Genomic DNA, 57,671 nt, shown 5'->3' with positions numbered 1-57,671 from the left:
GTTAATAAAGTCTGCTAAATAAATGTTTTCGCTTTCAATCCTATCAGAATCTATTTTGCTAGAATTTAAAAGTTTTAAATTAATCTTTAAAATTAACTTTGCGAGCATTTAAAAGTAAAAACTGCGTCTTTGTCGGACTAAAGCGATCACTTTGCGTCTTCACCTGCAATAAATATATTTCGCCAATCTTTAAATTTTCTCCTACTTTCTCCCATACCTGAGGGAAGATCGTAAAATCTTTATCGCCACTACTATCGCTAAAGACCGCGAAAGCCATATTATCACCTTTTTTAGTGGTGATTTGCTTTATCTTCATTAATTTGCCAACTGCAATCCCCTGTTCATTGTTTTCAAAAGCCTGCAATCTTTTTGCGTTATACTTTCTAGCATATTTTTGAACAGCAATGATTGGGTTAATTCCAGTACTAAAGCCCATTGCTTCTACTTCCATCGCTGATTTTTCAGCAGCAGTTGGCATTTTTTCTTCTTCGATTTTGGGCTCCAAAGTTTCAAATAAAGATAAATTTGAACCTGCCATCTTTACACTTTCAACTAGGTCTTTATTTATTTTTAAAAGTTCATTTCGATTTGGAGCTAGTCGATCAAAAGCACCTGCTTTAATTAAGTTTGCAATAGCATCAGCACTCAACAAATTATTATCAATCTTCCACAAGAAATCAGTCATTGACTTAATCGGACGCTTAATTTCTAATATTTGTTTCAGCAAATCACTTCTTAATCCGCGAACTGCCTTCAAGCCAACTAAAATTTTGCCGTTTTCAAGCGAAAAATCCGCCTTACTGTTCTCAATATCTGGTGGCAAAGTCTTAATTCCAGCTTCTTGTGCTTGCATCAAGTATTGAGCGATCTTATTACGATTACCAATATTACTGTTCAAAAGAGAAAGATAAAAAGCGCCAGGATAATGAACCTTAAAATAGGCAAGCCAAAAGGCGATTTTACTATATGCAACTGCATGCGAACGGTTAAATCCATAATTAGCAAACTGAGCAATATAATCATAAACCTGCTCTGCTATCTCTTTTCGTCTGCCAAGTTTTACAGCGCCTTGAATAAACTTCTCTCGTTCTTTTTGGATCACATCAGCGTTTTTCTTAGACATAGCTCGCCTTAAAAGATCGGCTTCACCTAAAGAAAAACCAGCTAAAACTTGAGCCGTCTGCATAACTTGCTCTTGATAAACTAAAACGCCATAAGTTGGTCCTAAGATTTTTTTTAAGCTAGGATCAGGATATTGAACTTTTTCCTTGCCATGTTTTCTATTAATGAAATGACCAATATTATTCATTGGACCTGGGCGATATAAAGCATTTACAGCGACAATGTCTTCAAAACTGTCAGGATGAAGCTGCTCTAAAACGCGCTTAATTCCATCGGATTCAAATTGGAAGACGGCATCTGTGTCACCACGCTGAAATAAAGCAAGCGTTTCTTGATCATTTAACGGAATCTGATTAGGATCAATTTCAACTCCTTCTGACTTTAATGCTGCAATAATATTGCCTAAAATAGTTAAGTTTCTTAAGCCTAAAAAGTCAATTTTCAATAATCCTAAGGACTCAACATTTAATTTGGTTTGCTGCGTTACAGGTATTCCTAAAGGTCCCGCCTGTAAGCCCACAATCTCTGCTAATGAATCATCAGTGATTACTAAACCGGCAGCATGAATTGAATAATGACGCGGCAAATTTTCTAAATGCTCAGCAGTCGCAAATAGAATTTTACTAAAAGCATTTGTATTAACTAAAAGCTGTAACTCTTTTGATTTTTGATATGCTTCTGCTAAAGTGATTTTTCCTTTTGCATGCGGGATTGCATCTAACCAGCGATAGGTTTCAACTTTATTTAGTCCAAAAACACGACAAACATCTTTTAGAACTTGCTTAGCAGCCAAAGTACCAAAGGTTAAAATTTGGGCGGCGTGATTCATTCCATATTTTTCAAACATATATTTTATTACTTCATCACGTCGATTATCTGGAATATCTAAGTCAATATCTGGCATTTGTTGACGAGCGGGATTTAAGAAACGTTCAAATAACAAATTATATTCAAGTGGATCGACTTCAGTAATTCTTAAAGCATATGAAACAAGTGAACCAGCAGCTGAGCCTCGTCCAGGTCCAGTTGTAATGTGAACACTATGGGCAAAGTTCATCACATCCCACACAATAAGAAAATAATCATCAAATCCCATCTCATTGATTACTTTTAGTTCATAATCTAATCTTGCTTGGTATTTTTCCGGAATCCTTCCCTTAAATCTTTTAGCAAGTCCATTTTGTGCTAATGAATGCAAATATTCTTTTGATGTTGGAAACTTATTTTGTTTGAACTTTGGCAATTGAGGATCTTGAAACGTAATCTGAGCACTGCAAATTTGACCTATTTTTTCAGCGTTTTCTAAAGCATCTTCAATCCCAAATTTTCGATAATTAACCTGCAATTCTTCGCTATTTTTTAAGTAATGCGAACCAGCTTGCTTAGCTAATTGCTCCACATTTTCTAAATGGGTGTTACTCTTAATAGCTTGCAGGGTTCTTCTTAAAAATTGTTCGTTACGATTAAGATATTGTCCGTCTTCAACCGCGGTTAACAATAGCTCAAATTGCGTTGCTAATGAACGAAGATAATTTATATATTCTTGCTGTCCTTGATCAGCATAAATGCCTAAATAAATTGATGAAGATGTAGGAACAGAATCTTTCAGTGTACGGATATAATTAGCTCCCATTTTAGGATTGTTAGCTTGCAGCATCTTTAGTTCGCTATGTATGTTACTAGGCGTAATTATAACTAAGTGACCGAGATATTTTTTTAATTCTTCAAGCTCTAAAACATTTTCTTTTTCACCATTTTCGGTTAAAAGATTGACCGCACTTGATAAACGCAAAATATTCTTATATCCTTGATCGTCTTTAGCAATGACAATTAAATCATACTTATTTGCCTGGTCAACCAAGCCGTTGATTCTTAACTGCATCCCTAATAAAGGCTTAATTCCAGTTTCTTTTGCAGCTTTATAAAAATTAACTAAGCCATAGGTAATATTTACATCCGTCAAGGCGAGTGCAGAATAACCTTTTTTCTTTGCGTTTTCAGCTAAATCTTTAACTTTAGTTGGACTCTCCAGTAATGTAAAACTACTAAGGTTTTGCAGACTCACTGCTCCCATATACTCACCCTTTCTAATAATTTAAGTATAGCAAATTCTCTCTTCTTGGCTTGCGTAAAACTCTTATTTTTGCTAAGATACCTAGCGAAAGAAGGAGAAATTATGCGCTATATTATTACTATGGTTTGGTCATGCATTTTTTGCGAAGTTATCGGTTTTATCGCTGCATCTTTAACTCAGATGCAATTTAATCCTATGCAATCTTTGATTATTGGCGCAGTCTTTGGCTTGCTATTCGCAATTATTATTCCCGCCATTACTGCCAAGAGTTACAAAGACAAGAGTAAGTACAACAAACTTTAATTGAACTAAATTTGAATATTTTAAAAAGCTGTTTCGTAATGAAACAGCTTTTTTAGTACCTTAATTAATAAAATTTGTAGTTTTTAGCAGTATCTACTTTAATATCACCATGAGTTAGGTATTCGCTAAACATTTGAACGTAGTCCTGATCAAAGATCTTTTCAATCTTATCCATGCTGTAAGCTGGATAAAATCCTCCACCTAAAGCACGATAATTATTGACAGCTAACTTGTATACCTTATCATCTTCAAGATCTTTCCCATTTAAGGTTACTTTAGTCAATCGATGACCAACTGGTCTTGAAAGATCAGCTTCATATTTTACTGGGTAGAAAAGATCAAAATGATAAAGCATTGGCTTAGGTGTAATCCAACGATCAATAAATTTGATTTTACCGTCTTTATCTTTTTCTAAGAATCCAGCTGAATATTCAATAATTTCTTTTAATTCTTTTCCAGTCAACTTAACAATGCAGAGTTGATTTGCATATGGATAGTTTAATAATACTTCGCGCATTGTTACATTCTTTGAAAAGCCATGGGCAGATTCAGACATAATTGCTGTTGCTGAAACATCTGCCCCAGTAAACCAAAGTTGCATTTGTTGAATAAGATTGATAAAAGGTGCTCCCTCAATTCTGCCTTTGATAGCATCATCAATTGGTGCAGGTTCAGATAAATGCGCAATAGGTTGATCTAGCCATTTTTGTGTTTCTTCATCAAGACTCTTAACGATCTTTTCAATTGCTGGATCTGGTGCATAATCTTTACTATCAATCAATTCGGTAGTCATATCATTGATTTTAACTTTACCATTCTTGTCTTTATCAAAATCAATGATCACTTTACCTACTGCTCCTCCGCGGTAGCCTGGCTGAACAATGGCCGTGTTACGAGTAACTAAGTTCAAGCGACGATGTTGGTGTCCAATTAAAAAGACATCAATTTCCGGGATTTCAGTTAAAATCTTATAGCCCTCATTTTCGCCTGTATGAGGCTCAGTTACTTTACCAGTCAATGGATCACTTTCAAAACCACCATGATATAGAGCACAAAGAATATCTACTTGTGGACGCAATTTTTTAGCTAATTTAGCAAGTACTTCATAACCAGAAACAAACTTTAAGCCTTTAATATGATCCTCTGACTCCCAGTGAGAGATATACTGAGTAGTAATTCCCATAATACCTATCTTTAGACCAGCTTTTTCAACAATTGTATATTCTTTTCCAAAGAAAGGTACATTAGTATCTGCATCTAAAACATTATCATTGATAAATGGAGCACGATTGTTATCGACATAGTACGATAAATAATCCAAACCATAATTAAAGTCATGGTTACCTAATGCACGTGCATCATATCCCACTTCATTATAAGCTTCAGTAAATTTACGCAATCCTTCGTCTTCAGGCAACTTTTGAGTATAGCTAGCTAAGGGGGAACCTTGTAGACAATCTCCGCTATCAGTAACTAGGACATTGTCTGCACCATATTTTTCTTTTTCACTTTTAACCACGCTACTTACGCGACTAAGAGAAATTGGAGCATCATAGTTGTCCTTATTTTGATAATTAGTTGGCATCAAAAAGCCATGCGTATCACTTGAGTGTAATATAACTAATTTCATTAATACCTATTCCTTTAATCAAAAATTACATAAAAAAAGACACCCCACGGTGTCTTTAATTAATCGTTATTTTGTTGCTTTTTTTCATTAGCAACTTGACGGCCTTTGTAAAAGCCCTTTGGTGAAACGCGGTGGCTTAAACGGTATTCACCAGTAGTAGCATCGTAATGCATTGCTGGTGTGGTTAATTTAATATGACCACGACGTGAACGTTTCTTTTGCTTAGAAGTTTTTCTTGCAGGAACTGCCATTAGTTAGATCTCCTTTTTTATAGAATTGAGACTTGCGAACCTTTAAATAAACAAATTCACTAAATACTCACGTATTTCAATAATACAATCTAAGAGCTGATAAATCAAGTCCAATCTTATTTTGTAGCTTCAGAATTGTTAACTTTCTTTAATTCAGCAATCTGTTTATCTTTAGATTCAATTTCACTCTGGTATTTATTATCTAATTCTTTCTTCTGTTTTGCTAGTGCTTTTTTTACATCAGGAGAAACTTTTTCTCCTTTTCCAATTAGAAGTGAAACTAAAGCACCTAGTAAAAGCATAATAACTAAAACAATTATCAACGGCATTTTAGGTTGGAAAAAGCCAAAATTAATTGCCACTGGTTCAGTATTTAAACAGGCGAAAATTACAAGCACTAAAACAATTATTAGCCCAATTACTAAATTTCTTTGCTTATTCATTATTATCTCCTACTTTCTACTAGCAAACTTTAAACTTGCCCAATCACCAATGCGTGGGAAAATCTGATAAAGTTTTGCTAAAGTAGCTAGACTTAATGGTAAATTCAATTCGCGACGATTAGAACCAAAGAAATGAACTACTTGCCAAGCTACATCATCAGGATCGAGCATAAAACGTTGTACATTATTTGCATAAGATCCACTTTCATCTGCGATATTAAAGAAATTAGTGTAAACTGGTCCAGGATTTACTGTCATAACCTTAACACCAAATGGCTTTAATTCTAAACGTAAAACATTTGAAAATTGAATAATAGCTGCCTTAGTTGCACTATATGCTGCAGTTTTAGTAGTAGGTACAATTCCAGCAATCGAACCGAAGTTGATAATTTGGCCAGCTTTTTGGTCAATCATTACTCGAGCAACAAGACGAGTAAAGTACATTAGGCCTAAGACATTAGTTTGGAACATTTCAGTTACTACTTGAGGTGAAGTCTCTAAAAATTCTTTAAAGACGCCAAAACCAGCTGCATTAACTAGATAATCAATATGGTCAACATGACTAATAATTTCATTAAAGGCACGATCAATTTGATCAGCTTTACTAATATCAGTTGGAAATACAAATACGTCGTTTCCTGAAAGTTGACGAGCTTCATTAGCAATTTCTTCTAATTTATCTTGATGACGGGCCATTAAAATGACAGTGGCGCCGCGACTTGCACTCTCTAACACAATCGAGCGTCCAATACCACTTGAAGCTCCAGTAACTACTACGACTTTATCCCTCAATGAATTACTCATATTATTATCCCCTCAATGTAATTTCAAAACTGTCTAAATCATTGGCTAAACGAGTATGTTTAAAAATTTTTCTCGCTTCATGCTCTAGTTGCTTACCTGCTTTTCCTGTATAGCGCGCAGAAATATGAGTCAAATAAAGCTTTCCTACATGATGATCTCTCGCTATACGAGCAGCATCTAAGCAGGTTGAATGGAAATAACGATGAGCCATTTTTTCTTCATCACCATTAAAAGTAGATTCATGAACTAGAACATCTGCATGATCAGCTAATTCGCCAATATTTTCCGTTGGACGCGTATCATAGATAATCGTAACAACTCGGCCTGGACGCTCTTTACCAAGGAAATCCCGTCCATCTAACTTTTGACCATCACTCAACGTAATCGTCTTTCCAGCTTTCAGTTGACCAAGAAGCGGACCGTTTGGCACATTATATTCTGCCACCTTATCCATTAGCAACTCACCAGGACGTGGCTTTTCAACCACACGAAAACCAAAACTTGGTACACGGTGATCTAGTCGAGCAGTGTAGACGGCAAAAAGATTGTTTTCAAAAATTAAACCGTCTTCTTTTAAAACAACGTATTTAATTGGATATGATACCCGAGTTTTTGAAACTCTCAAAGAAGTTTGCACAAATTGTTCAATTCCGGCAGGCCCATAAATTGTTAATGGACCACCATCGCCTTGAAAAGAACGAGATGAAAGAAAACCTGGCAAACCAAAAATATGATCACCATGAGTATGCGAAATAAAAATTCGCGTCACCTTTCTAGGTCTAATATTAGTCTTTAAAATTTGATGTTGTGTAGCTTCGCCTACATCAAATAACCATACTTCATTTAATTCATCTAATAATTTAAGTGCGGTACAAGAAACATTCCTACTCTTTGACGGCTGCCCAGCACTTGTTCCTAAAAATTGTATTTCCATGAAAACCCTATTTCTAATATTTTCCTTTCGTAACCAATGTTTTAGTTACATAGGCACTATAAAACTTTGATCCTTCTGTAGTTGGGTGCGTATGATCATCATAGAACCAATCTTGATGACTCCCGGCAAACTCATGCCATTTGATAATGGTTAAGTTAGGGTATTTTTTCGCTGCTGCATCCAATTCACCATTAACTTGATCTTGCCAATCACGTGTCGGAACATGCGTATTAATCCAAAAAACTTGTCGCTTTGGTCCAATAATTTGCATTAAACGATCAAGTTCTTTAGGCGCAAAAACACCATTTGTTCCTAAACCGATCAAGACATTATTATTTAAAGCACCTTTTTTCTTATACTCTTCAAAAAGTGGAATTGTGTCACCAAGTTGTCTAGAAACAGCTGCATCAACAATTAAATGTGGCATTAGTTTTTGCAAGTTTTGACTAGAGCCTGCCATTACAGAATCCCCAATTGCAGTTACTTGAATTTTTTGTGCTAATTGCAAGTCAACTTGAGAAATACCATATTTTTCAAAATCTTTATTCACGGGTTTAGTTGTTGCTGCTTTTTTAGCTTGCGCTAAAATTTCTGCTTTTGAAGTTGTTGACTTTTTCTTTTTAGACTGTGCTTCTTTAATTAACTTTTTATTCTTTTTCAGTTGCTTGTTTCGGTTTGATTTAATTTGAGTTGCTAGTTCTGAATGATTAGGATTTTCGGCTTTTACAGTTGGTGCCTTAAGAATTCCAAAACTACCTAAAATAAAGACAACTATTCCAGTCGAAAATAAAGCTTTTGATTGATAATGGTTAGCTTGTAAATTTAGGGCTTTTGATAAAAACTGACGCAATTTTTCCCAATCAATTCGTCCAAATGGTTTTTCAATAAAACGATAACTTAATTCTGCAATTACTAAAATTAATATAATTTCGATTAAATGGTACAAAATTACATGGTCTGCAATATCTTTAACCTTATCTTCAAAAAAGATCATCACTGGAAACTGATATAAATAAATTCCATATGACCGTGAACCAATCCAGCTAAATACAGGATTAGTCAACCACTTATTCCAGCTGCTACCAGGATGAGCAATTACCCCTACAAAAATCATTGTTACTAAAGAGAATAAAAACATCCCGCCACGGTAAGCAAAAGCTTTTTGTGGATTAAAAATCGGACTAGTAGACATCAATAAAATACCGACTAAGGCTATTGCTCCAATTACGTTTAAGAGTCGTCTATCGCCTTTTTCAAGGTTGGCATTTAACTTCCATGTTGGCCAAAAGACGGCTAACATTGCACCCAGGCCTAATGAAAAGAATCTCGTATCTGTTCCATAGTAAATTCTACTTGTATCAATACCTGGCTTAAATAAAAACGCCATCTCTAAAGCTGAAAATACAGTTAAGGCTGTAATAATCCAAAAAATTATTTTTTTCTTTTTAGCTAATTTAACTAATAGAAAAACTACTAGTGGCCAAATAATATAAAACTGCCCTTCAATTGACATTGTCCATAAATGAACGAAGGGAGATTCATTGGAAGCAAAACGCTCGAAATAACTCTGACCATTCTTGATTTGCCAAAAATTATAAACATTTAATAGGTTGGCAACTACTATTTGATTTAATTTAGCTAAAAGATTTTGCTGAAAAAGTAAGATATAGGCACTACATCCCCATAAAAGAGCAATCATTTGGGGGTATAATTTCTTAATTCTTCTTACATAAAAAGACTTAAAGTCATACTTTCCCCGCTCTTCATAGGCATGAAACATGTGGTCCGTAACTAAATATCCAGATAGTACTAAAAATATCGGCACACCCAAATATCCACCCATAAATCGATTTGGATTAAGGTGATATAGAATTACTCCAATAACAGCTAAAGCACGAAGTCCGGCATAGCCTGTAATAAAACGGTTCTTTCTTTTCAAAAGTCTTACTCCCAACTTTTTTAAATTTTATTAATCTACAAATTCAAAAGTGAAGTCAGCTATTGATACATCGTCACCATTTACTGCTCCCTTTTCTCTTAAAGCATCATCTACACCCATCCGCTTTAATTTACGAGCAAGAAGCATAATTCCATCAGTATGATCTAGATTAGTTCTTTGAACAAGACGCTCTAACTTATTGCCAGTAACGACAAAGCTATGCTCACCAGTTCGTTCAACCTTAAATCCATCATCTTCAGGCTTTTTATAAACATATTCTTTTTCGGCAACTTTAATTTCTGCTGGTTTTTCAGCTTCTTCTTTTGCAACTTCTTCAACTAGATCTGCTGTCTTACCCATTAGTTCGCTAACACCCTGATGGGTAACACTAGAAATAGGATATACCGTCTTATCTCCTAATTTCTTCTTAAATTCAGCAAGTTTTTCTTCGCTACCAGGGATATCCATTTGCGTAGCTACAATAAGTTCTTTCTTACTTGTTAAGTCCTTAGTGTAGCCTGCTAATTCCTTACGAATAGTTTCATAATCTTCATAAGCATCTCTACCATTATTTGGATCCATTGAAACTAAGTGCAAAATTACTTTTGTACGTTCAACATGCCGTAAGAATTGAATTCCAAGTCCAACACCCTTAGATGCACCTTCAATTAATCCTGGTAAATCTGCCATTGAAAAGTCTCGTCCGTCTGGCAAAACGACCATTCCTAAATTTGGTGTCAAAGTAGTAAATTCATAAGCTGCAATCTTCGGCTTTGCCTTAGTTACAACAGATAGAAGTGTTGACTTCCCAACTGATGGAAATCCTACTAGTCCTACATCTGCCAATACCTTTAATTCTAAGCGTAAGGTTCGAAATTCTCCTGGCTCACCATTTTCAGCAATTTCTGGAGCTGTTCTGGTTGGGGTAGCAAAGTGAATATTGCCTCTGCCTCCCTTTCCGCCATGAGCAACTACAAGCTCTTGACCATTTTTAACTAAGTCACCTAAAAGTTCGCCGGTATTAAAGTCGTAGACACTTGTTCCCATTGGAACTTTTAAGCGGACATCTTTAGCTCCGCGACCATATTGGGATTTAATGCGGCCATTTTCACCATTATCTGCCTTAAACTTACGTCTAAAGCGAAAATCCATTAAAGTTCTCAAACCGGAATCAGCGACTAAAATAATACTGCCGCCTCGTCCGCCGTCTCCACCAGCCGGACCGCCAAGTGGAACATATTTTTCATGACGAAAAGCAACTGCTCCATCGCCACCTTTTCCTGCTTGTACATCTATTTTTGTTTGGTCGACAAACATTAAGTATGCCTCCTTTTATATATCAAGTTATAATTAAAAAAAATTCTTAAAGTTTCTTAACTATGATACCATATCAAGCCCTATTAAATCAGGTCTTTTCTCGTTATTTTACAAACTCAATTTAACAGTTTGCGCTTGTGGAAGAGTTAAACCCGCATCTCGTAATTCTTCGATTGAAGCTTCTTTGATTTTCTTTAAAGATCCAAACTTTCGCAAAAGCTTATTTCTAGACTTAGGACCAATCCCTTTTATCTCATCTAACTTACTTGAAAGTGCATTTTTAGCATGAGTTCTTCTATGAAAAGTAATTGCAAAGCGGTGAACTTCATCCTGAATTCTTGTCATTAAGTAGAATCCTTCTGATTTCGGATTTAAAGGAATTAGCTTTAATTCTTCTCCTTGAGTAGGATCACCAAAAATCAAGTGATTAGTGCGGTGATGGTCGTCTTTAACCATCCCTGCTACAGGAATATTGACATTTAATTCATTTCTCAACACATCTAAGCAAGCATCAACCTGAATTTGACCACCATCCATTAAAATCAGGTCAGGCATTTTCTTGTGTTCTTTCAAAAGACGACTATAACGCCTTCTCACTACTTCACGTGTATTTCCTACTTCGTCAGCCGCATTTTGGTGTTCTACTTCGCCTTTCAATTTATACTTCCGATATTCATGTTTATCTGGTTCACCATCAGTAAACACAACCAAGGCAGAAACAGGATCAGCTCCTTGGATATGAGAGTGGTCGAAACTTTCAATTCGATGGCCATATGGTAAACCCAAAGCATCAAAAATCTCTTTTTGTGCTCCTTTAGTTTTTCTATTACCTAATTCTAACAAGCGGAATTTTTCATCTAACTTCAACTTAGCATTGTCATGTGCCATCTCTAGTAAGGCACGTTTTTGACCTCTTTGCGGAGTTCTTACAGTTACGCCTAAAACTTCAGCTAATGCTTCATTATCAATACCAGCTGGGACCAAAACTTCTTTGGGTAAAACACGATTTCTTTGGCCATAGAATTGCGCAATAAAAGATACAAATGCATCCTGTGGTTCATTAGTATCTGTTAATGGAAATAATCTAGTTTCCCGACGTAATAATTTAGCCTGTCTTAAGAAAAATACTTGAATCGAAATCCATGATTTATCAACATAAAAGTTAAAAATATCTCTCTGGGTATGATCATTAGAAATAATTTTTTGTTTTTCAACAGTTTGTTCAATATATTTTAACTGATCTCTAAATTCAGCCGCCCGCTCAAACTCCAAATCCATTGAAGCCTGAGTCATTTTTTCAGTTAAGTCTTGCTTAACTTGTGAAATATCGCCGTTTAAGAAACGCTTTATTTTTCTTATTTGCTTGTCATAAGCGCTCTTTGGGACCTCTTTAAAGCATGCACCGAGACATTGTCCCATATGATAGTAAAGACACGGGCGTCCCTGATGACCTGAACATCTTCTTAGCGGCCAAACCTTTTGGATAAACTTAAGCGTTGCTTGAGCCGCATAAACATTTGGATACGGTCCAAAATAGTAGCCATGATCTTTATGAACAATTGATGTTAAACGAGTTTGCGGGTCCCTTTCGTTAGTAATTTCAATATATGGGTAACCCGTACCTTGTTTTAGTTGGACGTTATAGTATGGTTGATATTTTTTAATTAAAGTAATTTCCAGTAAAAAAGATTCTTTATCAGATGAAACTGTAATAATGTCAAAATCACGAATTTCACGAACAAGTTCAGCCCGCCGGCCAACTTGCTTACTCTTAAAATAGGAACGAACGCGGTTCTTTAAATTCTTAGACTTTCCCACATAAATCACATTGCCATTTATATCTTTCATTAAATAGCAACCTGGTTTATCTGGTAAAAGCTTTAGTTTATTTTCAATGTGTTCCGTTGCCATCAATTATTTTTCCTTCCTATAAAATTCCCATAGTATTTTATCACGTTCCTTCTTAAAACCAAGTAAGATGTCTTTTTTATTTACCTTATACCATATCTTTTTATAAAATAGTTAAGTAAACAAAATGAAAGGTCGCAAATAAATGAAAAATATTTATTTTAATCATGATGGAAACATCGATGATTTGGTCTCACTTCTTTTACTATTGCAAACACCTGATATCAAACTAATTGGAATTAGCGCAATTGACGGTGACGGATATATTGATCCAGCAGTAGAAGCTTGTCGAAAAATGGTAGATAAATTTAACTTACGCGGCGACAAGCTAGAAGTAGCTCGCTCAAATTCACGTGCAATTCATCAATTTCCAAAAGAATGGCGAATGGCAACTTATTCCTTTAATTACTTCCCTATTCTAAATGAAAGTGGAGAAATTAAAACACCAGAAGCTGCTTTGCCTGCTCATTTAGACATGATTGATAAAATAAAAAAGGCAGATGGACCAGTTACCTTAGTCATGACAGGACCAATTGCTGACTTAGCAAGAGCTTTAGATGAAGATGATTCTATTCAGTCAAAGATTGATAAAGTTTACTGGATGGGTGGTTCATTAGATGGACATGGCAATGTAGTTAGTGTCGATGCAGACGGAACACAGGAATGGAATGCTTTCTGGGATCCAGAAGCTGTAAAACGCGTTTTAGATTCAGACCTTAAGATTCAAATGGTTGGTCTTGAAAGTACTGAAGAACTTCCATTAACTGATGAACTTCGGCAGCACTGGGCAAGTTTAAGAAAATATCCAGCTATCGACTTAGTTGGTTTAGGATACAGTCTAATTATCTCTGTACCTAATGCAGAGCTATACTTGTGGGACGTTTTAACAACTATGTCAGCACTCTATCCTGAGCTTGTTGAAACTCGTCAGGTAAAAGCTAATGTAATCACATCAGGCTTAGCAAGTGGACGAATGTTCATTGATCCTAATGGAAAAGAAATTACTGAAGTTACAAAAGCAGATAAAGATTCATTCTTTGAAAAAATAGACAAAATTTTAGAAAGACAATAAATATATAGATGACAACTTGGTTAACACAATTTATCGAAAGCTTTGGCTATATTGCCATTATTCTTTTAATTGCCGTTGAAAATATTTTCCCTCCAATTCCCTCTGAGGTAATTTTGACACTAGGAGGTTTCTTAGTTAGTGGAACAAAGTTAACTCTAATTGGAGTTATCCTTGCGTCTACTCTAGGTTCAGTTATTGGAGCCATTATTTTATTCTCAATTAGTAGAAATCTAACCTTACCGCGCTTAGAGAAACTACTTGAAACTAAACTATTTAAACTTCTAGGTTTCAAAAAAGACGATGCACAAAAAGCGATTAACTGGTTTGACAAACACGGAATTGGCGCAATTTTTTATGGTCGCTGTATTCCAGTTGTTAGAAGTTTAATCTCCATTCCTGCAGGTATTGCCCATGTTGGCTGGACTAAGTTTTTAATTTTAACTACTTTGGGAAGTTTAGTTTGGAACAGTGTTTTAGTTGGATTAGGACACTATATGGGAAAAAACTGGCAAGTTGTAGTCAGAATCTTCGATGACTACACGCTCGTAATTATTGCCCTTTTATTAATTTTATTTATTTACTTCGGGATTAAATGGTACAAAACTAGAATCAAGAAGTAGGATTTATATTGTAGATATAATACACAAAAAGAACGGTCATGACCGTTCTTTTTACGTTTCATTAATTTTAATTTTTAATACCAAGCAGGCTTGTCACCATCAGTACCTGCTTTATCTAATCCAACGTTTGCCTTAACATCCTTGGTTGGATTTTCAATTAAATCAGCAATATAATCCGCTACACTTAAACGTGATACTTCAGTTCCCCTAAATGGAGTTGTGGCACCAACAGTCTTCTCATAATTAATTTCATTTTTATTAGTTAGCCAAGCTGGTCTAATAATGGTGTAATCTAGATCACTTGCCGTAATCTGATCAGCAGCTGCCCGATAAGTTGTTAAATATGAGCCTAAGATATTTTTATTCCATTCTCCAAATTTACCAGGCACTTCATCATAGATTCCTAAGGAAGAGACCCAGATCAAACGTTTAATACCGTTTGCATTCATTGCTTTAACTACAGTTTTTGCCTGATCTTCAATATTTGAACCAGCTAAATTTGCATAAACGAGATCTACATCTGCCAAAGCTTCTTTTAACTCATTAAAATTGCTTGCGTCTCCCTTAATTACCTTTTCTCTAGCGTCATTAATTTGCTTTAACTTATTAGGATGACGTAGATATAAAACCATATTAATATCGTTCTTCTTTAATAGCATTGGCTCAACTAATTGAGCAATTTGACCAGCAGCACCTAAAATAGCAATTTTTGTCATTTTTATTTTCCTCACATTATAAAAATCATAATTTCAATTCTAATAAAAGCATCTCAAATTCTTATTTAGCTAAAGTGCAAACTTGAATAATTTCAGTCATAATTTTCTCCTTACCTAGCTATCCTTACTTACAATTTAATAGTAATACTTATTATTAATAAGTCAACCACTTGTTATTGATTTTATTAGCTTTTCTTTAAATTTCGTATAGATTTACTTTTTCAAAGCATTACAATAGATAAAGGAGAACGTTACTAGATAGAGAGGTAAAAACATGACTAATAATAATTCTGTACCTAAGAAACTCTCCTTTATATCAATATATTTCTTAGGTATTAATGCGGTCATTGGATCAGGAACTTTTCTGCTACCTTCTGTAATTTATCGTTACATGAACCTAACAGCAATTCTTGTTCTTCTATGTACTGCTGTCACTGTCAGCATGATTGCTTTGTGCTATGCTGACTTATCAAGCCGTTTTACACAATCAGGAGCAGCATGGCTTTATTCCTATAATGCCTTTGGTCGCTTTGCTGGTTATGAACTCGGCATTTTCACTTGGTTTTTAGGTTGTACAACTCTTTCAGCTGAAGTAGTAGCTTTACTTACTGTCCTCAAGAGTTTTCTGCCGATTTTCAAAAATAATGCTGTCTATATTGGTAGTATTATTTTCTTAATTTTATTATTTTCAGTTATTAATTTCTTTGGTAGATCTTGGGTAAAAATTGTTAATAATATTTCAGCAGCTGCAAAGATAATTACTTTAATTGTCTTTATTATCATCGGAGCTTTCTTCATTAAAAAATCAAACTTCACTCCCGTAATTCCGCATGCGGCTTTAACCGGTGTTACACCATTCTTCAAACATTTTGGCGATGCATTTACACCAATCTTTTATTTGTTTACTGGCTTTTCATTTATTCCGATTGCTGCAAAACAAATGAATAATCCAGAAAAGAATATTCCTCGAGTTTTGGTTGCCGTAATGACTAGTGTCACAATTCTTGATTGCTTAATGCTTTTAGTAGCAATTGGTTTAAGTGGTCAAAAATTAGGATCTTATTCTAATCCTCTAGCTAGTGCCTTAAAAACTGGCGTTGGTCAATGGGGTTTTGCTTTCATGATTATTGGAATGCTGATTTCAATTTTTGGTGTTGCTTTCAGCGCATCATTTAATACTCCATCATTAATTGCTTCTCTTGCTAATGAACATGGAATGTTACCAAAATGGATTGGAAAGAAAAATAAGCATGATGCACCTTGGGTAGGAATTATTTTCACAGCAATCCTATCTGCTGCCTTGGCTACTCAAAGCTACCTATTCCTTGTTTCATGTACTGTTTTAGCATCATTTGTTCAGTATGTGCCATCAATTTTAGCCGTTATTAAGTTTAAGCACAGTAATGAATATCCAACTCATGGTTTTTCTCTTCCTGGGAAATACACCATTCCAATTATTGCTTTAATTATTTCTTGCTATATGGTAACCAATTTTACGCCAAAGACATTACTTTTAGGCGCAGTAGTTGCTGTATTTGCTGCTGCATGTTATTTCTTTATTGATAAAGATGAAAAATTAGAAAAAGAGCATTAAAACTTCTTAGCTAAACTAAGACATATAAAATAAAAATTTGGATAAATTAAAGAGCTTACGATTTTAAATCGCAAGCTCTTTTTTTAATCTCTATACTATTCTTAAAGTCTATTTTTTATCTTTTTGCCGAAGATAGCAACTGCACCAATTGCTGCTACTAGTAACCCACCAATTACTACTAACGGGTTAACAGCCTTTCCTTCAGTTTCTGGTAATTGCGTAGCTACTGAAACAGGATTGGAAGATTTTTTACTATTTTTCTTATTATCTTTAGTATTGTTTACTACGCTGACATTCTTTTCAGTTACCGTAGTAGAACCAAGATCTTTCACTACTACATCTTTATTAGTTTTTTCGCTACTATTCTTACTTGTATTTTCTTTAGCTACATCTTTCTCTACACTAGTAGTTTGCTTAGAAGCATTATCTTGCTGATCAGTAGCTGAAGTGGCAGAACCACTATTTAAGTCTTTCTTGCTTGCCTTGCTATCTTGACTTACAGCAGTATCTTTAACAGTTACATAAACTGCAAGCCTTGACCTTGATCCGTCAGGAAAAGTCACATAAACAGTGCCGTAACTAGTACCTACCTTGTTAATTTCAGGAGTTTTATCCCAGTTGGCAACTGTACCAGCTGGAACTGTACTCCAATTAGAAATACCACTTGTTGCATCTGGTAAAACGCCTTTGGTAGTGGTTAAAGTTTTAACTGATAAAGGATTAGTATAAGCTTGTAAGTTTTTATGTTGCTCAAGCTGAGTTTGATAAGTCTTTGCTTGCTCAGCACCTGCATTTGCACTATCAGTACTTGCTGCAAAAGCAGTACCATTTAAACTTAAAGAAGCCAGCAACGCTGCTGCTCCTAAACCAGTCATTATGTTTCTTTTCTTAATTTGTCTCATCATAATTCACGCTCCTCAGCAAGGTAAGCTATACTTTAACTTGCTGTTCTATTTACTTTTATTATACAGTAGTTTTACAAAAATATTACAAATTAATAGATTTTTTACATTCTTTGTAATATTTTAAGAAATCGCTACTTTTAGCGCTTTCATTATCTTTATATCATATCTATTTTTAAAAGCCAAAGTTTATACTTGAGATCACGATGAGATATTTTTCTAACTAGCTAGATAAGTTAAAGCAACTTGCAACTGAGTTAGATCGCTCAAAGTCTGTGCCATATTCTCTAGATCAACAATTTGATAAATTTCTGAATTATCTTCATCAAATTCAAAACCAGCACCAATTACAATATCAGCTGCTTCTTCAAGTAAATCAAAATTTTCTTGAGCTGGATCTAATTTGAACAATGTTCCACCATCATCTGTAATTCGGTATGCTCCATCCTTTTCCTTCTCGATCCAGCAATACACTAAATCACCATAGGCGCCAATTAGCGGTGTTGCAACTTCAATGTCTTCTCCAGCTTGAATAAATTGAATATTTTGTTTTAACCAGTCGAATGAAGCATGTTTAATTAATTTTAATTCAGATTCTTCCATTTTTTATCACTCCCCTATTTTCAACAAATTATAACCTAAAATGGCAAAAAAAAAGAAGCCTGATTATAGTGACTTCTTTAATATCTATTAAGTTGAGCAAACTCAACTACTCGATTCAATAATTGAGTAAAGTTATTAACTTCACTCCTCAAATCGCGACTATTGATATAATCACGAGTTAATTCACCACGATCATCAAGCAAAACGCCAAATTCACTAGCTAAACGTGCAACATCAGCCGCAATACTTGAAAAACTTCCAATATTATCATCAATCATTCTAGCGGTGAAAACACGATCATTTAAAGCATAAGTTCCATTAGGATATACAATCAAATTAAAGTGGATCATATCATTTAACCCATCGACAACATTAGTAGAAACCCGGTACTCATTATCATCGACTGGCTCAATAGAAAATGCAGAACTGATTCCATTATCATCTCTAAAAGATTTCATCATAACGTCTTCAAGATCATACATAAGCTTGACCTCCAACTTCTTTATTTAACAAATTAATTAACTACACTTTCTATTATATCTTTTCTCTCGCCGAATTTGTTCTTTAAGCTTCTAAATTTGAAAAATATATATTATTTTCATATAAAGTTAAAATAGCCTAATTTTGCTATCTTATATCGAGAATTTTGGTTATAATAAAGGAAGTTTTAAGTGGAGGAATTTAATTTGAAAAAGTTAATTGTTGGTGCTTTAAGTTGTGGTCTTTTGTTACTTGCAGGTTGCCGTAATAACTTAGTGGAACCTAAACATAAGTCTTCCGCGGATGATTATGCAATCATTCAATCTTCTTCTCATAAGAAGTCACATAAGAAAGTGGAACAGCCTAAAAAGAAGAGCGAAGATAAAAAGAAAAAAGATAAAGATAAGTCTAAAGATGAAAATAAAAAGATGGATGATCAAATTGACACCCTTAATAAGAATGAAAATAACTCAAGCTCAGAAGTTCAAAGTTCCAGTTCAGCTCTTCCATCTTTAAATAATTCTAAGCACGAAAACAGTACTGAAACCAATAGAAGCTTAAAATCAAACTTTGGTACTTCTTTATATACTCTTCCTCGTCAAAATTATAGTTATTACACTCCAAAAAGCAATTACTATTACAGTAATAATTGGTCAACTAATAATAACACCGATTCAAGCCATCAAAATTCAGCTGTAAGTAATTCTAAATCAGAACCAAGTACATCAACTTCAAGTTCTTCATCCAATGATGCTTCACCTTCAACTGAAGAAAAGCAATCACCAACTACTCAGAATAATGATTCTAATTCAAGCGAATCAAGCGAAGATGTTCAAAATGACTAATATGAAAGGCACTCTGTTGAGTGCTTTTTTTAGTAGGTTTGATCTATTTTTCCATCTAGTAAATGTTCGCTTAAATTTTTATCAAAGAAAACTGGCAAATCGTGATCAAAATTATAGGCTAATTTTTTACTTGTCAATTCTTCCTTTGTCATCCAGGTCAATTTTCCTTCATCAGAAGCTTTTACTGTTCCAGTAAACTCAGTAGCTACATAAAAAAATACTAAATATCGTTCATCATTTTTGTCAAAGAATTGTTTTACTCCAACTAAGTGCGGATTCTTAATTAAGAGGCCTGTTTCTTCCTTTATTTCTCTAACTACAGAATCATGAAAAGACTCATGCGATTCAACGTGGCCACCGGGAAACGTTAAACCAGGCCAAACAGGATCATTTCGATCAAGAACTAAAATTTTATCTTTTTTCTTAATCATACACATATTAGTTAAAGTTACAGGCTCAGAACGTTTAATCATTTAAGGTTTCACTTTCTATAATAATTAAGTTTTATTTTACTACTATCGATTCATTTTTCTAAATACTTATTTATTAGTATAATTAATATACATAGATTAGAGTTTTAGAAGGAATTAAAAATGACTTTGCAAATTAATACCCGTGTTGATTCTATCACATGGCCACTAAACCAAAACTTAACTAACCAAGAGATAATTTCTCAATTAGAGTTGACTGTAACTGAAAATGGACAGCTTATTTCAAATGATAATTTAAGTATTAATAAAAAGGCTGTTAACCGTTCAGAAGCAGGCGTTTATCCGGTAATCATCACTGCAATTGGTTCTAATAACGAATATGCAACTAAGAAAATTCAAGCCTGGGTCACTGATAAGAATAATGTAAATAGTACTACTCGCCCTCCAGTGCAACCTACTCCTGCTCCACAATATAAGACCCCATCTCAAACACCTAGTTCAAAAAAGAAAAGCAAGAAAAAAGTTGTCTATATTGTACTTGGCGTTCTTGTATTACTAATTGCAATAATTTTTGGAATTTCAGCCTGCCAAGCACATAATGATACTGTTCAAAATGAACAAGCTCAAAGTAATGCGCTCAATAATACTAATAGCAAGTTAGATAATTTGTCAGAGCAAAACAAGCAACTAATGCAGCAAAACAAAGAATTGCAGAATGCAATCAATAATTATAAGCAAAATCAAAATAAGGAAGAATTGCAGAATCAATTAGATCAAATTAAGAACGAAAATCAACAATTGAAAAATAATGCAGCTAATAATCAAGCCTTGCAAAATCAAATTGATCAATTGGGCTCTACGATTGATCAGATCAAACAAAATCCTAATCAAGCTGATTCTTTGCTGAATCAAATGAAAAATAATCAAAATGAATTTATGCAAAATTTGAATGCAACTTTTCAAAAATTGGTTAGCGATTTTCAACAATTGATTGGTAAATAAGTGTACTTTAAAAAGGATGTTTCCGGTGTATAGAAACATCCTTTTTTGGTGGCTCCCCTGGCGTAGAGAAAACTAAAAGTTCCTTGATTTATCAGTCCATTACTTTGATTAATAAAACAAAAAGACCCAACATCAAAAAATGATGCTGGTCCTCTCTTCTACTCAATCTTATCGCTATTCTTCAACCGCTCTATTCTCTTATCTAGCGGAGGATGATCAGAAAATAGTCGATCAATCCAGTTACATGGATGCGGTAAGTTGAAATATAAATGCTCCAAAGCTAAATCTTGAGAATTAATTTCTGGTGTTGATTCACTTTCCTCCATTTTCTCCAGTTTAGACAAAGCTGAAATCAATCCGCTTGGTTCACGTGTTAAGTCAACTGAACCTATATCGGCCAAATATTCTCTCTGACGCGAAACTAGTAAAAACAATAACTTAGCTAGTGGAATACCAATAATCGAAATAATCCCACCAACTATAATTAAAAACATTGCAAAAAATTTAATAATCAGTCCTAGCCAGCCCTTGCTTTCACTAGTCAATACTCCCCAACCAAATAATACGATTCCAATCCCAGTTATGGTAATTAAACTGGTCAAAGCACTAGCTAAAACTGTAATGCGTGTATCATAATTTCTAATATGAGAAAGTTCATGTCCGATAACGCCTTGCACTTCTTTCTTGTTCATCATGCTCAACAGCCCTTGCGTAAGAGCCAAACTTGCATGTTCAGGATCGCGTCCCGTTGCAAAAGCATTCGGATCTGAATCAGGAGTAATGTAAATTTTAGGAACTGGTAAGCCTCCTGCTAGACAGAGTTCCTCAACAAGCTCGTATATTTCAGGATCACTTTCTTTAGTAATCTCAACCGCATTCGTAACTTTCATTAAATGCTGCGTGGCATCAAAATATACGTGTGCAATATAGATCAGACCAATGATAAAAAATCCAATCCCAACATATCTTGTAAAAATCATTCCAAGAAAAATACTTAATATAAGTAATAAAGCAGCATACAATCCCAAAATGATCCATGTATTCCGCTTATTTTGTTCTATTTGTTTATATAGCATTTCCCACTCCAACTATTTATGCTAAAAGTCTATGAGTTTAATTACCAAAAACCTTTAATAAAAATATTTATTTACCTTATTTAAAATATTCTAATTTGCCAAGTAAACTTTGATTACCAACTCCAAATTTTTACCATCCCAATGGAAGTTTTTTACTCGACCAAATAAAAGATTACCAGAGTCAATCAAACGACTAAAAATTAAATTATGTTCACGTGGAATATAACCTAATTTTAGCCCAGCTGGTGTAGCTACAGAAATAGCATTTTTATCGTACTTATTATCAGCCTCACGTATTAATAGAACGGGATCATTCTCTTTTAGCCGAGGAATTACCTTATCTTCAAGATGTAAATAATCAGAACCACGTACTTCACAACCATATAGAAATGTGGTGTGACTTTCTCCAGATTGTTTATAAAAGACTTTTTTCAAATCAGTAACTTGATTTTCTAACTTATCAATTCTATCCATTAAGTCTGTAATTAAAATATCGTCATTTCTATAAATACTCATTGTCCGGTCGACCTCCTTTTAAATTATATCTATTTAATAACTTCTAATCCTATGCTTACTATAAATTTTTTAAATCAATTATTCAATTTGAAAACTAATATTTTATATAAATATATTATTCATATTAATATAAAAATCTATCAGCATAGCGTTTAATTTTGCTAAACTGATAGATTTTTTAAATTATTAAATATTACAATAAATCGACTAATTTAATAATAAACTCACTGTAGCTATTACAATGAACTAATTGGCTCACATTATTAATATCTGTCACAATGTTTGATAATTCATCAAATACATCCCTAAACAACTTCTTATTATCAGGATCAATCGCGAGGGCAATAACTAAATATACTTCATTGTTATTACTCCACTTAATACCACGCGGATTAATAATAATAAAGCCACGACTCTTGTTAGCCGACATTGTTAACGAATGCGGAATTGCAACTCTACCAAATGCTGTACTCGACATATTTTCACGATTATACAACGCCTGCTTAAAATTCTTATCAACGACTCGTTCTTTAGAAAATCTAGAACCAACTAAATCGAAACAATCATCTATATTAGTAATTTCATCACTTTTTTCAAAATCTTCACTATTAAAAAACTTAAACAAATTTTCTTGAAAGATATCCTTTCTAAGCTGATGCTGCTTAGTAGCAATTGCAATCGTTAATTTCTGGATATCATTTTTTAAGAAAAATTGTGAAATATTAACCGTACTTATTTTTTCGTCAACATAATTTGTATCAACTGCGATAATGAGATCTATTTTTAGTTTCCTTGCATGCAATTGAATAGGATCATAAATTTCATCTTTAATATTGATATATTGAGCAAAATGTTTTTGAATCTTTCTTGTTAACACAGCTGCATTGTCATAATACTGGGGGATTAGTATAACCGCAGCTAATTTTTGTTTATCAGAAATTTGTTCTGCCATTGCATTTCCGATATGCATTGCAATATATCCGATTTCGTTATCATCAATAGTTATATTCAGCTTTTGAGATATTCTGTCTGCTATAATTACTGCACATTCATAAATAGTAGGCGACGAATTTTTGATATTAGTCGCAATGGGATTATGCTGAATCTTTTCCTGACGGGCTCTTGCAATTAAACGATCTAAATGAAGGGCAAATCGATCCTTGAAATTATCATTATCTAAATTAATATGATAATTGCTCCAAACATAGCTAATCAAATCTGTTACCATATTTGCTGTTTCTGGCTTAATTTTATTATGTAGATTGCTACTTTTGTCAATAACAGATGCCTCAACAATTAATTCTAATTCTTTAAAATCTGGTAATTCAAACTTTATTGAAAGTGCATTTTCAACTGATTGCACAATTTTGTATGCGAGTACATTTTTATTGTTAATGTTAGAATCTTTTTCAAAGTTAGTCTTTGATATTACATGTCCATGTTTTAATCTTTCAATTACAATCACAAAATGTAAAAGAATATTATTCAAATCAAAAGTATTAAGATAAATATTTCGTTGATTAAATGACTCTAAGATTATTTTTCGAAGCAAGCTAACATCAATATCCTCAAAATTCTTTTGAATAACTTCTTGATTCATAAAGGTTCCAGAAGTTTCTTCATATATTAATGCACTCAACAAACTTCTCTTTCTTCTCTCGTCCCCGATCAACTCAAAGTTATCACCATGTCTCTCTAGCTTCATTCCAAAAGAGGCTACCTTATTTTTTACCTTCGTTAAATCTTGCAATATTGTAGTTTCACTAACATACAATTTGCTTGCAAGATCATAAAAATTAATTACTGAATCTTTTGTAATGAAATAATTAATAATCCAGTTAATTCTCTCCTTAGAACTACTCTGAGTAGAAACTACAGTCTTTTCATTTTCAGAAACTTTTTTATATTTTAACTTATAACCTTTAATGCCAGATTCTATTGGATATTTTTCTGCTTTCCAAAAATTAATGTAGTTTTTAATTGTTCGACTAGAAACACCAATTTCGATGGCTAATTCTTGAGATGTATGCCAACTTGGATTTTTCTGTAAGTATTTTAATAAGTTATCTCTCTTACTCATTGACAACCATCCCACTTTCTAACTAGATCTCGGCGCCATTAGAAGAAATTACATTTTTATACCAATTATAACTATCCTTCAAATAACGTTTACCGCTACCTTTTCCTTCATCATCTAAGTCAACATAAATAAAGCCATACCTCTTAGACATTTGTTGTGAAGAACAAGAGACAATATCAATTGGTCCCCAAGCACAATAAGCAATTACACCAGCTCCATCGTGAATAGCGCGCCCTACTTGTTCAATATGCGCTCTTAAATAATCGGAACGATACTGATCATGAACTTCATGATTATCTTCTAATTTGTCATATGCCCCAAATCCATTTTCAGCAATGATAATTGGTTTTTGATAGCGATCATAATATTGAGAAAGTGAATTGTATAATCCTTGTGGATCTACTGCCCATCCCCAATCGCTTTGCTTTAGGTTAGGATTGTCACTAGTGTCTGCCGGTTGCATTTCATTCTTCGTAGAATCGACCATCTTAGAATAGTAATAAGAAATAGCTAAAAAATCCATCGGATTATCTTTGATTAGCTTTAACTCTTCTTCAGTAGTTTCAAGATGAATATCATTATCAGCAAAATAATTCAATGCAAACTTGGGATACTCTCCTCTAAATTGAACATCTGTAACAAAATATTGCATACGATTTTGCTGCATAGCCAAAACTATATCGTCTGGCTTGCTACTTGCTGGATATACAGTTCCATCAGCTACCATCGTTCCAATATGAAGATTAGGATTATGTAATGATTTTGCATATTTTTGAATAGCTGCAGCTGCTACAAATTGATTATGCATAGCTTGATACAATGCTTCTTGCATATTATCGTACTGATCGCTAGCTACTCCGACAGAAAGCCATGGTTCAATCTGGACCATATTGATTTGATTAACTACAATCCAGTACTTTACCCTATCGCCAAAACGATCGAGTAAAACTTTACCAAATTTTTCAAACATCGGAATAACTGCTTTATTTGGCCAACCAACATATTTCAAAGTAATATTAATAGGCGTTTCATAGTGATTCATAGTAATAATTGGTTCAATACCTAACTTTATCATGTAATCAATCATTTCATCGTAATGCTTTAAAGCAGCTTCATTTGGTTTTTCATCATCCCCATTTGGAAAAATTCTTGACCAATCTAGAGATGTTCTAAAAGTTTTAAAACCTGCATCCGCAAGAAGTTTTAAGTCTTCTTTGTAAGTATGATAAAAATCAATTCCAAATCTCTTTGGATAATAATCAGTTGTATCTTCGGAATTCTTCTTTACTTGTTCAACTGTCATTCCTTCTGTTTCAATTTTTTGAATTTCAGCATTTGATAAACCTTTTAAGTAAGGTTGGACATCAGATGAATTTAAACCTTTACCATCTTCTTGATAAGCACCATCAGCTTGACTAGCTGCTTGTGCTCCACCCCAAAGAAAATTTTTAGAAAAATATGGATACTTGTTTTTCCGCATCTTAATCATTATGTTTCTCCTTTTCATCACGCTTTTTAAAGACCTTGATTAAATGAGCTGTTAACTTGTATTCACTATTAATAGTCATTAAAGTATCTTGTGCATGAGTGAACAGAACTGAATACTCAACTTTCTTGCCTTCTGCTTCTTGCTGAATTTTAGCTGTTTGTAAACGGTGAGCTATTACTAGTTTTTCCTTTGCTTTTTCCATATTTCCTTCTGCAGCCTTATAATCAAAATCTGCAACATTGTCTAAAGCTTCAGAGATTAATTCTCTAGCGTCTCCAGCATTTATAATTATCTCCATGGTGTCTTTAACAGATTTGTCATTTTCATTCATCTTAAACTCTCCCTATGCTTTCTCTTCTTTAATTAAACTATTGTCATAAACCTTCAAGAATGGATACCAAATTAGGCCACCTACAACAAATAAGATTAATAATAAAATTAGTGAACTAATAGCTGGACTAACAATCCAAGTCACAAATGGAAATGGAATGTACCACATTTGCATTAAAGAGTGAGGAATTGGAGACAAACCCGCTTTAAACCATAATGAAGTAATTAATGGTAAAACGATTCCGTTAATCCAAAGCGGAATCATTAAATATGGGTTCCAAACTACGGTACCAAATACAACTGGTTCATTAATGTTAAAGATTGAAGGTAAAATACATGCTTTCCCCAGGGCCTTCATTCTCTTAGATTTAGTTGCAAATAGCATTAGTAAAACCAATGGTAAAGTACAACCAACCCCACCAATCCATGGAAAACTATAAACTAACTCGCTAGTGAAGATGTGAGTTGCGGCATGGCCAGCAGCAACTTCTCGTGCATTAGCTGCAATTCCTGCAAGCATTACAGGTTGATCAATAGCTGCTAAAACCCAACCTGAAATTCCCATTGAATAAATAAAACATTGGAAGAACAGGAATAAGGTAAATCCCCACCAAGTATCTAGCGATGTAGCTAATGGTGAAAAAATATTTACAATTAATTGATAAAAGTTAAAGTGTAAGATATCTGACAATAACCAACCTGTTGCGATTACTACTGTGATTGGTAGCATAGAATCAAACCATGCAATAACAAAGTCTGGCATCGACGTGTCATCGCTAAAAAATGAAAATTTACCGAATGCTTCCATAATTAGAGCAGTATAAATACCTACAACTAAGGCAACAAACATACCACCAGCACCGAGTTCGGAAAATTGGTAAGAAATAATTGATCCGCTCTTATCCCAAGTTGGATTAGCGAGCATTAAGAATAAAGCGACTGATGACAGTCCTGCTATGATTCTTTGCTTGTTTAATTTCATATGCTCCATGAAATTAAATGGAAATAGAAAAGCAATAAAAATTGAAACTAAACCAAATGTAAAGCTACTAATTGGTGCTAAATTTGGCCACCACTTCCAAAAATTAAGTGGAATATTTAATAAAGTAATGAACGAACCAACAAAAATAAATGGAAGTACTTCCAAAATAGAATTTTTTATGGTTACAATCCAACCGTTGTTAGCTATCTTCTGCGCTCTGGGTGCAAATTTAGTATTTAGAAAATTCATAAAACCGTTCATTTTATTTACCTCTTATGAATTTAACTTAGCTGACTTTGTAAGTCTTCAACTGCTGCTTTGCCATCTAATATTGAATAATAATCTGGCTTCATTAAAATTACTTTTACCTTATCAGGCACTTGTGCCTTGATTGCATCAAATTCTGCTTTTAAGTGAGGTCCTACCATTAAAGCGTCAATCTGATCTGCATAGTCACCTAATTCTGCTTCACTCCGAGCCTGAATCTTGTAATCTAAACCGGCTTTCTTTGCTGCTTTTCTCATGTTAGCAGCCATAAAACCTGATGATGCACCTGAACCACATACTAATAAAACATTCTTAGTCATTTTTAAATCCTCCATTAATACTTTATTTTTATTTCTCTTGACACTTATATAATATTAAACAAGCGCTTACATTTAAAATACACTTTTGCACCGTAGGGGTGAAAATTAGTTTGAAAAGGATGCAAAAAAGAGACAAATCATAATATGACAATATCATGATTTGTCTCACAATTTAGATTATTTGACATATATTATTTATACTTTGCAACCAGTTTCTTTAATAATTTTTTTCGTTCCGTTCTTATAAATAATAGTAGTTGTACGTGTGCCACATGCTGCCCCATCATCCGCAGTATTTCCACAAATCAAAGTATGTGTAATTAATAATGTCGTCATTGCAATAATTGCTAGGATGGTAGAAATTAATACTACTTTTTTCATAACTACCTCTATTTTCTATAGAGCACTTTTGGCCTTTATAAATAGCTACTCCACCGCACTATCTATAAGTTAATTATATCATCAATAGTGTTTATAATGTCCGAACAAATGAATCAGTCATATTTTCTACCCTTAGTCAAGGATATCAGTAACTTTACTTTAGGTAGAAATAAAAAATTACGCAATAAGCTTGATTAACATCTAAAAACTAGCGATGATATTTCAACCCAATTAAGAATAAGTATCATTACTATTTTTCTCAATAATTAATAAATAAAATTCTCTCAAATTCCAATGTCTATTTATCTTTTTCCTTCAAGACCTTGGCTACATTAATAGTTGGAAGAATATAACTAGGATATTCATTAGATTGTTGAGTCAGAGAAGATATTAATTGTCTAATATATGGATAAAGAATAGCAACAGTATTATTCTTTATAATTGCCTCTTCAGATATTTTTGTATCATTTTTATCAGCATTATATTTAAATTCTCCTACTACCTCACATTCAATTTTAAAAGGCATCTTTTTATCTTCTAATGAACCAATTAAAACAGTCAATTTAACATCGATAGTATCATCTTTTCTATTAAAATCAGCACTAATTATAGGTTTTAAATTTATCTCATTATCCTGCCTATCAAAATTTTTATTCTTTATATATGACATATTATTAACTATATAATTTTTAAATTCTAAAATAGCCATTATGCAACTACTCCAATGCTTTTATCAACTTTAACTTTATAATCTTCATCAAAATTAAATTTACTATAATAATTATTTTCTATAATATATTTTTGCTCATCTATCGCAGTATTTATTTCTTCTAAAGTTTTATTAATTTCGTCTATTTTTTCAATCTCTTGAAGAAACTTATTCTTATTTAAATTTACTAGTTTAAAAAGTTGATCTTGATATTTAGTCTGAATTCGATGATTATTTTCTATTTTGGTTAAAGTAGATGAACTTATCCCCAGTGCATCAGCAAATTCTCTAACAGACATATTTACACTATTTCGAATTTTTTTAATTTGTTCTGGAGATAAAAAACCTTTTCTTGTTCTATATGCTTCAAAACCTCGATAAACATTTTCCATTGGATTGTCAAAATCAGCCCATAATTCTCCAAACTTATCTCTCCAATAATGATTTTTTACTAATAAATTTTTTTCATCTTTAATATTAATTTTTTCTACTATCCAAACTTCCTCATATATATCAACAGTATTCATTTCTGGATTATAAAATTTCTTTTTCATTACTTTATTCTCCTAATTTATAGGGATAGTTCAGTCTGTATGCCGCCTTATGAATTGAAATCCAAACTACAATACCTGTTGGACGATCCTGAAATTTTAAATATAATTCATTATTTTCTATATTTAGGCCAAATATCCAAATGTTTCCAGGAATTGATGGTTCATGATCATCCAGTTCTGGTCCTTGTACATAATCAGTCCATGATAAATTCTCAATAATTATTTCAAATATTTCTTCTTGATCTAGCCCTAATTCTGTTAAGGTTACAATATTTTTCCTTCTTCGACTAAGTAACCAACTGTCTCTTCGACTTTTAATGTCTTGAATGATTTTTTCAATTTCATCTTTTGAAGAAGACACCTCCTTCAACCTTCTCTCATAATTATTGTAGCTCAGGAGCTACAATAATTATACAATACAATATAAATATAGTACAAAAGATAATAGATTCACATTATTTTCCTATATTCGACTCGAACACACTACATTCTTAAAATTTTTTATCCCCATAATTTTAAATTCCAACTTTTATCGTAAAAAAGAATTAAGCAACTATTTTTATTTACTCAATTCCTATCTGCTTATAATATTGTAAACGAAAAATAGGATATGTCGTAAGACATACCCCATCTTTATAATCACATAGCAATTAGAAAATTATCTAATATGGTACATAATAATCGTTCTCGAAACTACTAAACTATAGATTAGTAGTTATCACCATTTAAAGTGGACTCCATTATCTTTTGGATCGGACAAATCCTGCAGCCTGAGCTTCTTCTTCAGAATCAAAATACACTGCATTTTCTGAATTCATATTATATCCATCTTGTGTTTGGCTGGAATTATCAGTAGTTCCTTCAGTATTATCATTCTTTGAAGAGCGATCATCATTTAATTGAGATTTATCATTTTCACTGGAAGCATCTGAATTATCCGACTTTGATGTCTCTTTATCTTCTGCTTTAGTCTCTGACTTATCTTCAGATTTTGCATCCAACTTCTCATTTTTTGTATCTGCGGAATGGCTATCTGAGTCATCACTGTCTGAATCGTCCGTTTCATCAGAATCATCTTCGTCATTAATATAATAGTCAGCTAATTTACTATCAACCGTTAAAGTACTAGGATCAATTTCTTAGGCTATTATTTTTCGTACCCTTTTAGTTAGATAATAATCCTTAAATGCCGTCGAATATTTTTCTATAGCAATAACCTTAACTTTAATTTTCAGTCCTTTTTCAATTTCTTCCTTAGTTGAATTATTAGTATCTAACTGAATTGTAAATTTATGATCTTTTACTTTTGCATAATTGTCATCATCGGTTGCAGACGTTTCATTCTCTTCTTTATCATATGTCCCCTGCGCCAAAATTTTACTACCATCTGGCGCATCCGTTTTTCCTTTTAAGATAAAATCTCCATCTTTACTTTGAACTTTAGTTATTTCAACATCATAAATTCCTTAAACTTATATTTAATACAGTTATCAAAAAAGAACTAAGCTTCAAAACGCTTAGTCCCATTTCAATTCGGTATTATTCAATTAAAAAAGTCTACTTCTTCAAATCATCAAAGAAGCCGTCATCTTTTAAGATATCTAAGTAACGACTAATCGCATCAGTCCAAGTTGGAAGTGGCTTGAAACCATTTTCTTCTAACTTGCTCTTGTCTAAACGAGAGTTAAATGGACGAACTGCCTTAGATAAGCCATATTCTTCAGTAGTTACAGGAGTAACCTTTGTCTTGTAGCCAGCTTGACGATAAATTTCTTTAGTGAAATCGTACCAAGAAATATAACCAGTCTTAGTACCATTTTCGTCATAGCCACTTTCAGTTGCTGGTAGTTCCGAATTAGTTGCGTGGTAGTAGCCATATTTATCAGTTTCAATCATATCTAACAAAAGACGAGATAAGTCAAAAGTATAAGTTGGGGTACCAATTTGATCACTAACAACCTTAACTTCATCGTGATTTGACCCAACCTTAAGCATAGTCTTGATAAAGTTTGAGCCATTTACACCGAATACCCAAGCAATTCTAACAATGAAATACTTGTCTAAAGTATTAGCAACAGCTTCTTCCCCGCCAAGCTTAGTTTCACCATAAACATTCAAAGGCTTATAGCCCTTAAAGTCTGGTTCCCAAGGGGTAGTTCCCTGACCATCGAAGACATAGTCAGTTGACAAGTAAACCATTGGTGCATCTAATTTCTTTGCAACGTTAGCGATGTTTTGAGTTCCGTCAACGTTAACTTTGCGAACAGCTGCAACCTTGTCGTCATCTTCAGCCATATCAACTGCAGTCCAAGCAGCACAGTGAACAATAACATCAGGATTTACTTCAGAAATAACCTTGTCTACGGCTTTCGCATCAGTAATATCTAAAGAAACATAAGGTGCCTTGGTAACGCTGCTTCCGTCAGCAACACCAGCATATTCAGGTGCCAAGTCAGAACCTACACCTTCATAACCACGCTTAGCAAGTTCATTCATTACGTCATGGCCAAGTTGACCATTAACGCCAGTTACAAAAACTTTCATTCATTTACCTCACTAATTAAAACTTAAAAGTATCCTTTAAGCCCTTCCATTCTTGATCACGTTCAGCCATGTTGAGCTTGGTACCATCATCAAGAGTGTAACCAGAAGCATCTGGACTACCCGGGTAATCGCCTTTAAGGTGTGGCCATTCAATGCCAATTTCAGGATCGTTCCAAGCCATACCACCTTCATCGTTTGGGTGCCAGAAGTCATTAACTTTGTAACAAAATTCTGCTACATCACTTAAAACAAGGAAACCATGAGCAAAGCCTTGTGGAATTAAGAATTGTTTCTTGTTTTCTGCAGTTAATTCAACACCGTACCATTTACCATAAGTCTTAGATTCACTACGAAGGTCAACAGCAACATCAAATACGCTACCACGAACTGCGCGAACTAATTTAATTTGTGGGTACTTCTTTTGGAAGTGTAAACCACGAAGCACACCCTTAGTTGAACTTGATTGGTTATCTTGAACAAAGTTAATGCTAAAGCCAGCATCCATCATGTCTCTTTGGTTAAAAGTTTCCATGAAGTAGCCACGATCGTCTCCATGAACAGTTGGTGTAATAACTGCTAAACCTTCAATGCCACCAACATTTTTTTCAACTTTAATTTGTCCCATTTTTAAAAAGCTTCTTTCTTTAATTAAAAATATTAATAACGAACTTTACCTTCAGCAACTGACTTTAAGTGCTTGCCGTATGGACTCTTACCATAGTGCTTTGCTGCTTCAAGGAGTTGATCCTTATCAATCCAGCCATGTACATAGGCAATTTCTTCAGGAGCAGAAAAAGTAATCCCCTGTCTATCTTGAATAGTTTTTACATAATTAGCAGCGTCAACAAGGCTTTGCATTGTACCAGTGTCAAGCCATGCATAACCACGACCTAAAAGTTGTACACATAAGTCGCCATCTTGCAAGTACATATCGTTTAAACTAGTAATCTCCACTTCGCCACGTGCACTTGGCTTAACTTGAGCAGCTTTTTCACTTACTCCAGCTGGGTAGAAGTAAAGACCAGTTACAGCGTAATTACTCTTTGGGTATTCTGGTTTTTCTTCGATAGAAACTGCATTACCATTTTTATCAAAGTCAACTACACCAAAACGTTCAGGATCATTTACATAGTAACCAAATACCGTCGCCTTACCCTTTTGTGCATCTTCGGCAGCATTCTTAAGTAAATCAGTAAAACCGTTTCCGTAAAAAATATTGTCACCTAAGACCATGGCACAAGGTTCACCATTAATGAAATCCTCGCCCAAAGTAAATGCTTGTGCTAAGCCATCTGGTGTTGGTTGTACTTTATAAGAAAGGTTAATTCCAAATTGTGAACCATCACCTAATAACTCCTTAAATCGTGGAGTATCAGCTGGAGTAGAAATAACTAAAATATCCTTAATACCAGCTAACATTAAGGTAGATAATGGGTAATAAATCATTGGCTTGTCGTAAACTGGCAATAATTGTTTACTGGTTACTAAAGTCAATGGATATAAACGAGTACCTGAACCGCCTGCTAAAATAATTCCCTTCATGCTGAATTAGTCCTTATCTAAAACTTGCTTCTTGCCGTACATTTCGTCGTAGTAGTTTTGGTAATCACCAGAAATGATGTTTTCCCACCATTCTTTGTTGTCGAGGTACCATTGAATAGTCTTCTTGATACCGGCTTTAAACATAGTTTCTGGAAACCAACCTAATTCATTGTGAATCTTTTCAGGATCAATTGCGTAGCGACGATCATGTCCCTTACGGTCAGTGACGTGTTCAATTAATGAGTAAGGCTTGTCTAAGTAATCGCAGATAAGCTTAACAATATCAATGTTGTGCATTTCATTGTGTCCACCAATATTGTAGACTTCGCCTGGAGTACCTTTTTCTAAGATAAGATCAATTGCCTTGCAGTGATCTTCAACGTATAACCAATCACGAACGTTCTCACCATCACCGTAAACTGGCAATTTTTCATTGTTTAAGGCTCTTTGAATCATCAAAGGAATCAATTTTTCAGGGAATTGATATGGACCATAGTTGTTAGAACAACGTGAAATAGTTACTGGCAGGTGGAAAGTTCTACCATATGCACCAACCAATAAGTCTGCACTCGCCTTACTTGATGAGTATGGGCTTGAAGTATGAAGCGGAGTATCTTCGTGGAAGAAAAGATCTGGACGATCTAATGGTAAGTCACCATATACTTCATCAGTTGATACTTGGTGGAAACGCTTGATACCGTACTTACGGCAAGCATCCATCAGAACAGAGGTACCAATAATGTTAGTTTCTAAGAAAATTTCTGGGTTTTCGATAGAACGGTCAACGTGACTTTCAGCAGCAAAGTTAACTACTATGTCAGGCTTTTCTTCTTCAAATAACTTGTAAACACCCTCACGGTCACGAATATCTAACTTAACAAACTTGAAGTTAGGATTATCCATAACATCCTTCAAAGTAGATAAGTTACCTGCATAAGTCAAACTATCTAAACAGATAATTTCATAGTCAGGATGTTGCTTTAACATGTAAAAAATAAAGTTTGAACCGATAAAACCGGCACCACCAGTAACAATAACTTTCATATTAGTCTCCTCTTAAACTCATTTGAAGTATACAGCATTACGTTACGTCACCTTCAAGTTCTAAATAAAAAAGACTATGCTTTCTTACAATGAAAGTATCCGGCATCCTTAGTAATATAGAAACCGTTTTTCACTTTATTTTTAACATAGTCTTTAAATTCATCATAATGGTCAATCAGAAGCTCATTCTGATTACCATGACAGGATAAAATGTAAGAAATTACTGGTGTAGATTCAGATAGCTCAATTGCATCTTGATATTTATGACAAGAAACGTCTGTAAAATCTTTACTTAAAATTTCTTCACCATTATCAAGACCAAAACGATCATATAGATTTGTAGAAGATAAAACTATTTCAGGATTAAATTCTTGAACTAAATCAGTGATTTCATGCATATGGCGCTTTGAATAAGTTGCACAGGCAAAAGATGCGCCCTTTTTCATTACCCGGCGAACTTCTTTTAAAGTCTTTGGAATATTGTCACAATAAAAGAGCATGTGATTAGCAATCACCAAGTCAAAAGTATTATCAGCGAAAGGAATCTTTTGAGCATCAAAAACTGCATATTGAAATTCAGAATTATCGCCAATTTCATTCTTAGCATCTGCTAAGATTCCCTCTGAAATATCGGATAAAACTATTGTTAAACTATTTGGCAGTTTATCTAAATTCTGAGACCATAAAGCACCATTGCCAGCGCCCAATTCAAGAATCTTCATCCCTGGCTTTAAGTTAAGTTGGTTAAACAGCCAATGGAACCATCCCTCTTTATTGAGAGAATAATCTCGGTGCAGCCTAATTCGGGCAGAAATATTTGAAGCATTCTGATATTGCGTACTTAAAGACTGATTCATTGAAGTTAAATGAATTAAATTTAACATTTTTCTCCAGTCAACTTCTTGACCAGCTTTTAAGGTGCTACTCGTAGAATCAATAGCAGTTGCCACATTTTGCATTTCTTTAAGTCGCTCTTCTACCAGTCTTTTTTGAATTTGCAGTGAATCAAGCAGTAGCTGCCTGTCTCCTGAACCTAAAGTCATCTCTCTAATATCGCTTAGAGAAAATCCTAGGTATTTCAATAGAAGAATTTGTTGCAACTTTGCAAAATCATTATCAGTATACCGTCTAGCACCACTTGTAGTATGCGTTGATGGCTTTAATAAATTTTTTTGATCATAATAGCGAATTGTACGAATCGACACATGTGCCTTTTTCGCAAATTCTCCACTTGTATAGTATTTTTGCATTTTTAATCCCACTACTGTTTTAATCTAGGTAGCTAAATTCAAATCTTTAAAAACTAAACCCTGATTTTTCAAAAGCTCAATTTATTCATCAACATGTTTAAATTTTTTTACATACAAAAACACCTCTATTTTGTTAATAGAGGTGTTTTTCTGCAACGACCTCACTTAGAAGTCCACCGCCACTTTTCTTAGTCTCTATCCTATAATTTTTATAATTATTGTCAATAATCAGACGCGTATTCGTTCCTAACTAATTCGAATTATATCGAATATGCGTTCAAGGAATAATAGATAAAACATTTATAGAGAAAAAAGCCAAATCTGTTTTTTAATAGGACTTTTTATCTTTCAATTCTCCTGTGTACAAAAATAGGGAACAGCCTGCAATACCATTTTTATCAATTAAATTAGTGTATTCTAAGCCTTATCTTCTGTTTCAATATAGCTATTACCTATATGTAATTTAAATATTGAAAAATTAAAGTATTAGTTCATCTATTAAAATTATTCAAATCTTACATTTTAATAATTGGACTATTCCTACCAATTCATTCTGGTTTTATACTCTATATCCCTTGCTAGCAATAAAATCATTAGTTTGATCTATTAAGTATATCAAAAAATTTATTATATCGTTTGTATCTTTTTCTATATCAGAAATAGTTATTTGACTTCCTATAGTTGTAAATGTTCTTGAACCGTGTGCTAAACTATTTCTTGTATTTTTTATAAAAACTAATGGAGATCCATATTTTTGTATTTGCTTATTATTTAAATCTATACTATGTCTTTCTAAAACTTCTTTTATCTTTCGCAAATCAGCATTACCAGATAACTTGAAATTAGAAACTTCAAATATCATATACTCATCATTTAAAATATTATTAATCAAGTCAGTAGCTGATTCTTTTATTTTTTCAGCACTGTTATTGTTAAATTTATAATTTTTTATAATGGTTCTGTATTTTTCATTCAGCTCATTATATTTTAGTCTAGTTAAATTTATATCTGTATATATATTTGCAATTAAAGACTTAATAGTAGCTTCTACAAGATTATACATCATCATACACGCGTTTGATTTTAATATTACTACTAAGTTACTAGCATTATAATTTTTGCTCAAACTATTAAATTTTTTATTTAATTCTTTATCACGCTCATAATTAAGAATTTCATCTAGCCTTTTTATAGATTTAATGTAAAAATTTAGTTCCTCAACTCTTTCTTTAAAACTTAGATCTTCCATTATGCTTGATACTTGCTTTCCTTTAATAGATACTTCTTTACATATTCAATTCTTTCTTTTACTTTTATCTTACTATTACTTCCGTCTGAAGTAGTTAATCTTTGAAATTTTTTATTTTCAACTAAATCTAAAATCTGTTTTTTAGTTACTGATAAATTTGGATTCGTTTTTAAAGCTAAATTTGTTCCTACTGAAATTGCTTCAAAACGAACTCTAGGAGTTTGATTTCTCTTATTTTTAAATATATTTTGAGGATAATTCTCATCAATAAATTTAAAAGTTTTTATAAATTCTTCTTCGTAACTCTTCTCTATAGCCTTAGTAAATTTCTTAACCTCTTTATTATCAGGATTAAATTGAGAAACATAATTATCTATAAATTCTCTAACACTATGCGGAAAATTCTTATAATTATGAGAATATGCAAAAAATCTTGAAATTAATTCAATATCTTCCATTCTTTTTAATTTTAGTTCAGATAAATCAGTCAATTTTTTAAAATTTTTATCTTTAGCTAACTTTTTTATCAATTTCATTAACGGATTTAAAAGTTCTGTTCCACTTCTAACCTCTGAATCAGTTGCTTTTAAAGACGAAGTATTTATTCTGTTGAATAAGTCTATTCTAGTCTCTTCATCCGTAGTCCTATTTAATACAATTACTCTTAAAGAATATGCTTTTAGTCTTAAAATTTCACTCTCTGGTAAATCTTTAAATTCAAATCCATTCAGCTTATCCAATTTATCCATTTTCTGTAACATTAATTTATTATTAAAAAAATCAGACAAAGTTGATATACGTTGCAATCCATCTACAATTTCCAATTTTCCACTCTTTTCATCATCAGATAAAAACAGCAATGGAATAGGATATCCAAGGATTATTGACTCTATAAATCTAACTTTTCTATGTAAATCCCAAACTCCAGCCATTCTCTGATAAATAGGAGCAAAGAATGTTTTATCGTCATATTTATTTACCAAATATTCAATAGGATAATCTCTAGTATCATAATGAACTTGTTTTTGTAAAAGTTCTATTTGGCGCTGTGCATCCTTAACTTTTTTTGCTGTGATTTTATTACTTTTCTTCATTATTTATACCTTTTATAATACTCTTACCAATTGCCTCTCCCAATTTTACAGGAACTGCATTTCCTATCATTACTCCTAAATCTTTTCCAGAAATAGGATGTTTATCGTTAAAAAATTTATAGGTTTTTGGAAATGTTTGGAGCAATGCACCCTCTCTATAAGAAATAGCCCTATTCTGCTCTGGATGACCAAATCTACCATTTCCATATCCATAAAATTTAGTTGTTATTGTTGGAGCAGGTTCATCCCATTTCATTCGACCATATACTGATGTATATGACTCTCCACTTTTTTTTCTATAGGCCTTCAGAATTAATTTATCTTCCCAATCATGCCATGTTCCACCTGGCTTAGACTGTTTTATTCTTTCAAGATTAATTTTTGTTAATTTAGGAGAATGGTGCATTTTATCTCTTGCGTCACTTTCACCTGCTTTAATTTTGGGTAGGCCAAATATCGCATCTTTTACAGTAGGATAATTTTCTTTGGAAAACAGCGGAGATATCAGCGTGATATTATATTCTTTACTTGCTAAAAGAACTAACCGCTTTCTTTTTTGAGGCACACCATATGCTGGGGCATACACAATATTCCAAGTTACTTTATAGTTTAATTTTTTTAAAGTTGCAATAAAATTTGCGAAGATGTCTTCTTTAGCCAATTGAGGCACATTTTCCATTGATACAACGTCTGGTTCAATATCTTCCACAATTCGAGAGAAGGTATCAAGTAAATCCATTTTATTTTTTGTTACATCGGATCCCTTATATCTATAGCTATATGAAGAAAATGGTTGACAAGGTGCACACCCAGCTAGTACCGTTATATCTGTATCTTTAGGATACAAATCTTTAATATATTTACTCTGTATCTCTTTCAAATCAGCATTAATAAATTTTGCATTATTATTTTTTTCATATGGAAATTTACATTTTGCTTCTATATCAATTCCAGCTACAACATTAATTCCAGCTTGTTGGAGACCGGCAGTTAATCCTCCAACTCCACAAAATAGATCAACCGCATTCACTTTCATTTTCTCACCTTAATATTTAATGACCAATTTTACCATATCTTTAATAGATCACAAAAATAAATAAACAATGTACTTATAACATTAACTCTAAATGTAAAAAAGTTTTATTTCAAGTTTCACCATTATCCCCACCTATTCTTCTTCAAAGTTAGCCTAATCTTCGTCATAATTCTATTTTCTGGAATCATAATTGCATGTTTCGGAAAAGCATTTTGGACCCTACTTAAATAAGTAAAATAATTACCTCTTCCATACTGTCCATTTGGAGAATATAAACGATATAAATTATCGGACCCTTGGTATCCCTTACCTCGCCAATATTGGTGAGCAATTCCTTTAGCTTTATGATGCATTCGATAATAATATTTACTTGTCGTTTTATCGCGAACCGTTATTGAACTTCCATCAAAAGTAAATCCAATAAAATTAATTGTTTTATACTTTTCATTCAATTTTGGGGTAAAAAGATGACCAATATTTACTACAGAATGATTTTGCAATTTATAAACTTGTGTCTTTTCCGGCTGCAACTCCAAAATATCCTTATTCTTAAAATCCTCAAATTTTAGAATTATTTTTTCAACATCATTTATTAAACTAGTATCTGTAGGTAGAGTAATTATAAAATCGTCACTATATCTTCTATAAATACCACCATGCGCTACTACAAATCTATTGATCATTTTATCAATTTCTAACATATACACATTTGCTAAACACGCACTAATCGCTGAACCCTGTGGAATTCCTTTATTATCTTTATGACACTTAATATGTGATCGATTTTTTTTATAATCACTTGGAGATAGAATTCTTAGCTTTGAATTTAGTTCAAACTTGTCTTTTCTATTAGTTGAATCAAGGTTATTCAACTTATATAAGTCTTTCAAATCCCAATAATCATAATTGGTAATTCGTTTAAATATTGCATAATAGTCTGGACTAAGTCTATCCACCTGTAGTAAATCGCATAATCGCTCTTTTAAATATTGATGATTGATTTTGTCAAAAAAGCTAGTAAAATCACCAATCATGACATAAGAGGAAGGGTGTTGGATCATAAATTTATAGATCTTTTTAAATTCAGAAATAGTCTCTGTATGTAAATCCGTTCGATAAGCAATAGGAACCTCATGGATATTATCTTGTTTCAAACGAGAATTATACTTTATATTGACTAAAAAACTATAATACTGAAAAATACAACTATCAATATGGGCTGCATAGCAAATGGTACGTTTTTTGATCTTTTTTCCTTCTACTCTATTATACTTATGATATTCAAGATCATATTTTATAAAAGGATAGAAACCATGCTGTGCAATTTTTTTCGGATTAGTAATATATTTCCTACACTTAACTAAATCGGTTCGAAGATCAAAATGAACATATCTTCTTTTACTCTTCTCTAATATTTTTTGATCTTTAAACCACGCATCTATATCCATAAATTACCTCTACAAATGACGATACCCACTGGCAACGGAGAGTAGCGTTCCTAACCAGTGGGTACAAAAAACTTATAATTCATGACACAATACTAGCTGAATTATAGCTACTCTGTCATGTCATCACACTTCACGATATAATGAAGCCGAAAGGAGTTACTATGATTTCATCACAATATGTTGAATTATTCCTACTACTCATTAGTGCAGTAGGGTCAACAACCGATTTAGAAATATATTCACAAGCTGCCGAGCTTGGAACTGAATTTATTATTAATATTACTAATAAATTCTGTGCCAAGGTCTTGACTACAATCCTTCTCCGTTATGCCTAATTTCATCATAACGCAAATACTATGATATAAATAAAATTTAAATTTATCAAGAGTATTTATGAAAAATATTATTTAAAGTATCTGTTACCATATTTTAAATATTTTTTACTATTTTAATACACTACTTGCATCATGATAAATATCAATTTTTGCTTTTTCTAAATTCTCCACACAATATTTATCTTTAAATCCTTCGATATTATCTGATTTCACCTGATAGTTAGGAATAAAAACATGAAATGGTAATTTTAATTTTTCATCTGGTTTCCATTCTAAATTTTTATCATTCTGTGCATCATTTTTACGAGCTAACAAACGAGTACCAATTGGAATTCCATTTTTAGAGCAATCGTCTCGGTATATTTTTTCTACTTCATAGTAAATTGAATCATTCTTATTGGTTTTAATATAGCTCATTAACCAGTTTTCAAACCTAGCTTGTCCAATATTTTCCTTTTCATTTCGATTAGCACGAGGGAATTGAGGAAATAAGTTATATTCGTTGACTACTAACTCTTTTTTACACATATCACATATATTTAAATATTTGATTAATTCAACAGCTAAAAGGTGACCACAATCAAAAGGATCAAATTTATTTTTTATTTTCTGACGCTGATTTTTTAATTTTATATCATTTTTATTATTAGTGGAGGTAAGAATTGCTCTTATTATGTTACTCTGATTTTTTGTATTATCTCTACAGTCGGCCTCTTCCACAAAAAAATAATTTCCTTTCTGAAAAGTAAGTTTATAATTTTGTAATTGTCTAACATTTTCAAAATTATCTCCTACTTTCAAATACTTTTTTATATCTCTTTCACTAGTACCCATATTATTTCCCTCTGTAACCTTCTCACCTTAATTAATTCTTTTTTAACAGAATTGCTACTTACTATTCGACAATCATTCAATAGGTTTTAAATTACCTTTTACCTTGTTCAATTTTTGTATTTTCGGCTATTTTTTTCTTATACTCATCAATTATATTTATAGTTTTATTAATTGAAGGTGAATGTAGAGATTTATATAACTCCTTATCTCCAATAATATAAAACCACTTTTTAGCTCTAGTAGCTGCAACATTTATGATATTGGGTTCTTTAACTGCCCAGGAAGCAGCATTTTTTTCTTTCTTAGAAGTGCCCAAAACTAAAAACACTACCTCATTTTCTTTTCCCTGAAAAGTATGAACTGTACCAATATTAGTTGGCTTTCCATCTTTATATCTCGTAAATTTAATCTGATCACCGTACCCTAAATCAATAACTTTGAGCTTTTTCGACAACTTTTGAGCTACATTTTTAAATGGAGTAATAACAAATATATCTTTTTCATTAAAAGGATTGGCTTTTTTTTGTACCAAACGGTAAATTAACTTACATAACTCATCTGCTTGTCTCTCGACATATTTATTTCCATCGGATCGACCAGACACATCTATCCAATCAGCTGACCCTGCAATTCCTGACATTTGTCTTTCTATATCAGCTTTTATTTCATCTTCCTTTACTTCAGTAGGTAAAACCATTTTATTATCATATGAAATTTCGTTAGAAATACTAAACATAGGATTAAGGCAGCGACGATGAACCCATAATGGAATTCCTATCCACTTATTTCTATCTCTATAATATCCATATTTACTTGCTTGATCCATAAGCGTCTGTACTGAAGCATTTGCAGAAACAAACTTTTCATCTACATGGTAAATTCGATCTCTTATAAGTGATATAATCTTTGAGTCCAAAGAGTTAACTGGTTTTATCTGTGCAGGATCTCCGACAGCAACTATTCTTTTACTTCTAAGTAGTGCCCCTATAACTGATTGAGGAATAGCTTGTCCTGCTTCATCAATAAATAAATTTGATATGGAATCTGTACCTAAATTTCTAAACATTCGATGAAAACTAGCAAACGTCGTACCAATTACAGGAATAGCAAAATTAATCCATTGCCAAGCAAACAAAGTGATTTGATTTTGATTCTCCTTTACGCGCTTATCCTGGTCTTCCCAATTCTTTAGTGCCTTACTTAAAGATTCTTTATTTTCATATAAAAACTGTTTTCTCACTCTTAAAGCTAAAATAAATAATAAAGATTCTTCTTTAAGATCATTACTAGTATACCAATAAGATTCGTTTTCAAAATCTTCATAGTTTTCTTCTTTATAGAAATCACGCTTATAATTTGGTATTTTTACCTCTTTTGCTATAAACCTGTAAATTGATCTTAGGTAACTTTCATTCTCCAAATTATGCAATTTCTTTTCTAGATATTGCTTTTGTTTAGTTTCTTTCTCCAAATTATGATTTATTTTTTCGATTTTTAATCTATCTTCATTCTTCTCCTTTTTTCGCCTAAATAATCTACTAAATAGTCCTCTTCTATTTTCTATTTCAGTCTGTAATTGATCATATTGTTGATGATATAAACTTATATTTTCCTTTGCATCCCTTAATTTCAAATCCAAATTAGATGAAATTATCTCTCCTTTATCATCAAGCTTTAGATCATATTTTTTTACTTTTTTATTCCAAATTTTTCTTTGTACTGATCTATCTGCATATCCCTGTAATGTCTTCCTTTTATGTTCTAATTTATTGAATTGCGTCAAAAATTTTTCGTAAACTTTTACATCAGAGACAAAGTTTTTACTTTTTAATTCTTTAATCATTTGATCAATTATCGAAATAATCCGATTCATGTTTTCTTTACGACCACCTTCTAAAGAAAACAATCCCCATCTATTATTCTGTTTTTTAGAATTAGCCAGATCAAAAAAATAATCCACAGATTTTATTTTTTCAATTATCTCAGTAAATGAGTCTTTTTCTTCGGGAATTTGAGGCAACTCATCAACAATATTTCGAACGGCACCATTGTTAGATGATGCAACAACAATATTCTTATCTGCTAACTGCACAGGTAACTGCGGCTGTTCAATTTTACTATTTGATAGAAAAGAAACATTTTTATTTTTTAAATTACATATTTCTTTTGCTTGCTGAATTATAAGTTCAGCAAATATGTCTTTTAATAGAGTAGTCTTTCCAGTACCAGGAGGACCATTAACAGTTTGAATATCATTTTTTTCATTAATAACTAAATTAACTGCTACCTGTTGCATTAAAGAACTAGGATATTTACTCAAAAAATGTCCTAGAGGGTAATTTTTAGGTTGCAGAATAGTTTTAAACTCATTTATATTCTTAAGTGGATCTAGATTAATTCGTGAATTGTTGGATATACCTTCCAAATATTTAATTAAATGCGGTGATTTACTTTTTTTAGCTAAAATTAAATCATCAAGAAAGAACGAATGTAAATTAATATCATCCGTATCGATATCTCCAACAATTGACCAATAAATATTAAAAGCAAAATTATCTATTATTTCTTCAAATACTTGATTAAAATACAATTCAAAATTTTCTTGAGAAAGTTCGTCATTTTGAAAACTAAATAATTCATGGATTTTATTTTTGATGGAGCTTTCAAATTTTTTAAATTCATCTTGATCATTGATCAGATCGTTTTGAGCTAAAATATAGCTACTCATAGTTATAAAAGTTTTATCTTCTAACAATTTCATATCTTTATCAAAGCATATAGCTATACTAAACTTTAGCTGCTCTTCATTAAACCCAACTTCTAAATCTTCTAAATTATATTTTCGAATTATAATATCGATAATTTCTTTAAATTTAAATGTATTTAAATAAAAAATAATTCCTGGATTATCACGTTTTCGATCTTTAAATTTTTGCTTAACACACCAGCGGAAGTATTGGTAAAAGCCATATTTAGCACTTCTACTTGAATCAAATCGCTTTGCTGCATTCTTATCTCTTCTATTTGTATTGACATTTCCTTCAGCCAATTGTTCCATTAAAATCCAAGAATTTAAAATATCATTTTTGTTGTTCATGACTTACCTAACTTTTTTAATAATATAAAAACGACAGATTCACGCAAATCTGTCGTTTATTATATTTTTTATTATTTATGTAGTCAATACCATTACACCAGAAAGGCTACAGCTCATGTTATCACAACTATATATTTTTTTCAACAAAATTATTGTTTATATTTATTAGTTGTGTGATTAACAAGTGATAATGTCTTAACTGTTAACTTAGGAAAATGTCCCAATAAGATATTAACTATGTCATAATCTCTTTTATTGGAGGTTATGGATTAAGTGAAGAGGATTTATTTAACTATGAAATATGAAGAACAGTATAAAGTCATTAAAGATCTTATTGATCATAATGGGAACAAACATAGGGCTGCTAAAAATCTAGGCATTTCTATTAGACAAATAAATAGAAGAATTAAACAATATCAAGATAAAGTAAAAGTGTCTAGGAAAAAAGTCTCTTTTTAGTTAATTTTGGACTTCTACTCAAAAGAAAAATCCTACTAAATCAAGGTTTATTAATGCCAAGATTTAGCAGGATTTTTTAATTTCTGAGTTTTTTCCACTGTTCTGATTGGATACTTCAACCGCTTCAACATGGCTATCATTTCCATTTAAATATTCTTTATAAAACTTTAATGATTCTAAAATTGTTGATTTAATCATTATAATTTATCTTTCCTTTTTAAAATCTTTTATGCTATTTTTTCATTTGTTAAAGTAGTTTTTTCATAAATGAAAATGCTTAAATAATGCCATTACAAATTGTAGTTTTTCAATGGAGTTTCACTAAAAAATTGTGGATATTTTCCTTTAATATTAGGAGTTTCACCTGTTACGTAATTTCTGCTTTTATTTATATCCAATTCTAAATACGGTAATAGCATAGTAACAGCTAACTTCTCGGTAATTTCATTTTGAGATTTTTCATTATTTAGTTCTATCTTCTTTAAAGTCGCATTATTTTTAACTACTTCTTTTTTGTACTCCAAATTTTTCTTAGACGATTTTGATTGCTTTATATTATTAAATACTGATAATAATGGCCTAAAATATTATCTAAATTCAATATATATACTCTCTCATTTTATTAATTTAAAACGACGCCGGCTCCGAAATAATTTTCTTTTGAATCCTTATATAATATATAAACTTTATTATCTTCTTCTAAAGTAATACCTTCTTCTTTGCATTTATCTTTAATTGATTTAACAGATATTTCAATACATGAACTCAATTTATGTGGTTCTATTTTTTCGGGTATAGTAATTACGTCCACATTATTAATAAACGGCTTATATATTAAATTTTTATATTCAGATTCTTTTTGTTCAATTATATTAAAATCTTTACTTAAACAAAATCCAGCGAATTCAATAATATCTTCACTATTGCCTTCACACTGTGCTCTTACCTTAAAATACGTTTCTCCATTTAACTTATACTCATTACTACAATATTGCACATTTTCTGCAACAATTAAAACATTTAATAACTGTACTTTCTTTAATGAGCCGATCCAAAAACTAAATAATGTAGTAATTACTCCAATTACTGCAAAGATTTTTTTACCAAGCAAAGTAACAATAAATAGAGATCTAAGAATCATTATTATATAAAATAGAAATATAATAATAAGTAGAATATTAGATATTTGTAAAAATTTTAAGTGAAAATTATTTGAAAGTACACGTAACCGATCGACAAAAGAATTCAGAGACAAGACTACTATTAAAATAAGAAAAAATATCAAAACTATTATCATCGTTAACAAAAGTGAACTTATAATGTTAGCTTTGAGTATAAACATACCTATTAACATAAAATTAAATATACCAAATGCAACTATTAGAGATATACTAATTCCAATCATGTTACTCTTAGATTTACAAAATTTTCTTATGTTTGCTAATCGCCTACTAATCATACACGCTTTTCCTTAAATACAGTTTTATAGTTACTTCTTCATATACTTATACAACTTATTTCTTAATTTAAAAATTTCAGATCCGTAAAATTCTATAAAGTCATCATCTGTCACACCTGTTGGATCTATAAAATCATCAAGTAAAAATGTTGCAGGACTAACTTTATAATTAAGTACTTTACCGGGATATATCTTACCCAACCTCAAATTTTCGTATTCATCATTCGAAAGCTTACATATCATTTCAAGATCACTAGGATTATACGAATTTATTTTCTTTAAAATTTTAAAGGCATCTTTAAGAACGGATAATCCCCCATAGCCTATTTCATTATTAAACGGTACACTCTTTATATAAGTGATATATTTATAGCGTTTACTTTCGTCTAAATAATATTTAACAAAAATAAATTCTTTATCTTGAGAATTCCTAAATGCAAATATAAATCTGTCATTTCTTGATATATTATTATATTCCGGCAAATGATAATGCGTTGATAAAAAGGGCTCGCCCTCTCCATTTTTTAGCCAATTGTGATTAACGCCTAATTTTTCAGCTACTGAATCAATAAATTGAAACGTCGGTTCTCTTGATTCTTTATAATATTGCTTTAATATTTCTACAGATTCTAAATTTAAATATTCAGCTAGTTTGCTAAGATTTAATTCTTCAAAACCATAATATTTCTCTTGATTAATTAAAAACATTAACTGATCGATTCTTTTTGCAAAATCAGTTTTATACTTTTTCTCATCTACAGATTTTTTACATTCTTCTTTATTATCTTTTTTATTCTTTCTAATTCGTTTTAATATAAAATTAGAGAAAATACTAGAAGCAGTATCTTCTATAATACTCAATATAAAATTCAGAATACTCAATATAAAATTCAGAATTTGCATGATCTTCTCCTGATTAATCTATTAAAATTAATAAATAAACAAAATTATCGTAAAAGAAAAGGAATTAAGCAACTATTTCTAGTTGTCTAATTCCTAATCTAAAACTGTCCTCTATAATAAACAGATCACAGTTATTTAGGCTCTTAGAGCCTTTTAATGATTCGGCAATATAACTTTACATCTTTTTACACTTTAATTCAATGTTTTCCAAAAATTCTCTACAAAAGAAAGAGACAGTTGAATAATATTTAAATGACAATATGAGCTCTGTTGAAATAACTAATTAACAACTTAACATACCCAAGACCATTTTGTTACCGATAACAACATTATCAAAGCAATCAAGCTTCTTTCTTAAGTCATGCTCGATATAACAATAATTACTCTAAAGAACTTAAAGAAAAGATTGTTCAAGAATATTTAACTGGTAAAACATCATTAGCTTCTTTAGCTAATAAATATGGCATTAAAGCGTTGCCACAGTAAGAAAATGGATTTCCAAGTATAATAGTCATATAGAAATTGGGATTATATTCCACATCCGGAGACTTATATAACTATAAGTAAGATGAACGACACCCCAGCAAGAAAGAATTCAAATTATTCAATACTGTCTTAATCATGATAAAAATTATTCAGAAGCTTCTGTTAGATTTAACTTTTCCTATCAACAGGTCTACAGCTGGATTCACATTTATTAATTAGAATCAGACTAGAAGAAAATATCATCAAAGAAAACCAATCAAACAACTATTTTCAAGTTGCCTGATTTTTATTCAAAACTATCCATCAACAGGATTTATAAAACAGCCTTTAACTTTAAACAAAAAAGTAAGAGGTAAATCATAACATCGTCATGTTACACTTCATCCCCTACTTTAGGTTGTTTGTAAAATAAGTGTTGTAGTTCATCTCTTATTTAAGATTGCTTGACACCAGCCTTAATTCTGTACTTTAAAAGATTTATTTCAAAATGTCAACGTTTAAACATAGATTTAAACCAATCTTTCATTCTCTCTTTCCATGATTTTTCTTCTGAAATATCTTTTTCCTCGTCTTTAATAATTTTTATGAAATCTACATTACTTAATATTAAATTCTCATAGTTTCTGCCACCAATATAAGCACACTCTATTAAGTCATTATACTTAACACTAGAAGAATAAATTATATTTTTCCATTTTTTATCAGCTTTTGAATCTAAGTAGTGCGTTCTTATAGTTACAATAATCCCACCAATTAAAAATGTTAGTGTAATTCCTCCACATAGCTCAGCTAATTGATTATAAAATATATTTGTTTTTCTTTCAACAAATAAATATACATCTCATATAAACATTTTATAAAATCAGATTTACTTTTTATAGGCATAAAGTTATCTTTAAAAAAAGAGTTGCTTACTTTATCAGTTATGCCACTCATTGTGTAATTAAGCATTACATCCCTATAATTAGTAATCAATTGAACTACTATACTACTAATAATTGGAAGAAATACAATTTGAGGAGTTATTTTTCTGAAGATATTTATTGGTAGTATAAAGATAAAGAAACTATACGATATCAAACAAACAATAAAATATGCAAAAAGTATAACTTGAGAATGTTTTATACAACTACAGATCACATATGTCAGTAGGAAGGCCAATAATGGAACTCCAAATATATATGACATCATCAGGTGTCCTATACATTCTATAATCAAAAGAACAATAATTATTATGGCTAAAATTATTATAACCATAATTCCTAAAATACGTTGTATAAATAAATTTTGGGGTATTACCTGTAAAATAAAAATAAAGTAAATCAGAAGATAAAGAACTATCCACATAATAAAAATTCTATACATCCAAAAATTTACATATTCTTTTTGTTGCAATTCAAACTTTTGTTTGTTCTTAAAACTATACTCATTATGATTTTTAATCTATTAAATCTTAAACGTCCAGCCTTAAATCCTATACTTTTTAAGTTTTTACTAACTACATTAAAAATTTGGTGTATCGTATTTATTATATTTTTTAACACTATAAGTTGTTATCCTATCAATTTTATTAAAGACTATTTCTTCAGCTTCTCTCCAACTAGTTCCTTACCTTCATCAAGTATTTTGGCACGTAAGATAAATAAAAGTCCAACATAGATAACTATCCCAACTAGAACTTCTACCCCCATCATCAACCAAGAACTTCTTAAATGGGTATTCATCCAAAAAACAGGTATAAACATTACTAAACCGGCAATGAAATACTTCCACGAGTCAGCAAATAATTCCTTAAAATTAAGCATATGGCGAACTGCCCACATTTGATATAGTGTAACTGAAATTTCCGAGAAAACAGTTGACCACATCGCACCTGTCAATCCCCATAGTCTAATTAATGGTATGTTCAAAATTAAATTTACAACTGCACCCAAAGTAACAGAAATAGTAAATTGCTTTTGATGATGCGTTGGCAATAAATACTGGACTCCTAATACATTACTCCAAGCAATGATTAAAATAACAATAGATTCAATCATCATTGCTGGTCCAACTGGTCCGTATCCCGGACCATAATATTTTGGCGCTAAAGTCAAAGAAATAGCTGCTAATCCAAACATCATGGGATAAGAAACAGCAGAAACAAAGTCAAATGATTTATATAGCATCTGATTAACTTTATTTATATCACCATGCGCAACTGCGTTAGCAACATGTGGCAACATAACTGTTCCCGTTGCTGTAACCAACGCCAAAATCAACTTAACTAAATTATCTGAATATTGGTAATACCCAGATGCCGTTTCATTAGCCATGACCCCTAACATGGTCTTGTTAAGTTGTACATACACTTGTGTTGCAATCTGGGGAATGAATAATTCAGCCATAGGTAAAAAATGTTGCCACGGATTCAAAAACTTAATTGAAACTTTACCAAGATCACGTCTAATATTTGGCCATAAAGTTAAGTTACCAATTAATGTCGATAGAGCAAGAACAATAATATACAAAGTTACATCATTAGGCCCTTTGATAAACAAAAATATGGCAATCATTGATAAAACTTTCACCAATGAATTTTTTAGAACTGTAACCTTAAAATCTTCTATTCCTTCATAAAACCATGAAATGTCAAATGCAATTGCAATTAAATTTAAGGACTGTGCCCACATATACTCAGGTTGTCGAGTATAGAAGATCATAAAAATCTCAAATGCCACAAAAGCATAAAGAGTCATAATTGTTTTAACTATTTGGATTTCCCAGAAAGTTTTCGACATTTGCTCTCTATTTTCTCTCACATAGGCTATTTGTCTATTTCCATAGTATCCAATACCCATATTTGCAAATAAGATAAAATATTGAATTATGGAGTTAGTAAAGGAATTAGCACCGACACCCTCTGGTCTTAAAACTCGACTGACATATGCTGATGTAATTAAAGGTACTATTATTGCTAAAACTTGATAGCCAACATTGTAAAGGTAATTCTTAATGACCTTCATAAAAATTATTCACCAAATTCGTTTTTTACAGATTCTAAAGCAGCTGCAATTACTTGATCCATATTATAGTACTTGTATTGGCCTAAACGACCACCCAAAATAACTTTATCGTTTTCTCTTTTAGCTAAATCTCTGTATTGTTTATATAAAGTATTATTTTTTTCATTGTTAACTGGATAGTATGGTTCATCTCCACGTTTCCAATCAGCAGGATATTCACGAGTAATAATGGTCTTGTCTTTATCACCCTTACCAAATTCAAAATGTTTATGTTCAATTACACGTGTATATGGAGTCTCTGCATCAGTATAGTTAATCACTGCATTACCTTGATAATTATCTACATCTTTTTCTTCAGTTTCAAAACGAAGGGAACGATATTCTAGTTCGCCTAACTTATAACCAAAGAACTTATCAATCATGCCCGTGTAAACAATTTTGTCAAAATTCTTTAAATATTCATCCTTTTTATCAAAGAAATCAGTATTTAGCTTAACTTCAATATTCTCATTATCAAGCATTTTTTCCACTATTTGGGTGTAACCACCTTTAGGAATTCCCTGATAGTCATCATTAAAGTAATTATTATCATAAGTTAAACGAACTGGAAGTCTTTTAATAATAAATGCTGGTAATTCTGTAGCTTTTCTACCCCATTGCTTTTCGGTATATCCCTTAATTAATTTTTCGTAAATATCACGACCAATTAAAGAAATTGCTTGTTCCTCTAGATTTTGTGGTTCTTTACCACTCATCTCTTGACGTTGTTCATTAATCTTATCCATAGCTTCTTGAGGAGTTCGTACTCCCCACATTTCACTAAAGGTATTCATATTAAATGGTAAATTGTACATTTTACCATAGTAATTTGCTACAGGGCTGTTAGTGTAGCGATTAAATTCAGCAAATTGTTGTACATAATCCCATACTTCTTTATTTGATGTATGGAAAATATGTGCTCCGTATTGATGAACTTGAATGCCATTAACTTCCTTAGTATAAATATTTCCTGCTAAATGATCTCTTTGTTCAATTACAGTAACTTTATTACCACGTTTTGCTGCTTCATGAGCAAACACTGCTCCAAAAAGACCTGAGCCTACTATTAAATACTTCATGTTTCCACTCCTAATTTATTTTCTGTTTATATTTATCAAAAACAGCATTAAACCAACACCAAATTATTAATGCAATACATAATGTAATTACATCAAAAGCTTCATAAAATTTATTTGAAAAGAATGAAAATACGATTGTCGGAGCAATAATTCCTCCATAAAACAATCGACTAATTGGCGCTATTTTTATAGTATTTCTTTCAGAAATACTATAAAAAATTTCAGAAATAATTGCCATTAAAGCAGTTAAAACACCAACTCCATTAAAACCAAAATCATACAGCCAAGGATATAATGTAGTATAAACATTCCCTAAACTAATTCCGTTAACATATTGATATGGTAATGCTAATTTATAATTAGCTAAATTTAATCCTAAATGCTTAATTGCAAAATTTATAATCGAATAAAAAGTTTGTTCGCCAAATACTTGTCCATGGATAGGAAATGCATTTGTAGTTATAAATGTGTCTAAGTTTTTTATTTCTGCACCTACATAAATAGAGATATATTCAAAGCCCTTAAAAGACTCAACATTTCTTCCAACAAAGCTAGCAGACCACTGCAACAAAAATAACACTATAATTATTAAGGTCGTTACTATTAAAACATATTTTCCTATTCGTAATGAATTATATCTTTTATCTTTATAAATAAACATAAATAAGAAAATAATAATACTTACTAACGACATTAAACTTCCACCTCTGGCTCCAGTCAATAGAGAAGAGGCTAAAGTAAGTAATACTTCAATAAATAAACAGATATTAAACTTTCGCTTTAATATTAAACTTTCAGCAAATAAATATTCTCCAACTATTCCTATATATTGGTTAAAGTTTAACATCAAGTTAACATATGTCGGAAGACTAACATCAACCGAAATAAAACCATTATTACTATAATTCAAAGTGTTCACTGCACTTGCTAAATTTGATTGTCCAGTTACTTTCATTATTATTAATGCGCTTAAAATAATAAAAAGAAATTGTACTATCTCAATTGCTATAAATTGCTTTTTCCCTTTTGAAAAGTTAAAAATACTTATCCCTACATCTTTTTCCTTCATATAACTATTTTCTATTATTTTAATAATCCATTTTACTAATAAGCATACTATAATAAATTCAAGTACACTCAAGACTATTATCCAAAAAGTTGTATGATTTAAATTTAACATCCAATTTTTTTCATTCAATAAAGCAAAAAAACTAGCAAAAAGAAACGAAATACTATATAGAAAAGAAGGTGCTGTAAATTTTCTATTATTTGTAAAAAAAGATAATATAGTTAGAATAAATAGGGTTAAAGTGAGAACTATCATTTTCTATATTTCTCCACTTTTGGATGAAACGTCATTCCCTTTATAGTCCCTTTGAAGGAAACCTTTAATCGATAAAACTTATGATTTTCCGCATTTTTAAGAATTTTAATTGGTTCAAAAATTCCCTTACTAATATATGCTTTAAAGAGTTCCTTTTTACTTCCTAATTTTCTATTAGTGTAGATATAGTTTCTATTTGCATAATAATACCTTTTGACTCGATTAATATCCTTTTCTAAAACTATATTAGTAGCAATATTATTTTTAATTTTATGTTCAACAATAGAATCGTTTGAAAGATATCCTTCAAAACCAAGTTTCGTAATTCGAGAAGTAAATTCAACATCGTCACCCCAAATAAAGAAATCAGTAATTGGATAACCTACTTTTTTGATTACTTCACGTGGGAATAAAATGGATACAAATGATGCTGATTTAACTTTAATCAAACCTAAATCAGCCTTTTCATTCCAATTTTCTTCTGTTTGTGGAACATTCATCTGTGCAGCAGTATTATCTTTCCATTTTACGTTACTACATAAAAATCCCAAATTAGAAATATCCGAAATTTTATTGATGAGGTTAGATAATGCAGATTTAGAAGGAATTGTATCATCATCCATTATCCACGCATAAGCAGCGTTACTTTTTTTCATAAAAAATTTTAGACCTACATTGAATCCACCAGCACCTCCAACATTCTTTTTAAGATTTACCGGTATAATTGTGGGGTACTTCTTACTAATCTTCCTCAAATAAGAGGCAGTCTCATCACTCGAATTATTATTTATAACATAAATTTTATTTAATGGATATTCTTGATCTAACAAAGCAGTCAGACACTCCTTTAGCAACGATAATCGATTATACGTTACTACTACACCATCAACTTTTATATTCATCCTTTTATTCCTTGATATTAAACTTTTTTTCTAAAATTGGCACTGCAGAATTTATTTCATATCCCGCTTTTTCAAAATTATTCTTTATCTCTTCGAAACCTATTCTATTTAGTTTAGAATACTGAAGGATATTTTCACTCCATTTATCATAACCATTATCTAAAGATAAAATAGATACATTATTATTTAAAGCAGCCTCTTTAGGAATTGCATTTTTTGAAGCAACTACAGGTAAACCATTTCCTTGTGCCTCTAGGCCTGCAATGGGTAATCCTTCAAATTTCGATGGAAATAAGAATAAATCAAAAGTACTTAACCAACCAGAAATATCACTTTGAATTCCTGCAAAAATAACATTATTTCTCAAATTTAAGCTATTAACTTTTTCTTTTAAATCCTCTTTATCAGGGCCATCTCCAACAAATACCATTTTTATATTTGGATTTTTGTTAACTAAACTTCTAAGAAGATTTATAGAAAATTTCTGATTCTTCTGAAAATGCAATCTTCCTACATTTCCAATTACCAAATTATTTTCTAAATTATATTCTTTTCTTATATTTTTACGTTTTTGCTGATCAAATTTTACTCTATCCAAATCAATTGCATTTTTTATAATTTGAACTTTTGGTAAAAGATCATCTTCATAAAACCATTTAGCAGCTAAAGGTGAGCATGCCCAAAAATCTGTTGCAAATTTTGTAATTCGCTTTCTATTATAAAAATGTAATAATTCTCTTAACCTACCATCCATATTTTGAGAATTGTGACTATGAATAATTCTTCTTCTTATTCCGTATTTTTTAGCTAGCTTTAAATAGTCAATATTAGTCAAACTATTTACATTTACCCACATACAATCATATTCATCTGCATGCTGTTTAAAGAAGCTATCCATTTCTTTTTTATACTTAAATGGATTTTCACTTCGCATAGCCACTTTATAAATTTTACTATCAAGTTTTTGCAATTCATCTTCATAAGCAACCTTATCATGTGTATTACATAAAAAATCGAAGTGTATTTTTCTCCTATCAAATCTTTTATAATATGACATGATAAACGACTCAATACCACCAATATTTGTTGTAATTCCAAACACTAATACTTTATACATTCATATTCACCTTAATTTAACATACGAATTTACTTATTTAATCTAGAATACACTCCCCATGACATTTTATATATAGGAAATCCTAAATCTAGAAATTTATATGCAAGATGATCACGTTTAGGAGTGTTAGGATTTGAAAGAACAGCTTTTTTATTTTTTTTAATATAATTAATTAAATTTCCCCTTAATTCTTTTATTTTTGGACTATTTTTAACATAAAGAGTTTGATTCAATGTACTAAATCGTGCATAAACTTGTCTTCTTAAAACGGCATCATGCAGATCAGGATACAGCTTCTCTACACTTGTAGCCATTTTATCAGTCATTTCAAGCAAATCTAACTTTCTATCACTAAATCCATCTGTTGTTATAGAATTTTCTCGAATATTATAAAAATAAATCGGTTTAAACCCGCATTCAACTGTTTTACTATTTTCAAATAATTGATATGTAGATCCAATATCTTCAAAAACTTTATCTACTGGAAAACGAAAATCTTTGTATAATTCTTTTGTCCCTAATTTTGCATAAGCACATGTATCCACTAAATCATGATAACACATTTTTTCAATACACTTTTTTCCACTCCAAGTATATTCTTGATTATTACCGGTATTAACTTTTTTCCCACTTTCTGAAAATACATCCATTAATGACGCAATAGCTAAAGGAGATTTAAAATCATTTCTTTTCAAAAGATTATACATATAAGAAATATAGTCTTTTGAAACATAATCATCCGAATCAATAAAAGTAATATAATCTCCATTAGCCTTATCTAAACCAATATTACGCGCAGCTGAAAGACCTTGATTTCTTTGTGAATACACTTTTATTCTTGTATCTTTACTTTGGTAAGTATTAGCAATAGCCAGTGAGTTATCTCTAGTGCCGTCATTAACAAGGATGATTTCAAGATTTTCATAATCTTGATTAATGACTGAATCTAAACATTTTGATAAGTATTTTTCTACGTTATATATAGGAATAATTACTGATATTAATGGGTTCATTTTCTCTCCGATAACATATAATTAAAAATGTGTCTGTTTTTTACCAATACCAAATTTTCTACTAATAAAACTAATAGCTTTTTTAACTAAATGCTTAGACCCGATCTGCCCCCAAGACAATTCTTTATAATTTTCTTTTGTGGTATAGAGCCAAACATCCATCAAAAGTTCTGAGATATATCCAAATACTCTTGCTTCTTGCACTGAATAATTAGATATGTCAATTTCTTTTTCTAATTTATTTAGTACACCAAACATAAAATCACAATATGAATTAAAAGCATCTCTCCTCATGATAAACATATTAAACATGTGTGCTTTTTTACTTTTCATTACTTTATCAAAAGCTGTTAAATATGCTGGATATAACTTTTCAATTATTTCGCGTGTTTTATCTAAAGGTTCCTTATGATGTGCATGAATGTAATGAGAATAATTTGTTTCAATATAGTAATTTCTTTTTTTAGGAAGAAGTACATCATACTTTTGTAAGAGTTGTTCTACTTTTTCAATATTTATAACATTATCTAAATTATATGGCTTTTTATCGAAAAAAAACGTCGATAGTGAACCAATCCTACAGCATCGACATCTTTTAAATTCTTCCAAGCCCAATAAATAGCTGTTAACTCATTATAGTTAGGATTTTTTTCAGATATATTTTCGCCTTCATCATCTCTTTGATAAGTAATACCCGATTTATAATTTTTCTGAGACC

At 31.7% G+C, this 57,671-nt stretch carries 56 protein-coding genes and 1 pseudogene (1 of these 57 only partly in view); 8 read left to right on the top strand and 49 right to left on the bottom strand.

Annotation, left to right across the window (positions count from 1 at the left end):
- Positions 1-79: 79 nt before the first annotated feature.
- Positions 80-3,196, bottom strand: coding sequence for a DNA polymerase III subunit alpha (locus AB5359_RS02070; protein WP_077410410.1), 3,117 nt, complete (start codon positions 3,194-3,196; stop codon positions 80-82).
- A gap of 102 nt (positions 3,197-3,298) precedes the next feature.
- Here AB5359_RS02070 and AB5359_RS02065 point away from each other — a divergent pair, with 102 nt between their 5' ends.
- Positions 3,299-3,499, top strand: coding sequence for a YjzD family protein (locus tag AB5359_RS02065; RefSeq protein WP_003650447.1), 201 nt, complete (start codon positions 3,299-3,301; stop codon positions 3,497-3,499).
- A gap of 64 nt (positions 3,500-3,563) precedes the next feature.
- Here the strand turns inward: AB5359_RS02065 and AB5359_RS02060 are convergent, their stop codons facing one another.
- The 8 genes from AB5359_RS02060 to uvrC all read right to left on the bottom strand — a co-directional run bounded on the left by AB5359_RS02060 (position 3,564) and on the right by uvrC (position 12,728).
- Positions 3,564-5,129: a bifunctional UDP-sugar hydrolase/5'-nucleotidase gene (locus AB5359_RS02060; protein WP_077410412.1), complete on the bottom strand. Its 1,566-nt coding sequence runs from the start codon at positions 5,127-5,129 to the stop codon at positions 3,564-3,566.
- A gap of 59 nt (positions 5,130-5,188) precedes the next feature.
- A complete protein-coding gene (gene rpmF, locus AB5359_RS02055) occupies positions 5,189-5,380 on the bottom strand; it encodes a 50S ribosomal protein L32 (protein WP_003648698.1) in 192 nt (63 codons plus the stop codon).
- Between the two features lie 116 nt (positions 5,381-5,496).
- Positions 5,497-5,823, bottom strand: a complete 327-nt coding sequence (locus tag AB5359_RS02050) for a lipopolysaccharide assembly protein LapA domain-containing protein (protein ID WP_003648697.1) — start codon at positions 5,821-5,823, stop codon at positions 5,497-5,499.
- Between the two features lie 9 nt (positions 5,824-5,832).
- Positions 5,833-6,627: an SDR family oxidoreductase gene (locus AB5359_RS02045; protein ID WP_039156364.1), complete on the bottom strand. Its 795-nt coding sequence runs from the start codon at positions 6,625-6,627 to the stop codon at positions 5,833-5,835.
- Between the two features lie 4 nt (positions 6,628-6,631).
- Positions 6,632-7,561: a ribonuclease Z gene (gene rnz / locus AB5359_RS02040; protein WP_003648695.1), complete on the bottom strand. Its 930-nt coding sequence runs from the start codon at positions 7,559-7,561 to the stop codon at positions 6,632-6,634.
- Between the two features lie 13 nt (positions 7,562-7,574).
- The gene (locus tag AB5359_RS02035; protein ID WP_048686575.1) at positions 7,575-9,500 is read right to left on the bottom strand and encodes an acyltransferase family protein; all 1,926 of its coding nucleotides are present in this window, start codon (positions 9,498-9,500) and stop codon (positions 7,575-7,577) included.
- 30 nt (positions 9,501-9,530) lie between these two features.
- A complete protein-coding gene (obgE, locus tag AB5359_RS02030) occupies positions 9,531-10,817 on the bottom strand; it encodes a GTPase ObgE (protein WP_020807039.1) in 1,287 nt (428 codons plus the stop codon).
- A gap of 108 nt (positions 10,818-10,925) precedes the next feature.
- Positions 10,926-12,728, bottom strand: coding sequence for an excinuclease ABC subunit UvrC (uvrC, locus tag AB5359_RS02025; RefSeq protein WP_003648692.1), 1,803 nt, complete (start codon positions 12,726-12,728; stop codon positions 10,926-10,928).
- 142 nt (positions 12,729-12,870) lie between these two features.
- Between uvrC and AB5359_RS02020 the strand changes: the two genes are divergently transcribed.
- Both AB5359_RS02020 and AB5359_RS02015 read left to right on the top strand, forming a co-directional pair.
- Positions 12,871-13,797, top strand: coding sequence for a nucleoside hydrolase (locus AB5359_RS02020; protein WP_048686574.1), 927 nt, complete (start codon positions 12,871-12,873; stop codon positions 13,795-13,797).
- Between the two features lie 8 nt (positions 13,798-13,805).
- Complete coding sequence (locus AB5359_RS02015) at positions 13,806-14,417, top strand: DedA family protein (RefSeq protein ID WP_003648690.1); 612 nt, start codon at positions 13,806-13,808, stop codon at positions 14,415-14,417.
- 74 nt (positions 14,418-14,491) lie between these two features.
- On the opposite strand, the gene AB5359_RS02010 is transcribed toward AB5359_RS02015, so the two are convergent.
- Positions 14,492-15,133, bottom strand: coding sequence for an NAD(P)H-binding protein (locus tag AB5359_RS02010; RefSeq protein WP_048686573.1), 642 nt, complete (start codon positions 15,131-15,133; stop codon positions 14,492-14,494).
- Between the two features lie 274 nt (positions 15,134-15,407).
- Here AB5359_RS02010 and AB5359_RS02005 point away from each other — a divergent pair, with 274 nt between their 5' ends.
- Complete coding sequence (locus tag AB5359_RS02005) at positions 15,408-16,727, top strand: APC family permease (RefSeq protein WP_368280137.1); 1,320 nt, start codon at positions 15,408-15,410, stop codon at positions 16,725-16,727.
- Between the two features lie 101 nt (positions 16,728-16,828).
- Here AB5359_RS02005 and AB5359_RS02000 read toward each other — a convergent pair whose 3' ends face one another.
- The 3 genes from AB5359_RS02000 to AB5359_RS01990 form a co-directional block, all read right to left on the bottom strand.
- Positions 16,829-17,632: a Rib/alpha-like domain-containing protein gene (locus tag AB5359_RS02000; protein ID WP_048686570.1), complete on the bottom strand. Its 804-nt coding sequence runs from the start codon at positions 17,630-17,632 to the stop codon at positions 16,829-16,831.
- A gap of 216 nt (positions 17,633-17,848) precedes the next feature.
- A complete protein-coding gene (locus AB5359_RS01995; protein ID WP_039156353.1) occupies positions 17,849-18,232 on the bottom strand; it encodes a DUF1828 domain-containing protein in 384 nt (127 codons plus the stop codon).
- A 77-nt stretch (positions 18,233-18,309) separates the two neighbouring features.
- Positions 18,310-18,714: a hypothetical protein gene (locus AB5359_RS01990; RefSeq protein ID WP_020807046.1), complete on the bottom strand. Its 405-nt coding sequence runs from the start codon at positions 18,712-18,714 to the stop codon at positions 18,310-18,312.
- Between the two features lie 189 nt (positions 18,715-18,903).
- Between AB5359_RS01990 and AB5359_RS01985 the strand changes: the two genes are divergently transcribed.
- Entirely contained in the window at positions 18,904-19,557 is a 654-nt protein-coding gene (locus AB5359_RS01985; protein ID WP_048686568.1) for a hypothetical protein, read from the top strand.
- A 29-nt stretch (positions 19,558-19,586) separates the two neighbouring features.
- Here AB5359_RS01985 and AB5359_RS01980 read toward each other — a convergent pair whose 3' ends face one another.
- Positions 19,587-20,027: an 8-oxo-dGTP diphosphatase gene (locus tag AB5359_RS01980; protein ID WP_035429893.1), complete on the bottom strand. Its 441-nt coding sequence runs from the start codon at positions 20,025-20,027 to the stop codon at positions 19,587-19,589.
- Between the two features lie 123 nt (positions 20,028-20,150).
- On the opposite strand from AB5359_RS01980, the gene AB5359_RS01975 reads away from it, so the two are divergent.
- Positions 20,151-20,990: a hypothetical protein gene (locus AB5359_RS01975; protein WP_048686566.1), complete on the top strand. Its 840-nt coding sequence runs from the start codon at positions 20,151-20,153 to the stop codon at positions 20,988-20,990.
- A 158-nt stretch (positions 20,991-21,148) separates the two neighbouring features.
- Here AB5359_RS01975 and AB5359_RS01970 read toward each other — a convergent pair whose 3' ends face one another.
- The 24 genes from AB5359_RS01970 to AB5359_RS01855 all read right to left on the bottom strand — a co-directional run bounded on the left by AB5359_RS01970 (position 21,149) and on the right by AB5359_RS01855 (position 45,167).
- Positions 21,149-22,066: a M48 family metalloprotease gene (locus AB5359_RS01970; protein WP_048686564.1), complete on the bottom strand. Its 918-nt coding sequence runs from the start codon at positions 22,064-22,066 to the stop codon at positions 21,149-21,151.
- A gap of 90 nt (positions 22,067-22,156) precedes the next feature.
- The gene (locus tag AB5359_RS01965; RefSeq protein ID WP_048686562.1) at positions 22,157-22,582 is read right to left on the bottom strand and encodes an HIRAN domain-containing protein; all 426 of its coding nucleotides are present in this window, start codon (positions 22,580-22,582) and stop codon (positions 22,157-22,159) included.
- Positions 22,583-22,775: 193 nt separating this feature from the next.
- Positions 22,776-24,662, bottom strand: a complete 1,887-nt coding sequence (locus AB5359_RS01960) for a PRD domain-containing protein (protein ID WP_048686561.1) — start codon at positions 24,660-24,662, stop codon at positions 22,776-22,778.
- Positions 24,663-24,684: 22 nt separating this feature from the next.
- Entirely contained in the window at positions 24,685-26,142 is a 1,458-nt protein-coding gene (locus tag AB5359_RS01955; RefSeq protein ID WP_048686659.1) for a glycoside hydrolase family 1 protein, read from the bottom strand.
- Between the two features lies 1 nt (position 26,143).
- A complete protein-coding gene (locus tag AB5359_RS01950) occupies positions 26,144-26,482 on the bottom strand; it encodes a PTS lactose/cellobiose transporter subunit IIA (protein WP_048686559.1) in 339 nt (112 codons plus the stop codon).
- A 12-nt stretch (positions 26,483-26,494) separates the two neighbouring features.
- Positions 26,495-27,724, bottom strand: a complete 1,230-nt coding sequence (locus AB5359_RS01945) for a PTS sugar transporter subunit IIC (RefSeq protein ID WP_048686557.1) — start codon at positions 27,722-27,724, stop codon at positions 26,495-26,497.
- 20 nt (positions 27,725-27,744) lie between these two features.
- Complete coding sequence (locus tag AB5359_RS01940) at positions 27,745-28,050, bottom strand: PTS lactose transporter subunit IIB (RefSeq protein WP_048686555.1); 306 nt, start codon at positions 28,048-28,050, stop codon at positions 27,745-27,747.
- A gap of 195 nt (positions 28,051-28,245) precedes the next feature.
- On the bottom strand, positions 28,246-28,431 hold the full coding sequence (locus AB5359_RS01935) for a hypothetical protein (RefSeq protein ID WP_048686553.1): 186 nt from the start codon (positions 28,429-28,431) through the stop codon (positions 28,246-28,248).
- A 298-nt stretch (positions 28,432-28,729) separates the two neighbouring features.
- The gene (locus AB5359_RS01930; RefSeq protein ID WP_048686551.1) at positions 28,730-29,140 is read right to left on the bottom strand and encodes a protein-export chaperone SecB; all 411 of its coding nucleotides are present in this window, start codon (positions 29,138-29,140) and stop codon (positions 28,730-28,732) included.
- Positions 29,140-29,694, bottom strand: a complete 555-nt coding sequence (locus AB5359_RS01925) for a helix-turn-helix domain-containing protein (RefSeq protein ID WP_065425546.1) — start codon at positions 29,692-29,694, stop codon at positions 29,140-29,142. The genes AB5359_RS01930 and AB5359_RS01925 overlap by 1 nt, the downstream gene beginning before the upstream one ends.
- Positions 29,695-29,698: 4 nt before the next feature.
- Positions 29,699-30,055: a hypothetical protein gene (locus tag AB5359_RS01920; protein WP_048686549.1), complete on the bottom strand. Its 357-nt coding sequence runs from the start codon at positions 30,053-30,055 to the stop codon at positions 29,699-29,701.
- A 379-nt stretch (positions 30,056-30,434) separates the two neighbouring features.
- The gene (locus AB5359_RS01915) at positions 30,435-30,695 is read right to left on the bottom strand and encodes a hypothetical protein (RefSeq protein WP_048686545.1); all 261 of its coding nucleotides are present in this window, start codon (positions 30,693-30,695) and stop codon (positions 30,435-30,437) included.
- A gap of 138 nt (positions 30,696-30,833) precedes the next feature.
- Positions 30,834-31,067, bottom strand: coding sequence for a hypothetical protein (locus tag AB5359_RS01910; protein WP_048686544.1), 234 nt, complete (start codon positions 31,065-31,067; stop codon positions 30,834-30,836).
- Positions 31,068-31,251: 184 nt separating this feature from the next.
- On the bottom strand, positions 31,252-32,238 hold the full coding sequence (gene rfbD / locus AB5359_RS01905; RefSeq protein ID WP_048686543.1) for a dTDP-4-dehydrorhamnose reductase: 987 nt from the start codon (positions 32,236-32,238) through the stop codon (positions 31,252-31,254).
- Between the two features lie 16 nt (positions 32,239-32,254).
- Positions 32,255-32,863: a dTDP-4-dehydrorhamnose 3,5-epimerase gene (gene rfbC / locus AB5359_RS01900; protein ID WP_003647168.1), complete on the bottom strand. Its 609-nt coding sequence runs from the start codon at positions 32,861-32,863 to the stop codon at positions 32,255-32,257.
- A gap of 32 nt (positions 32,864-32,895) precedes the next feature.
- Positions 32,896-33,780, bottom strand: a complete 885-nt coding sequence (gene rfbA, locus AB5359_RS01895) for a glucose-1-phosphate thymidylyltransferase RfbA (RefSeq protein WP_048686541.1) — start codon at positions 33,778-33,780, stop codon at positions 32,896-32,898.
- A gap of 6 nt (positions 33,781-33,786) precedes the next feature.
- A complete protein-coding gene (gene rfbB / locus AB5359_RS01890) occupies positions 33,787-34,824 on the bottom strand; it encodes a dTDP-glucose 4,6-dehydratase (protein WP_048686538.1) in 1,038 nt (345 codons plus the stop codon).
- Between the two features lie 74 nt (positions 34,825-34,898).
- Positions 34,899-36,074, bottom strand: a complete 1,176-nt coding sequence (locus tag AB5359_RS01885; RefSeq protein ID WP_048686536.1) for a methyltransferase domain-containing protein — start codon at positions 36,072-36,074, stop codon at positions 34,899-34,901.
- 559 nt (positions 36,075-36,633) lie between these two features.
- On the bottom strand, positions 36,634-37,323 hold the full coding sequence (locus tag AB5359_RS01880; RefSeq protein WP_077410420.1) for an MAE_28990/MAE_18760 family HEPN-like nuclease: 690 nt from the start codon (positions 37,321-37,323) through the stop codon (positions 36,634-36,636).
- Positions 37,323-38,417: a DUF262 domain-containing protein gene (locus AB5359_RS01875; RefSeq protein WP_053091172.1), complete on the bottom strand. Its 1,095-nt coding sequence runs from the start codon at positions 38,415-38,417 to the stop codon at positions 37,323-37,325. The genes AB5359_RS01880 and AB5359_RS01875 overlap by 1 nt, the downstream gene beginning before the upstream one ends.
- Positions 38,404-39,453: a DNA cytosine methyltransferase gene (locus AB5359_RS01870; protein ID WP_048686533.1), complete on the bottom strand. Its 1,050-nt coding sequence runs from the start codon at positions 39,451-39,453 to the stop codon at positions 38,404-38,406. The genes AB5359_RS01875 and AB5359_RS01870 overlap by 14 nt, the downstream gene beginning before the upstream one ends.
- Before the next feature lie 122 nt (positions 39,454-39,575).
- A complete protein-coding gene (locus AB5359_RS01865) occupies positions 39,576-40,901 on the bottom strand; it encodes a reverse transcriptase domain-containing protein (protein ID WP_048686531.1) in 1,326 nt (441 codons plus the stop codon).
- Between the two features lie 443 nt (positions 40,902-41,344).
- The gene (locus tag AB5359_RS01860) at positions 41,345-42,070 is read right to left on the bottom strand and encodes a hypothetical protein (RefSeq protein WP_048686529.1); all 726 of its coding nucleotides are present in this window, start codon (positions 42,068-42,070) and stop codon (positions 41,345-41,347) included.
- A gap of 91 nt (positions 42,071-42,161) precedes the next feature.
- On the bottom strand, positions 42,162-45,167 hold the full coding sequence (locus AB5359_RS01855) for a DEAD/DEAH box helicase (RefSeq protein ID WP_048686525.1): 3,006 nt from the start codon (positions 45,165-45,167) through the stop codon (positions 42,162-42,164).
- A 294-nt stretch (positions 45,168-45,461) separates the two neighbouring features.
- Here AB5359_RS01855 and AB5359_RS01850 point away from each other — a divergent pair, with 294 nt between their 5' ends.
- On the top strand, positions 45,462-45,626 hold the full coding sequence (locus AB5359_RS01850) for a helix-turn-helix domain-containing protein (protein ID WP_232001006.1): 165 nt from the start codon (positions 45,462-45,464) through the stop codon (positions 45,624-45,626).
- Positions 45,627-45,689: 63 nt separating this feature from the next.
- Here the strand turns inward: AB5359_RS01850 and AB5359_RS01845 are convergent, their stop codons facing one another.
- The 4 genes from AB5359_RS01845 to AB5359_RS01830 all read right to left on the bottom strand — a co-directional run bounded on the left by AB5359_RS01845 (position 45,690) and on the right by AB5359_RS01830 (position 47,988).
- Positions 45,690-45,824 carry a hypothetical protein gene (locus tag AB5359_RS01845; protein ID WP_256323104.1) on the bottom strand — a complete coding sequence of 45 codons (135 nt, stop codon included), beginning with the start codon at positions 45,822-45,824 and terminating at the stop codon, positions 45,690-45,692.
- 92 nt (positions 45,825-45,916) lie between these two features.
- Positions 45,917-46,150, bottom strand: a complete 234-nt coding sequence (locus tag AB5359_RS01840) for a hypothetical protein (RefSeq protein ID WP_048686523.1) — start codon at positions 46,148-46,150, stop codon at positions 45,917-45,919.
- 98 nt (positions 46,151-46,248) lie between these two features.
- Positions 46,249-47,031, bottom strand: a complete 783-nt coding sequence (locus AB5359_RS01835) for a hypothetical protein (RefSeq protein ID WP_126327899.1) — start codon at positions 47,029-47,031, stop codon at positions 46,249-46,251.
- Positions 47,032-47,115: 84 nt separating this feature from the next.
- Positions 47,116-47,988 (bottom strand): hypothetical protein, encoded by an 873-nt coding sequence (locus tag AB5359_RS01830; RefSeq protein WP_048686518.1) that lies wholly within the window; start codon positions 47,986-47,988, stop codon positions 47,116-47,118.
- Positions 47,989-48,581: 593 nt separating this feature from the next.
- Between AB5359_RS01830 and AB5359_RS01825 the strand changes: the two genes are divergently transcribed.
- Positions 48,582-48,689: a helix-turn-helix domain-containing protein gene (locus tag AB5359_RS01825; protein WP_126327956.1), complete on the top strand. Its 108-nt coding sequence runs from the start codon at positions 48,582-48,584 to the stop codon at positions 48,687-48,689.
- A gap of 1,362 nt (positions 48,690-50,051) precedes the next feature.
- Here AB5359_RS01825 and AB5359_RS01820 read toward each other — a convergent pair.
- From AB5359_RS01820 to AB5359_RS01790, 7 genes and pseudogenes are all read right to left on the bottom strand, one after another.
- Positions 50,052-51,479 (bottom strand): flippase, encoded by a 1,428-nt coding sequence (locus AB5359_RS01820; RefSeq protein ID WP_048686514.1) that lies wholly within the window; start codon positions 51,477-51,479, stop codon positions 50,052-50,054.
- A gap of 5 nt (positions 51,480-51,484) precedes the next feature.
- A complete protein-coding gene (gene glf, locus AB5359_RS01815; RefSeq protein ID WP_048686513.1) occupies positions 51,485-52,597 on the bottom strand; it encodes a UDP-galactopyranose mutase in 1,113 nt (370 codons plus the stop codon).
- A gap of 10 nt (positions 52,598-52,607) precedes the next feature.
- Positions 52,608-53,921 (bottom strand): O-antigen polymerase, encoded by a 1,314-nt coding sequence (locus tag AB5359_RS01810; RefSeq protein WP_048686512.1) that lies wholly within the window; start codon positions 53,919-53,921, stop codon positions 52,608-52,610.
- Positions 53,918-54,823: a glycosyltransferase family 2 protein gene (locus AB5359_RS01805; RefSeq protein ID WP_048686510.1), complete on the bottom strand. Its 906-nt coding sequence runs from the start codon at positions 54,821-54,823 to the stop codon at positions 53,918-53,920. Before AB5359_RS01805 ends, AB5359_RS01810 begins: the two co-directional genes overlap by 4 nt.
- A gap of 4 nt (positions 54,824-54,827) precedes the next feature.
- Positions 54,828-55,940, bottom strand: a complete 1,113-nt coding sequence (locus tag AB5359_RS01800) for a glycosyltransferase family 1 protein (RefSeq protein WP_368279976.1) — start codon at positions 55,938-55,940, stop codon at positions 54,828-54,830.
- Between the two features lie 29 nt (positions 55,941-55,969).
- Positions 55,970-56,953, bottom strand: coding sequence for a glycosyltransferase family 2 protein (locus tag AB5359_RS01795; protein WP_368279975.1), 984 nt, complete (start codon positions 56,951-56,953; stop codon positions 55,970-55,972).
- 21 nt (positions 56,954-56,974) lie between these two features.
- A pseudogene (locus AB5359_RS01790) lies at positions 56,975-57,671 on the bottom strand (DUF4422 domain-containing protein) (it continues 82 nt past the right edge of the window).

This window comes from Lactobacillus sp. RTP31084st1_F9_RTP31084_210423, from assembly GCF_040919545.1.
GTDB lineage: Bacteria > Bacillota > Bacilli > Lactobacillales > Lactobacillaceae > Lactobacillus > Lactobacillus paragasseri.
Note: the sequence above shows the minus strand (reverse complement) of the source record. Positions and strands in the feature narration are given on the sequence as shown.

Coding starts and splice junctions, on each gene's coding strand:
- AB5359_RS02070 (WP_077410410.1), bottom strand. CDS start 3,196: ATGGGAGCAGTGAGTCTGCAAAACCTTAGTAGTTTTACATTACTGGAG.
- AB5359_RS02065 (WP_003650447.1), top strand. CDS start 3,299: ATGCGCTATATTATTACTATGGTTTGGTCATGCATTTTTTGCGAAGTT.
- AB5359_RS02060 (WP_077410412.1), bottom strand. CDS start 5,129: ATGAAATTAGTTATATTACACTCAAGTGATACGCATGGCTTTTTGATG.
- rpmF (WP_003648698.1), bottom strand. CDS start 5,380: ATGGCAGTTCCTGCAAGAAAAACTTCTAAGCAAAAGAAACGTTCACGT.
- AB5359_RS02050 (WP_003648697.1), bottom strand. CDS start 5,823: ATGAATAAGCAAAGAAATTTAGTAATTGGGCTAATAATTGTTTTAGTG.
- AB5359_RS02045 (WP_039156364.1), bottom strand. CDS start 6,627: ATGAGTAATTCATTGAGGGATAAAGTCGTAGTAGTTACTGGAGCTTCA.
- rnz (WP_003648695.1), bottom strand. CDS start 7,561: ATGGAAATACAATTTTTAGGAACAAGTGCTGGGCAGCCGTCAAAGAGT.
- obgE (WP_020807039.1), bottom strand. CDS start 10,817: ATGTTTGTCGACCAAACAAAAATAGATGTACAAGCAGGAAAAGGTGGC.
- uvrC (WP_003648692.1), bottom strand. CDS start 12,728: ATGGCAACGGAACACATTGAAAATAAACTAAAGCTTTTACCAGATAAA.
- AB5359_RS02020 (WP_048686574.1), top strand. CDS start 12,871: ATGAAAAATATTTATTTTAATCATGATGGAAACATCGATGATTTGGTC.
- AB5359_RS02015 (WP_003648690.1), top strand. CDS start 13,806: ATGACAACTTGGTTAACACAATTTATCGAAAGCTTTGGCTATATTGCC.
- AB5359_RS02010 (WP_048686573.1), bottom strand. CDS start 15,133: ATGACAAAAATTGCTATTTTAGGTGCTGCTGGTCAAATTGCTCAATTA.
- AB5359_RS02005 (WP_368280137.1), top strand. CDS start 15,408: ATGACTAATAATAATTCTGTACCTAAGAAACTCTCCTTTATATCAATA.
- AB5359_RS02000 (WP_048686570.1), bottom strand. CDS start 17,632: ATGATGAGACAAATTAAGAAAAGAAACATAATGACTGGTTTAGGAGCA.
- AB5359_RS01995 (WP_039156353.1), bottom strand. CDS start 18,232: ATGGAAGAATCTGAATTAAAATTAATTAAACATGCTTCATTCGACTGG.
- AB5359_RS01990 (WP_020807046.1), bottom strand. CDS start 18,714: ATGTATGATCTTGAAGACGTTATGATGAAATCTTTTAGAGATGATAAT.
- AB5359_RS01975 (WP_048686566.1), top strand. CDS start 20,151: ATGACTTTGCAAATTAATACCCGTGTTGATTCTATCACATGGCCACTA.
- AB5359_RS01970 (WP_048686564.1), bottom strand. CDS start 22,066: ATGCTATATAAACAAATAGAACAAAATAAGCGGAATACATGGATCATT.
- AB5359_RS01965 (WP_048686562.1), bottom strand. CDS start 22,582: ATGAGTATTTATAGAAATGACGATATTTTAATTACAGACTTAATGGAT.
- AB5359_RS01960 (WP_048686561.1), bottom strand. CDS start 24,662: ATGAGTAAGAGAGATAACTTATTAAAATACTTACAGAAAAATCCAAGT.
- AB5359_RS01955 (WP_048686659.1), bottom strand. CDS start 26,142: ATGCGGAAAAACAAGTATCCATATTTTTCTAAAAATTTTCTTTGGGGT.
- AB5359_RS01950 (WP_048686559.1), bottom strand. CDS start 26,482: ATGAATGAAAATGACAAATCTGTTAAAGACACCATGGAGATAATTATA.
- AB5359_RS01945 (WP_048686557.1), bottom strand. CDS start 27,724: ATGAACGGTTTTATGAATTTTCTAAATACTAAATTTGCACCCAGAGCG.
- AB5359_RS01940 (WP_048686555.1), bottom strand. CDS start 28,050: ATGACTAAGAATGTTTTATTAGTATGTGGTTCAGGTGCATCATCAGGT.
- AB5359_RS01935 (WP_048686553.1), bottom strand. CDS start 28,431: ATGAAAAAAGTAGTATTAATTTCTACCATCCTAGCAATTATTGCAATG.
- AB5359_RS01930 (WP_048686551.1), bottom strand. CDS start 29,140: ATGGCTATTTTAGAATTTAAAAATTATATAGTTAATAATATGTCATAT.
- AB5359_RS01925 (WP_065425546.1), bottom strand. CDS start 29,694: ATGAAAAAGAAATTTTATAATCCAGAAATGAATACTGTTGATATATAT.
- rfbD (WP_048686543.1), bottom strand. CDS start 32,238: ATGAAAGTTTTTGTAACTGGCGTTAATGGTCAACTTGGCCATGACGTA.
- rfbC (WP_003647168.1), bottom strand. CDS start 32,863: ATGGGACAAATTAAAGTTGAAAAAAATGTTGGTGGCATTGAAGGTTTA.
- rfbA (WP_048686541.1), bottom strand. CDS start 33,780: ATGAAGGGAATTATTTTAGCAGGCGGTTCAGGTACTCGTTTATATCCA.
- rfbB (WP_048686538.1), bottom strand. CDS start 34,824: ATGAAAGTTATTGTTACTGGTGGTGCCGGTTTTATCGGTTCAAACTTT.
- AB5359_RS01885 (WP_048686536.1), bottom strand. CDS start 36,074: ATGCAAAAATACTATACAAGTGGAGAATTTGCGAAAAAGGCACATGTG.
- AB5359_RS01880 (WP_077410420.1), bottom strand. CDS start 37,323: ATGGAAGATCTAAGTTTTAAAGAAAGAGTTGAGGAACTAAATTTTTAC.
- AB5359_RS01875 (WP_053091172.1), bottom strand. CDS start 38,417: ATGAAGAAAAGTAATAAAATCACAGCAAAAAAAGTTAAGGATGCACAG.
- AB5359_RS01870 (WP_048686533.1), bottom strand. CDS start 39,453: ATGAAAGTGAATGCGGTTGATCTATTTTGTGGAGTTGGAGGATTAACT.
- AB5359_RS01865 (WP_048686531.1), bottom strand. CDS start 40,901: ATGGATATAGATGCGTGGTTTAAAGATCAAAAAATATTAGAGAAGAGT.
- AB5359_RS01860 (WP_048686529.1), bottom strand. CDS start 42,070: ATGGGTACTAGTGAAAGAGATATAAAAAAGTATTTGAAAGTAGGAGAT.
- AB5359_RS01855 (WP_048686525.1), bottom strand. CDS start 45,167: ATGAACAACAAAAATGATATTTTAAATTCTTGGATTTTAATGGAACAA.
- AB5359_RS01850 (WP_232001006.1), top strand. CDS start 45,462: ATGAAATATGAAGAACAGTATAAAGTCATTAAAGATCTTATTGATCAT.
- AB5359_RS01845 (WP_256323104.1), bottom strand. CDS start 45,824: ATGATTAAATCAACAATTTTAGAATCATTAAAGTTTTATAAAGAATAT.
- AB5359_RS01835 (WP_126327899.1), bottom strand. CDS start 47,031: ATGATTGGAATTAGTATATCTCTAATAGTTGCATTTGGTATATTTAAT.
- AB5359_RS01830 (WP_048686518.1), bottom strand. CDS start 47,988: ATGCAAATTCTGAATTTTATATTGAGTATTCTGAATTTTATATTGAGT.
- AB5359_RS01820 (WP_048686514.1), bottom strand. CDS start 51,479: ATGAAGGTCATTAAGAATTACCTTTACAATGTTGGCTATCAAGTTTTA.
- glf (WP_048686513.1), bottom strand. CDS start 52,597: ATGAAGTATTTAATAGTAGGCTCAGGTCTTTTTGGAGCAGTGTTTGCT.
- AB5359_RS01810 (WP_048686512.1), bottom strand. CDS start 53,921: ATGATAGTTCTCACTTTAACCCTATTTATTCTAACTATATTATCTTTT.
- AB5359_RS01805 (WP_048686510.1), bottom strand. CDS start 54,823: ATGAATATAAAAGTTGATGGTGTAGTAGTAACGTATAATCGATTATCG.
- AB5359_RS01800 (WP_368279976.1), bottom strand. CDS start 55,940: ATGTATAAAGTATTAGTGTTTGGAATTACAACAAATATTGGTGGTATT.
- AB5359_RS01795 (WP_368279975.1), bottom strand. CDS start 56,953: ATGAACCCATTAATATCAGTAATTATTCCTATATATAACGTAGAAAAA.